This is a genomic window from Psychrobacter sp. 1176_08, assembly GCF_052850615.1.
In genome coordinates, this window is the sequence record NZ_VXCU01000002.1 from 173015 (window position 1) to 230685 (window position 57671).

General features: G+C 42.7%; 51 protein-coding genes (2 of these 51 running past the window's edge). 37 read left to right on the forward strand and 14 right to left on the reverse strand.

The features are described 5' to 3' along the window. Positions 1–864, reverse strand: the 5' portion of a protein-coding gene (gene nadR, locus FW759_RS03345) for a multifunctional transcriptional regulator/nicotinamide-nucleotide adenylyltransferase/ribosylnicotinamide kinase NadR (RefSeq protein WP_443566404.1). Its footprint begins 189 nt before the window's first position; only the first 864 of its 1053 coding nucleotides appear in the window; the start codon lies at positions 862–864; its stop codon lies off the left edge, out of view. A 545-nt stretch (positions 865–1409) separates the two neighbouring features. Between nadR and FW759_RS03350 the strand changes: the two genes are divergently transcribed. The 4 genes from FW759_RS03350 (at position 1410) to FW759_RS03365 (ending at position 5738) form a co-directional block, all read left to right on the forward strand. Next, positions 1410–1622, forward strand: coding sequence for a PspC domain-containing protein (locus FW759_RS03350; protein WP_062845378.1), 213 nt, complete (start codon positions 1410–1412; stop codon positions 1620–1622). A gap of 478 nt (positions 1623–2100) precedes the next feature. Beyond that, positions 2101–3075, forward strand: a complete 975-nt coding sequence (glyQ, locus tag FW759_RS03355) for a glycine--tRNA ligase subunit alpha (protein ID WP_446442307.1) — start codon at positions 2101–2103, stop codon at positions 3073–3075. 9 nt (positions 3076–3084) lie between these two features. Beyond that, positions 3085–5181: a glycine--tRNA ligase subunit beta gene (glyS, locus tag FW759_RS03360; protein ID WP_446442193.1), complete on the forward strand. Its 2097-nt coding sequence runs from the start codon at positions 3085–3087 to the stop codon at positions 5179–5181. 254 nt (positions 5182–5435) lie between these two features. After that, positions 5436–5738, forward strand: coding sequence for a hypothetical protein (locus FW759_RS03365; protein WP_257011735.1), 303 nt, complete (start codon positions 5436–5438; stop codon positions 5736–5738). Between the two features lie 114 nt (positions 5739–5852). On the opposite strand, the gene FW759_RS03370 is transcribed toward FW759_RS03365, so the two are convergent. After that, a complete protein-coding gene (locus FW759_RS03370) occupies positions 5853–6299 on the reverse strand; it encodes a cell division protein ZapA (protein WP_446442194.1) in 447 nt (148 codons plus the stop codon). 67 nt (positions 6300–6366) lie between these two features. After that, positions 6367–6807, reverse strand: coding sequence for a hypothetical protein (locus tag FW759_RS03375; protein ID WP_062845375.1), 441 nt, complete (start codon positions 6805–6807; stop codon positions 6367–6369). A gap of 213 nt (positions 6808–7020) precedes the next feature. On the opposite strand from FW759_RS03375, the gene FW759_RS03380 reads away from it, so the two are divergent. The 7 genes from FW759_RS03380 (at position 7021) to FW759_RS03410 (ending at position 13954) form a co-directional block, all read left to right on the forward strand. Then, the gene (locus tag FW759_RS03380) at positions 7021–7674 is read left to right on the forward strand and encodes a UPF0149 family protein (RefSeq protein WP_095569848.1); all 654 of its coding nucleotides are present in this window, start codon (positions 7021–7023) and stop codon (positions 7672–7674) included. Positions 7675–7886: 212 nt separating this feature from the next. Further along, positions 7887–8369, forward strand: coding sequence for a deaminase (locus FW759_RS03385; RefSeq protein ID WP_095569849.1), 483 nt, complete (start codon positions 7887–7889; stop codon positions 8367–8369). A 33-nt stretch (positions 8370–8402) separates the two neighbouring features. Continuing rightward, positions 8403–9635, forward strand: coding sequence for an acetylornithine deacetylase (gene argE, locus FW759_RS03390; RefSeq protein WP_095569850.1), 1233 nt, complete (start codon positions 8403–8405; stop codon positions 9633–9635). A 135-nt stretch (positions 9636–9770) separates the two neighbouring features. Further along, positions 9771–10499, forward strand: coding sequence for a LysE family translocator (locus FW759_RS03395; protein WP_443505012.1), 729 nt, complete (start codon positions 9771–9773; stop codon positions 10497–10499). Between the two features lie 759 nt (positions 10500–11258). Beyond that, entirely contained in the window at positions 11259–12473 is a 1215-nt protein-coding gene (locus FW759_RS03400; protein ID WP_446442195.1) for an RtcB family protein, read from the forward strand. A gap of 131 nt (positions 12474–12604) precedes the next feature. Then, positions 12605–12841, forward strand: coding sequence for a hypothetical protein (locus FW759_RS03405; RefSeq protein WP_446442196.1), 237 nt, complete (start codon positions 12605–12607; stop codon positions 12839–12841). Positions 12842–13108: 267 nt separating this feature from the next. Continuing rightward, a complete protein-coding gene (locus FW759_RS03410; RefSeq protein ID WP_446442197.1) occupies positions 13109–13954 on the forward strand; it encodes an SDR family oxidoreductase in 846 nt (281 codons plus the stop codon). Between the two features lie 91 nt (positions 13955–14045). Here FW759_RS03410 and miaB read toward each other — a convergent pair whose 3' ends face one another. Next, positions 14046–15539: a tRNA (N6-isopentenyl adenosine(37)-C2)-methylthiotransferase MiaB gene (gene miaB / locus FW759_RS03415; RefSeq protein WP_062845367.1), complete on the reverse strand. Its 1494-nt coding sequence runs from the start codon at positions 15537–15539 to the stop codon at positions 14046–14048. Positions 15540–15883: 344 nt separating this feature from the next. Between miaB and FW759_RS03420 the strand changes: the two genes are divergently transcribed. The 4 genes from FW759_RS03420 (at position 15884) to FW759_RS03435 (ending at position 21058) form a co-directional block, all read left to right on the forward strand. Beyond that, positions 15884–18037, forward strand: a complete 2154-nt coding sequence (locus FW759_RS03420) for a transglycosylase SLT domain-containing protein (RefSeq protein ID WP_446442198.1) — start codon at positions 15884–15886, stop codon at positions 18035–18037. 488 nt (positions 18038–18525) lie between these two features. Further along, the gene (locus tag FW759_RS03425; RefSeq protein WP_446442199.1) at positions 18526–19230 is read left to right on the forward strand and encodes a ribonuclease T2; all 705 of its coding nucleotides are present in this window, start codon (positions 18526–18528) and stop codon (positions 19228–19230) included. 367 nt (positions 19231–19597) lie between these two features. Further along, complete coding sequence (locus tag FW759_RS03430) at positions 19598–20587, forward strand: malate dehydrogenase (RefSeq protein WP_179288363.1); 990 nt, start codon at positions 19598–19600, stop codon at positions 20585–20587. A 231-nt stretch (positions 20588–20818) separates the two neighbouring features. Beyond that, a complete protein-coding gene (locus FW759_RS03435) occupies positions 20819–21058 on the forward strand; it encodes a DUF2789 domain-containing protein (RefSeq protein ID WP_095569857.1) in 240 nt (79 codons plus the stop codon). A gap of 117 nt (positions 21059–21175) precedes the next feature. Here FW759_RS03435 and ribF read toward each other — a convergent pair whose 3' ends face one another. Continuing rightward, positions 21176–22210 carry a riboflavin biosynthesis protein RibF gene (gene ribF / locus FW759_RS03440; RefSeq protein ID WP_446442200.1) on the reverse strand — a complete coding sequence of 345 codons (1035 nt, stop codon included), beginning with the start codon at positions 22208–22210 and terminating at the stop codon, positions 21176–21178. Positions 22211–22474: 264 nt separating this feature from the next. Between ribF and FW759_RS03445 the strand changes: the two genes are divergently transcribed. Beyond that, positions 22475–23197: an N-acetyltransferase family protein gene (locus tag FW759_RS03445; RefSeq protein ID WP_446442201.1), complete on the forward strand. Its 723-nt coding sequence runs from the start codon at positions 22475–22477 to the stop codon at positions 23195–23197. Here FW759_RS03445 and FW759_RS03450 read toward each other — a convergent pair. The 3 genes from FW759_RS03450 to ampD form a co-directional block, all read right to left on the reverse strand. After that, positions 23194–23808 carry a hypothetical protein gene (locus tag FW759_RS03450; RefSeq protein WP_446442202.1) on the reverse strand — a complete coding sequence of 205 codons (615 nt, stop codon included), beginning with the start codon at positions 23806–23808 and terminating at the stop codon, positions 23194–23196. The genes FW759_RS03445 and FW759_RS03450 overlap by 4 nt on opposite strands. 132 nt (positions 23809–23940) lie before the next feature. Beyond that, positions 23941–25491, reverse strand: coding sequence for a murein biosynthesis integral membrane protein MurJ (gene murJ / locus FW759_RS03455; RefSeq protein ID WP_443508613.1), 1551 nt, complete (start codon positions 25489–25491; stop codon positions 23941–23943). 136 nt (positions 25492–25627) lie between these two features. Further along, entirely contained in the window at positions 25628–26218 is a 591-nt protein-coding gene (gene ampD, locus FW759_RS03460; RefSeq protein WP_446442203.1) for a 1,6-anhydro-N-acetylmuramyl-L-alanine amidase AmpD, read from the reverse strand. Positions 26219–26445: 227 nt separating this feature from the next. Between ampD and FW759_RS03465 the strand changes: the two genes are divergently transcribed. From FW759_RS03465 to lpxC, 12 genes are all read left to right on the forward strand, one after another. Continuing rightward, positions 26446–28599 (forward strand): Lnb N-terminal periplasmic domain-containing protein, encoded by a 2154-nt coding sequence (locus FW759_RS03465; protein WP_446442204.1) that lies wholly within the window; start codon positions 26446–26448, stop codon positions 28597–28599. 181 nt (positions 28600–28780) lie between these two features. Further along, a complete protein-coding gene (locus FW759_RS03470) occupies positions 28781–29620 on the forward strand; it encodes an SDR family oxidoreductase (protein WP_446442205.1) in 840 nt (279 codons plus the stop codon). A gap of 73 nt (positions 29621–29693) precedes the next feature. Then, a complete protein-coding gene (locus tag FW759_RS03475; protein ID WP_446442206.1) occupies positions 29694–30686 on the forward strand; it encodes a hypothetical protein in 993 nt (330 codons plus the stop codon). A gap of 61 nt (positions 30687–30747) precedes the next feature. After that, on the forward strand, positions 30748–31449 hold the full coding sequence (pyrE, locus tag FW759_RS03480; protein ID WP_446442207.1) for an orotate phosphoribosyltransferase: 702 nt from the start codon (positions 30748–30750) through the stop codon (positions 31447–31449). A gap of 109 nt (positions 31450–31558) precedes the next feature. After that, complete coding sequence (gene gshB, locus FW759_RS03485) at positions 31559–32530, forward strand: glutathione synthase (protein WP_446442208.1); 972 nt, start codon at positions 31559–31561, stop codon at positions 32528–32530. 354 nt (positions 32531–32884) lie between these two features. Beyond that, positions 32885–33970, forward strand: a complete 1086-nt coding sequence (murG, locus tag FW759_RS03490) for an undecaprenyldiphospho-muramoylpentapeptide beta-N-acetylglucosaminyltransferase (protein ID WP_446442209.1) — start codon at positions 32885–32887, stop codon at positions 33968–33970. 99 nt (positions 33971–34069) lie between these two features. Next, positions 34070–35509, forward strand: a complete 1440-nt coding sequence (gene murC / locus FW759_RS03495) for a UDP-N-acetylmuramate--L-alanine ligase (RefSeq protein WP_095569868.1) — start codon at positions 34070–34072, stop codon at positions 35507–35509. Positions 35510–35535: 26 nt separating this feature from the next. Further along, positions 35536–36558: a D-alanine--D-alanine ligase gene (locus tag FW759_RS03500; RefSeq protein WP_443508619.1), complete on the forward strand. Its 1023-nt coding sequence runs from the start codon at positions 35536–35538 to the stop codon at positions 36556–36558. A gap of 500 nt (positions 36559–37058) precedes the next feature. Next, positions 37059–37853, forward strand: a complete 795-nt coding sequence (locus FW759_RS03505) for a cell division protein FtsQ/DivIB (RefSeq protein WP_062845353.1) — start codon at positions 37059–37061, stop codon at positions 37851–37853. Positions 37854–38024: 171 nt separating this feature from the next. Then, positions 38025–39317 (forward strand): cell division protein FtsA, encoded by a 1293-nt coding sequence (gene ftsA, locus FW759_RS03510; protein ID WP_201509084.1) that lies wholly within the window; start codon positions 38025–38027, stop codon positions 39315–39317. Positions 39318–39572: 255 nt separating this feature from the next. Next, positions 39573–40772 (forward strand): cell division protein FtsZ, encoded by a 1200-nt coding sequence (gene ftsZ, locus FW759_RS03515; protein ID WP_062845998.1) that lies wholly within the window; start codon positions 39573–39575, stop codon positions 40770–40772. Between the two features lie 318 nt (positions 40773–41090). Continuing rightward, on the forward strand, positions 41091–42008 hold the full coding sequence (gene lpxC / locus FW759_RS03520) for a UDP-3-O-acyl-N-acetylglucosamine deacetylase (RefSeq protein WP_353670371.1): 918 nt from the start codon (positions 41091–41093) through the stop codon (positions 42006–42008). Positions 42009–42306: 298 nt separating this feature from the next. Here the strand turns inward: lpxC and FW759_RS03525 are convergent, their stop codons facing one another. Further along, positions 42307–42822 carry a hypothetical protein gene (locus FW759_RS03525; protein WP_095569872.1) on the reverse strand — a complete coding sequence of 172 codons (516 nt, stop codon included), beginning with the start codon at positions 42820–42822 and terminating at the stop codon, positions 42307–42309. Positions 42823–43060: 238 nt separating this feature from the next. Here FW759_RS03525 and FW759_RS03530 point away from each other — a divergent pair, with 238 nt between their 5' ends. Then, complete coding sequence (locus tag FW759_RS03530; RefSeq protein ID WP_062845349.1) at positions 43061–43789, forward strand: CHAP domain-containing protein; 729 nt, start codon at positions 43061–43063, stop codon at positions 43787–43789. A gap of 164 nt (positions 43790–43953) precedes the next feature. Here FW759_RS03530 and FW759_RS03535 read toward each other — a convergent pair whose 3' ends face one another. Together FW759_RS03535 and FW759_RS03540 are read right to left on the reverse strand one after the other, a co-directional pair. Beyond that, the gene (locus FW759_RS03535) at positions 43954–44679 is read right to left on the reverse strand and encodes a hypothetical protein (protein WP_446442210.1); all 726 of its coding nucleotides are present in this window, start codon (positions 44677–44679) and stop codon (positions 43954–43956) included. Between the two features lie 204 nt (positions 44680–44883). Then, positions 44884–45195, reverse strand: coding sequence for a YhbY family RNA-binding protein (locus FW759_RS03540; protein WP_062845347.1), 312 nt, complete (start codon positions 45193–45195; stop codon positions 44884–44886). 377 nt (positions 45196–45572) lie between these two features. Here FW759_RS03540 and FW759_RS03545 point away from each other — a divergent pair, with 377 nt between their 5' ends. From FW759_RS03545 to FW759_RS03575, 7 genes are all read left to right on the forward strand, one after another. Then, the gene (locus FW759_RS03545; protein WP_062845346.1) at positions 45573–46205 is read left to right on the forward strand and encodes an RlmE family RNA methyltransferase; all 633 of its coding nucleotides are present in this window, start codon (positions 45573–45575) and stop codon (positions 46203–46205) included. A gap of 330 nt (positions 46206–46535) precedes the next feature. Continuing rightward, the gene (ftsH, locus tag FW759_RS03550) at positions 46536–48428 is read left to right on the forward strand and encodes an ATP-dependent zinc metalloprotease FtsH (RefSeq protein WP_446442211.1); all 1893 of its coding nucleotides are present in this window, start codon (positions 46536–46538) and stop codon (positions 48426–48428) included. Between the two features lie 152 nt (positions 48429–48580). Next, complete coding sequence (folP, locus tag FW759_RS03555; protein WP_443527550.1) at positions 48581–49477, forward strand: dihydropteroate synthase; 897 nt, start codon at positions 48581–48583, stop codon at positions 49475–49477. 164 nt (positions 49478–49641) lie between these two features. Continuing rightward, positions 49642–49923, forward strand: a complete 282-nt coding sequence (locus tag FW759_RS03560) for an FAD assembly factor SdhE (protein WP_446442212.1) — start codon at positions 49642–49644, stop codon at positions 49921–49923. A gap of 200 nt (positions 49924–50123) precedes the next feature. Further along, positions 50124–50579, forward strand: a complete 456-nt coding sequence (locus FW759_RS03565; protein WP_446442213.1) for a hypothetical protein — start codon at positions 50124–50126, stop codon at positions 50577–50579. Between the two features lie 244 nt (positions 50580–50823). Continuing rightward, positions 50824–51537 carry a YidB family protein gene (locus FW759_RS03570; RefSeq protein WP_446442214.1) on the forward strand — a complete coding sequence of 238 codons (714 nt, stop codon included), beginning with the start codon at positions 50824–50826 and terminating at the stop codon, positions 51535–51537. A gap of 308 nt (positions 51538–51845) precedes the next feature. Continuing rightward, positions 51846–53303 (forward strand): anion permease, encoded by a 1458-nt coding sequence (locus tag FW759_RS03575; protein ID WP_446442215.1) that lies wholly within the window; start codon positions 51846–51848, stop codon positions 53301–53303. A 16-nt stretch (positions 53304–53319) separates the two neighbouring features. Here FW759_RS03575 and FW759_RS03580 read toward each other — a convergent pair whose 3' ends face one another. From FW759_RS03580 to trmB, 3 genes are all read right to left on the reverse strand, one after another. After that, the gene (locus FW759_RS03580; protein WP_446442216.1) at positions 53320–54414 is read right to left on the reverse strand and encodes a regulatory protein RecX; all 1095 of its coding nucleotides are present in this window, start codon (positions 54412–54414) and stop codon (positions 53320–53322) included. Between the two features lie 40 nt (positions 54415–54454). Further along, on the reverse strand, positions 54455–55513 hold the full coding sequence (recA, locus tag FW759_RS03585; RefSeq protein WP_131392687.1) for a recombinase RecA: 1059 nt from the start codon (positions 55511–55513) through the stop codon (positions 54455–54457). 995 nt (positions 55514–56508) lie between these two features. Further along, the gene (trmB, locus tag FW759_RS03590; RefSeq protein WP_446442217.1) at positions 56509–57345 is read right to left on the reverse strand and encodes a tRNA (guanosine(46)-N7)-methyltransferase TrmB; all 837 of its coding nucleotides are present in this window, start codon (positions 57343–57345) and stop codon (positions 56509–56511) included. 197 nt (positions 57346–57542) lie between these two features. On the opposite strand from trmB, the gene FW759_RS03595 reads away from it, so the two are divergent. Continuing rightward, positions 57543–57671, forward strand: partial view of a DUF2628 domain-containing protein gene (locus tag FW759_RS03595; RefSeq protein ID WP_062845336.1) — the 5' end (the start) only. 801 nt of this gene lie beyond the right edge of the window; only the first 129 of its 930 coding nucleotides appear in the window; it begins with the start codon at positions 57543–57545; its stop codon lies off the right edge, out of view.

Genomic DNA, 57671 nt, shown 5'->3' on the forward strand with positions numbered 1-57671 from the left:
CGTATTGTTGTCTAGCATAATAGTATGGTCTAAACGGAACTCATCAATACAAGCGGCTACAAACGGATGAGTGCGCCCTTCATACTCCTCACAGAAAGCTTGTGTGGTCACAAAATCCGTGTCAACGATGGTAACAGGTGCCGTCGCACAGGATTTTGCTTCTCTAATGGCTTGGGCATGATTGAGCACAATAGGGGCATAGTCACTGTACTGCAATCCAACCTCACTACCACCCAAATCTGTACCGACATACAGGCGACCCATCTCAAGCGCAAAGCTGGCACCATAATGATTGGCCAGTTTATGTACCAATGTGGTTTTGCCGGAGCTTTCGCCGCCAACGATGGCGATTGTTTTTGTGTAGTCACCGCGTACTTGTGGGTGCAGTGCTGACCAATGTGCAATAGGATTTTGGGCAATAGCGAGAGTGTCAAACTCAGGTTGTGCTGACGTAGCAACAATCTTCATTGTTAGTGGTGCTTGCTGCTGTGTTGGACTATGAACCAATGGATGGTTGTCCGCCAAAAACAATGCGGTCTCGATGGGTAAGGACAATGTGTCGAGTAAGTGTTGCAACTGAGTACTGCTAGTCGCTGTATCAAAGCTACTATTAGCAAAATGCTCATGACAGGGCAGTTCGCTCTCATCTGTAGTGTGAATCTGAATAAATGGCAAATCTGCGCAAGCCATTTGTAGCCAGCGTGCTTTGTCCTGCAAGGTGATGTTAAAATCTGGATGAGGAGAGGGGGTTGTCGTAATGACAATATGCAATATTTTTGCCTGCCCTGATGCCTCTAGTATGCTGCGCATGTGTCCTAAATGCAGTGGCTCAAATTGTCCAATCATCAATCCAGTATCATACATAATTATCCTCACTCTAGGCTTATATAGCCTTATTATTATCGATCTTATTAATAAAGTATTTGGTTTAAGCTGTTTAACAGCATGGTATAAAGGTTCGAGGGGATTTACAGGTAGGTTATTGTAAATATGACCTAAATTTTGTCTTTATCAGAGAAGTTTTTTATAACCAAATAAACAGTTTGTCTATTATATTTTTATGGACTCATAGCGCATTAAAACGAGAGCCATGTGTTGGATTTGGCTTGTGAATAATAGAGAGTAATGTGTAAGATGGTAAGATTTGAGAAACAAACCTTTAGCTGAAACATTTTGAAATAATTATTTAAAATCAGGGGTTTATGAGGCTATATGATAGGTTGAAGCAAGTTTGAGTATCATAAACTCACAAAGGACTTCTATACTATCAACAGATAAATAAAAAATGATTGATATAATTATTCATAAGTTAAGCAGATTAACTATTTTTAAGATTCAACATAAATCCTAAATGGATAAAATTAAAAAAATATAAGTCACAAAATATAATTTATAGAGAGGTATTTGGTTTGGCTAAGTTAGCAAAATTACATCGTTCTCAGAACAATAAGATGATCGCTGGTGTTATGGGCGGTATAGCAGAATATGCAGGCTGGTCACCCACTTGGGTAAGATTGCTGTTTGTGGTTATATCTTCACTAAGTGCTGCAGTACCCGGGATTTTGATCTATATCATATTGTGGATCATTATGCCAAAGGCCAATAGTCAGTCTTACCAATAAGGCAAATTTATTATAAAAATAGATTTGCTATAAGCACCTCAAAACCAGTTAGGTAAGACCGTTTAAATAGTACGACCAATTGATAAGCAAAGTGATACCAAGGTTAGACTCCAAAAAACAAAAAGCCTGACTCATCAGGATACCAGCGATAGACTTTTCCTCCTGCCCAGATGCTCACGCATTTGGGTATTTTTTTGTTTGTGGCTTTTGATGACCTCAACATCAGTTTATTGCGGCAAATCGAGCTCATAAATAAACATTTATAGACACAATGCAAATTTAGTTGACGTAAATATGGATAAAATGGTCAATTTTTAGTAAGGTGAGCAGGCAAATAGAGTCGTTGCCAAATAGGCGATACGAGCGCTATCAACGGTTTATTTACTAATACCCATTCCACAGTGGCTTTACTATGAAAACCCAAACTATGACATCCGAAGCGACAACCCCAATGATACAAGACAAAGACCCTCAACCGATGACCTTTCAAGATTTAATTCTAACGTTACAGAATTTTTGGGCTGATAAAGGCTGTGTGATTTTGCAGCCCTATGACATGGAAGTCGGTGCCGGTACTTTTCATACTGCAACGTTTTTGCGCTCATTAGGTCCTGAGCGCTGGAACGCCGCTTATGTGCAGCCATCACGTCGCCCAACCGATGGTCGCTATGGGGATAACCCAAACCGTCTACAGCATTATTATCAGTTTCAAGTGGTACTCAAGCCCAATCCGCCTAATATTCAAGAGCTGTATTTGGATTCATTGAGAGCCATTGGTATTGATCCATTGGTGCATGATGTTCGTTTCGTTGAAGACAACTGGGAGTCGCCAACGCTTGGTGCGTGGGGTCTTGGTTGGGAGATTTGGCTAAACGGTATGGAAGTGACTCAGTTTACGTATTTCCAGCAAGTCGGCGGCATTGAGTGTTTCCCTGTCACCGGCGAGATTACTTACGGTCTTGAGCGCCTAGCGATGTATGTACAAGGCGTCGATAGCGTTTATGATTTGGTATGGGCAGATGGCGAGTTTGGCCGTGTCACTTATGGCGATGTTTTTCATCAAAACGAAGTGGAGCAGTCGACCTATAACTTTGAGCACGCCGATGTGCCAATGATGGGTGAAATGTTTGACTTTTATGAGCAACAAGCGGATAAGTTGGTCGATGCAGGCTTGCCATTACCTGCTTATGAGATGGTACTAAAAGCGTCACATGCCTTTAACTTACTTGATGCCCGCGGTGCGATTTCAGTCACTGAGCGTCAGCGCTTTATCTTGCGCGTACGTACGCTCGCCCGTAAGGTCGCTTTTGGTTATGTTGAGGCTCGTGCCAAACTGGGCTTCCCATTAGCCGATGAAGCCCATCGTCAAGAGGCCATCGATAAGTATTTGCCAAAAGAAAAGACAGACGCTGCAAACGCCAACAATACTCAAATGATTAACGACAATAAATAGGAGCATCCCATGAGTACTATTCTATTTGAACTGGGGTGTGAAGAGCTACCTCCAAAAAGCTTAAAGCCACTACGTGACGCGCTACAAGCGAGCGTCACTGAGCAATTACGCGAAGCAGAAATCAGCTTTGATAGCATCAAATCATTTGCCGCGCCGCGTCGTTTGGCGATTCAGATTCAAGGCATTAGTGACAAGCAGCCAGATCGCACGGAACAAAAACGCGGCCCTGCTATCAAAGCCGCGTTTGATAGTGATGGCAATCCAACTCGTGCTGCCATGGGTTTTGCTAAAGGCTTAGGCATTGAGGCTAGTGAGCTGATTACTATTAATACCGATAAAGGCGATTATGTGGGCTTTGAGCAAACCATCCATGGTCAAGCCATAACAGAGCTATTGCCTACTATTTTTCAGACGGCGCTTGATAATCTGCCGATTGCAAAACGCATGCGCTCGGGTGCCAGCCGTAATGAGTTCGTTCGTCCCGTCCAGTGGGCGGTGTTGATGCAAGATGATGCAGTTATTCATGCCATTATCCAAGGCCACCAAACAGGTGCGCAAACTCGTGGTCATCGCTTCCATAGCCCTGATTATCATGACATTGCCCACGCCAATGATTATGAATCGTTGCTAGAGGGCTTAAAGGTTGTGTCAGATTTTGATAAGCGCCAAACGCTGATCAAAAACCAAGTCAAAACATTGGCAGATGAGGTTAATTCCGATGCTATCGTCCCGCAAGACTTGTTAAACGAAGTAACGGCCTTGGTTGATTTTCCAATTGCCCTACGAGCAAGCTTTGAGACACGTTTTTTACAAGTGCCCCAAGAAGCGCTGATCTCGACCATGCAAGCGGACCAAAAGTATTTTTGTTTGACCGATAAAGCAGGCAAGTTGCAATCGTACTTTATTTTTATTACCAATATCATGTCTCAAGATCCGAACCAGATCATCGAAGGTAATGAAAAGGTCGTACGTCCGCGTTTGGCTGATGCCGAGTTCTTCTTTTTACAAGATCAAAAGCAGCCACTGTTTGCACTCACAGAAAGCCTAAAAACCCGAGTATTTCAAGATAAGCTCGGTACAATTTGGGACAAGTCTGAGCGTATTGCTAAGTTATCTGCGTTTATTGCCACTTTGCTGCAGCAGCAAGGTCACGACATCAGTGTTGATGAAGCCGTACGTGCTGCTATGTTGTCCAAAGCCGATTTGGCAAGCTCATTGGTAGGCGAATATCCTGAGTTGCAGGGTATCGCTGGTACATACTATGCACGTTTGGATGGTGAGACAGAAGCCGTTGCCGCCAGTTTGGAAGAACAATATTTGCCTAAGTTTAGTGGTGATGTCTTACCGCAAACGCCAATTGGTATTTGTTTAGCATTGGCTGATCGCTTAGATACGCTTGTTGGTATTTTTGCGATTGATCAAGCGCCTACTGGGTCAAAAGATCCGTTTAGCTTACGTCGCTCAGCCATTGGTATTTTGCGTATTTTGATTGAAAAGCAACTACCCATTAATCTGGTGGCATTGGTTGAGCAAGCAATCAAAGGCTATAGTGACACTAACGGAGGCAGTAAAATTGCCAAAATGGGCGACACCTTCACTCAAGTTATGGCATTCTTAAACTCGCGCTATCGTGCGATGTATACGGAACAAGGCGTTAGCGTTGATACTATTCAGGCAGTGCAAGCGATTAATCCGCATATGCCGCTTGATTTTGATCAACGTATTCGTGCGGTTCAAGCATTCAGCACGTTGTCACAAGCATCGATGTTGGCGGACTCTAACAAACGCGTTGCCAATATATTGGCCAAATCAGAAGTAATTGTTTCTGATACGGTTAATGAGACGCTGTTGACCGAGCCTGCCGAACAAAACTTGTATAGAAGCGTACGCCAAGCACAGACAGCAGTTACGCCATTGCTTGAGCAAGCAGACTATACTCAGGTATTGCAAACACTGGCGAGCTTAGATGAGCCACTGACCGAGTTTTTTGACAATGTCATGGTCAATAGCGAAGATGAGGCATTAAAAAACAATCGCTTGGCATTATTGAAGCAGGTTCGTGCGTTATTCTTAACAGTGGCGGATATTAGTGAGTTGCAGTTGTAATCCTTTAAAAACGCTGCGTTAATCATCAAGTGGTACATCAAAAGAACTGGTCCTTTGTGGCCAGTTTTTTGATACAGGCTATGACAATAAATGGCTCGTAAAGGTGATAAATCATTAAACTCTCTACTGGTCTCATCATTATACTGTCATCCTTATTAATGGTTACGTTATACTATTAGGACGTTTTGCAGAAGGGTCAATCAAATGATTTCTGTTACTCATAAACGTTTATTCATCGTCAAAGGAGCACTGCCGTGTTTGCCGTTATTATCATCATTCTCGTTATCTGGGCTTCAATGTGGGCATTCTATAAATTTATGTATCCACGTCCTCCCAAGAGCATGATGCCAAAAGAAGGAGATGTGATCACACCGCGGCAGTGTAACTTCTGTGGCAACAGTTTGGCTGAATATCGCGGTGTCCTAGAAACCAATCCAAGTTTGGCGCCAGAAGATGAAAGCGATAGCAAGGTTGATACTCATAAACCTCTCTTCTTTTGCAATTATGAGCATCAAGCAGATTTTCATGCTGGTAAAGTTTACAATCCCCATGCGTAGATGATGTGTTTGTGTGCCAGATGATTGTATAAGTACAAAAAAAGCGCTTAGCTGTCGTGAGCTAGGCGCTTATCTGTTAGAGACTGACTATTTGCTTATAAACTGACTGTCCGCTTATAAGATGGATTGAGCGTCTTTTAGGATTTTATTAAGTAAAGCGTCAGATCGGCTGCTTTCTTGCAAACGATCTTCATCATCTCTTTGATTGGCGTGAATTTTTTCATACAAGTTTAAGCAGCATAATACCAAGAGGTTTTCTTGACTGAGACTGGGTGCGTCTTTTCTGAGCTCTTGCGCATAGTCATTAATATAAAAAACTGCTGAGCGCAGCTCTTCTTGCTCATGTACAGGACAATAGATAGGGTAAGTAACGCCCGCAATCGAAATATCGACTTTTTTGATTTGAGGCTCAGGGGTATTATTAGTATTGGGTTTAGACTGGGCTGAGACGGTTGTGGAGCCAGCTCCAGTTACCGCGATCTTTTGTGATTTTGGGTCAGTAGAGCGTGTTTGGTTGGCGGCTAGCTTTTGTTCTGAAGATTTGGGGTGGTTATTGGTCATGATAAATCCTACAATGTCTGGTCAGTAAAATGAGTAATATAAGATATTACTAGGATGAATGGACTGGCTAACCTTCTGCTTGGTCAATACGTGTTAAGCGTTTCAAGACAACTTGCGTTCGCTCAGCGGCCAATTGATTTTTCTTTTGTAAGTCACTATTTTGCTGTTTAATATCGTGATACTGCTGTTTCAATTCTTTGTTATGCTGCTGCAGCTCATTGTTTTGTTGTTTTAATTCGCTGATCTGTTTTTGCAGCTTGTCTTGCTCTTCACCAATCATATGATGCGCTTCTGCAAGATTTTGATAGCGCTTGTCGAGATCATTCAATTGTTTCTTGGCACCGTCACGTTCCGTATGGCTCGTATTGAGCTTGTTTTGTAGTGCGGTCAGCTCTTGGGTATTGGTGACCGGATTTTGTTTGAGGCTGCTAAGTTCAGCACTGACAAGCTGATACTGCTTTTTTATGTCGAGTATCGTTTTTTCTAATAGTTTAAGTTGATCATACATAGTCAGTTTTTATCCTTAACAAGTAAGCGTGAATGAATTTTGTTCTCTGCGTTTAATAATGCCATAGGTGACCGCATAATATCTATATCAACAAAGTAATTACACGTATTAGGCTTGGCCTTTTTATATTTATTAGGCGCGCTTTTGTCAGTGACAGGGTACAGCGTCTATTTTCTGTTTTTTAAGCAATAACCACTCATTAGGATATCTATTATGAATGACAATATTTCTGGCTGGAATACTTGGCTGACCGCTTTTGACGACTGGACTGATGTATCTATCAGTGAGGTACATGGCTTGATGACAGGGCTTATGACAGCTTGTAATGCCCCTGATGAAGCAACATGGGCGAAGGTGTTTGAGGAGCTGAGTTTTGCGTCACTACCAGAGGCTGCATTGACCTTGTTGACAGAAGAAGCAGAGGACACTGTATTCCAGCTTAAAGACAAAGATGATGCCTATTCTTATATGCCGCTCATACCGGATGATGAACACGATTTATACGAGCGTGTGATAGCGTTGAAACAGTGGGCGAACGGTTTTATGACTGGTTTTGGTATTACCGATTGTAGCCTTACGAGTGAGGAAAACGAGATGCTATCAGACTTGGCAAAAATTGGTGCCATTCGCCTTGAGGATGACGAAGATTTTGAAGGGGGTGAAGAGTCTTACTTGTACCTCTACGAATTTGCACGTATGGTACCTGTCAGCTTTGCAACTCGTAAGCGCAAACCTGTCAAAGAGATTGCACTTATCTCTGGGCTTGCCATTAATGCCAAAACGACCAAAGAGTTACAAGCAGAAGGCAAATTACCAAAACCAATGCCACCGGTTATTGATATCATGAATCAAAACAATCCATCGTAAATGATGTTATATAGTCAAGCTAAAATAGAAAATAGACGTCAGATAGCTCTTTGCTGAGGCAAAGTTTGCGCGCTTTGAGCGCCAACGTGTTAATAAATGTTGTCTCGGCATCGCTATATGTTTTTTGACGTATATTGACGATAGAATAAAAATAGTAATTTGCGATAAAAGAATAAAAGAATAAAAGAATAAAAGAATAAAAGGAGATAAGGATGATAACTGATCATGACATGCCACATCTGCGCCGCTGCGTAGCGCTGGCTGCCGACGCTCTAGAAGCAGGCGATGAGCCGTTTGGTAGTGTATTGGTTGATGGCGACGGTCAGGTTTTATGTGAGGATCGTAACCGCGCTAACACGGTGGATCCAACTTATCATCCTGAAATCGCTGTAGCAAAATGGGCGGCGCAACACATGACAGTTGCTGCGAGGGCAAAAGCGGTGGTGTATACCTCAGGCGAACACTGTGCAATGTGTGCAGCAGCTCATGCATGGGCAGGTCTTGGACGTATTGTATACGTCAGTTCCTCAAAACAGCTGACCGAATGGATGATGGAGATGAATGTAAAATCCACATCACCTATTAATACTTTTTCTATTCAAGACATTGCGCCAAATATAACTGTATCAGGCCCTGTCGCTGGCTTGGATAAAGAGATAAAAGCATTGCAACAGCGCGCGCTCCAAAGAAGTTAAATTTTTTATCTTATATCGTGATAAGGATATTTTATGACTACAAACAACAGTAATGATAACAGTCAAACCCCGTCCGATACTGCTTATCCCAATCAGAGTCTTGACTGGCTCACGCGTTTGATTGGTTTTGATACGGTCAGTCGCCATTCAAACTTGGCACTTATTGAAGACGTGCAAGCCTACTGTAAGCAATTGGGCCTTGCGGTGGATTTGACTTTTAATGAGGCCAAAAACAAAGCCAATCTATTTGTGACCGTACCCGCTGGTAAAAACGCTGATCAAGTAAATAATGGGCTGGTGCTCTCAGGGCATACGGATGTGGTGCCAATCGATGGTCAAGACTGGACGTCAGAGCCGTTTACTGCAACGATTCGTGGCGACAAGCTCTACGGACGCGGCGCTTGTGATATGAAAGGCTTTATCGCTTGTGCTTTAACACTATTGCCGCAAGCCGTGCAATTATCAAACAGTGGAAAACTACGTCGTCCCTTGCATCTGGCATTGTCGTTCGATGAAGAAGTTGGCTGTTTGGGCGCGCCACTCATACTGGCAGACTTAAAAGCCCGCGGTATTACGCCTGATTATTGTATCGTTGGTGAGCCGACCAACATGGCGATGGTGGTGGCACATAAAGGCATTGCGGTTTATCGTTGCCGTGTGCATGGTAAGTCTGCCCATTCATCCTTGACGATGCAAGGGGTCAATGCCATCAGTTACGCCAGCCGCTTGATTGGCTACGTGGATACGTTGGCAGAAGAGATAAGCGGTCGCGATGACAATGATGCGCTGTTTGATGTGCCTTATTCGACCTTATCCGTTGGTACCATACGAGGCGGTACAGCAACCAATATTGTACCCAACTTGTGCGAGTTCACCTTTGACTATCGTAACCTGCCGCACATGACGCAAGACGATATTTTAGTACCTATTCAAGCGAAGGTTGCAGAGCTCAGCGCACAGATGCAAGCCCGTGCTCCAGAGACGGGCATCGAGCTGGTGCAAGAAGAAAGTGTGCCAGCCATGACCGACAATGATAGCGCTGAGCTGCAAGCGTTGATAGCGGCATTAACTGGAGATGACGAGCGTCATAAAGTGGCTTATGCAACTGAGGGCGGTCAATTTACCAATGCTGGTATTCCAACGATTATTTGTGGGCCGGGTAGTATTGAACAGGCGCATAAGGCAGATGAGTATGTGGCACTGAGCGAAATAGAACGTTGTGACGAATTTTTGCAAAAACTATTAGACAGTTGCACCATCAGGTAGTCTATAAAAATGCCAAACATATGTATATAATATGCATAAGTAAAAGAAATACCGTCTTAATGGCGGTATTTCTTTTTTGGCGATGTGGCTGTTCGTATAAGAACCATTTATATATAACAAAGTAGGGGTTAGCTGATGTCTTGGCATCTGTTTGCAGTATTTTTCGCAAGTACGTTTTTGATTTCCGCGACCCCAGGTCCCAATATGCTACTGGCATTTCAGTACGGCATGAACTATGGTGTGAAGCGAACGTTATGGACGCTGGCAGGTTTGAGCCTTGGACTGTTTGTTTTGTTACTGTCAACGCTGCTCGGATTGGATGTGATCAGTCGTCAATCGCCATGGCTGCTCACGATTATCAAAGCCGTGGGCGCGGCATACTTGATTTATTTGGGTATCAGTTCATGGCGTGATGCGGGCGATGGCAGCCTGATGAGCGATGCTAAAGAGCTAAGTGCGGAGGTAGAAGCCGACTATGCTGCCTCTGAGGGTACATCTACTAGACCGCAGCCACGTTCGCTCTCTAGCGCTGCCGTGCAAGTAGGTCCCAGCAATCTTACTTTGTTTCGTACGGGTGTTTGGGTCTCTCTATCTAACCCAAAAGCGATTTTGTTCTTTGCAGCCTTTTTCCCTAAGTTTATTAATTTTAGTGCGCCACTATGGCCACAATATATTCTACTGACCATTGGGCTGTTCATGAGTGAGACCATTTGGCAGATCGTATATACCTTGGGTGGCAAGAAGCTGGCAAGTTGGCTCGATGTGGGTGGTCGCTTAGCATGGTTAAATCGTGGTTGTGGCGTCATTTTTGTATTGATTGCAGCCGCTTTGTTAGCTGACGTCATAAAAGATTTTACGATGTAAAAGATATGATTGTTATTTATTTTTTATATTAAAGAAACTTCCTAAAGTATTAATATAAAATTGATACTAAATTAATAGTTGACATTGATTTTTAAATCGTTATTATAATCGCATTGATTTATAGGTTTTTATATCGAATAAATCACATCAATCAATTTGCTTTTGTCGCCCTGACATTAGCCATAACCTATGGAGGAATCATCGTGTCCTATATAACTGTTAAGACGTTTTTAAAGATTGAATGTATGAAAAGCATGACAGCAATGATGACTTCTAAAAGGTTTGGCTAAGCCTATAGATCAGTTATTTATTGATACTTTATAATTTAGTGTCTCTAAACAACCTTCTATATCTACTCGCGTTATCCTTCTTTTAAGTTATCTGTGTTGTATGGTTATTTGACTATACTAGGCATTCTGCTGTTTATTGCTTGTCTAACATTTCTCTTTACTGTCTATCAAAAGATAAGCTATGTGAAAACTTAGCTAATGTCTGTCTGCGTGTATGTTGTACACATAGCATCTATGCGGTCATTTTTGGTACGGTAATATCTTTATTAAAACGTCCATTATAAATTAGCCATGAATTTTTATTGATTTTTAATTAATAAAAATATGGTTTTTTATTGCCTATCATTTCTTAATTGTCGATTTTTCTTATTAAACATTGAGTTTAATTGAGACGGATAAGTCATGTCTAAAGAACTAAATAGGTGAATTAAAAAATATATGGTTTTAAAAATAAAAAATGGAAAAAACAATGAGCATTCAATTAGTATTAAATAAAAATAGCAAACATGGCGTCCCTGTCAAAATATACACCACCGATATTGAACAAGGTGCCATGCAGCAACTACGCAACTTGGCTCAGTTAGAATTTGTACATTCGCACATTGCTGTCATGCCTGATGTGCATGTTGGCAAAGGTGCTACTGTTGGCAGTGTGATTCCGACCAAATCTGCCATTATTCCTGCGGCAGTCGGTGTAGATATTGGCTGTGGTATGAACGCGGTACGATTGTCGCTGACAGCAAGTGATTTGCCGGATAGTTTAAAGTTATTACGTTCGATAGTAGAACAGCAGGTGCCAGTAGGGTTTAACTTGCACAAACAAATCCAAGCCAAAAACTCGACGCTTGATCCGCTTGGCAAACGACTGAAACCTATTACCGATAAGCATCCGGGTTTACTCAAAATGCTAAAAGGCTTTGATCGTACTTGGGCCAAGCAGCTGGGTACGCTTGGCGGTGGCAATCATTTCATTGAGCTGTGTTTGGATGAAAACAACGATGTTTGGGTCATGCTGCACTCTGGCAGTCGCGGTATTGGCAACTGTATTGGCCGCTATTTTATCAATCTTGCCAAAAAAGAGCGCCAATCACGCTTTGGACATGTACCAGATCGGGACTTGTCTTACTTTGCTGAAGGCTCTGATAGCTTTGCTGATTATGTAGAGGCGGTCGGCTGGGCGCAGGATTACGCGCTCGAGAATCGCCGTGAGATGATGCGTCTAGTCATTAAAGCCATGCAATCGCCGCAAGCAGGATTGCCACGATTTACGCTTACCAAAGAAGCTATCAATTGTCATCACAATTATGTCAATGAAGAGGTGCATTTTGGCGAGCAGGTTTATGTGACGCGCAAAGGCGCAATCAGTGCATATGCAGGGGAGCTTGGTATTATCCCAGGTTCTATGGGCGCAAAGTCTTTCATCGTACGTGGTCTGGGATCAGCTGAGTCATTTTGTTCGTGCTCACATGGGGCAGGGCGGCAGATGAGCCGAGGCAAAGCGGTGCGCGCGTTCACCATTGACGAGCTAAAAGCGCAAACCGATGGGGTTGAATGTCGTAAAGACAAAGGTGTTATCGATGAGATACCTGGCGCTTATAAAGACATTGATGAAGTGATAGCCAATCAAAAAGACTTGGTTGAAGTGGTGCATACGCTGAAGCAAGTCATGTGCATTAAAGGCTGATATCAAGCCTGCAAATCATCTTAGCGTCGTCAAACTTGCTTCATGTACTGGAGGTACAATTTGCGCTCGTTTTTCTCACTAATATGGTTTTGGCGTTGGTATCTAAAAAGAATTATAGAATAGGTAATCATATGAGCTTAAAACAAACGTTAAAAAAGGCCAAACAGATTGAGCGGCATTTAGAACAGCAAGCTGAATCAGGTGCACAGCATTCGATAGGCGCAGTGAAGCCACGCAATTATTTGGCGCTGAATCCGCTACTCAAAAAAGGCGGTATTCATGAAAAAGAAGATATTGACATCGTCCGCAAAAAGCGTCGTCGTGAGACCAAGCAGCAGCTACGGAAGACAGATTGGTTATCAGAATAGGAGCAAAAAAATTTTACGAGTCACGAACGATGATGTTATTTATTCACTTTAAGAAAAGTACGGTTTTACTATAGTAAGACTATTATAAAAAAGAGTTAGCGTGGCTGGGACAAATTTTTTGCCGCCTCTGTCAGCGTAGACACAGCAAGCAAGAAAAATTTGTATCAGTTACACGTTTAAACTCATATAACTGTTATTCGTATAACCGTTTTATTTTTAGACGACGTTATTTACGATCAAGATTGAACAAATATAAAGGAGGATTTTATGAGATTACTTAATAAAGTGGCACTGGTCACGGGTGCTGCACAAGGCATTGGCAAAGCGATTGCTGAGATTTTTGTTAAAGAAGGCGCAACGGTTATATTTAGTGATATCAATGATGACAAAGGGCAGCGTGCTTGTAATGATATCAATATCAAGCGTCAACAGTGGGGCGAGTCAAAACCAGCACAATATATGCATCTGGATGTTTCAAACGAGAGCGATTGGCAACAAGCTGAGCAGGCTATTAAACAAAAATACCAAGGCTTAGATATCTTAGTTAATAATGCGGGTATTACAGGGTTTTTAGAAACCACAGGCGCTCATGACCCTGAACATTTGGATATGGCAAGCTGGCGTAAGGTGCATCAAGTCAACCTAGATGGCGTGGCGCTAGGATGTAAGGCAGCTATTGCTTTGATGAAAAATCGTTCAACCGATAAAAATAGCAACTCCAGTATCATTAATATCTCCTCACGCTCAGGTATGGTTGGCATTCCGTTAGCAGCTGCTTATGCTTCAAGCAAGGCTGGGGTCAGAAATCATAGTAAATCCGTCGCCTTATATTGCGCGCAAAATGGTTATGATATTCGCTGTAACTCCATTCACCCAGCCGCTATTTATACGCCAATGTGGGATACGATGTTAGGAGAAGGGGATGCGCGTGAAGAAGCGATCAAAGTAATTAGTAAGGACATTCCACTTGGTTACATGGGTGATGTCATGGACGTGGCTTATGCCACGCTTTATTTGGCGAGCGATGAGTCAAAGTACGTGACAGGTATTGAGCTGACGATTGATGGTGGGATTTTGGCGGGGAGCACGGCTACTCCAGCTCAATCAGATTGATGACGTATGATTTGTAAACTTTAACAAAAAAGGCCGCTCACGATAATTGTGAACGGCCTTTTTGTATTAACTGGTCACTCTAGGGTAAGGATTACGCCAATACCTCGATTAGCTCACCCTTCACCATATGCGGGCTGACAAAATCAGTGATACGCACGCTGACGATCTTACCGAGTAGCTCATTCATTTGCTCCTCATCGTACGGGAACATAACCGTGCGCGTATTATCTGCCGTCCCAATTAAGCAATCAGGATGGCGATTGGCGATTTGTTCGACCAACACGCGAGTCGTTGTACCGACCATTTCGTGCGTTTTAGCCAGTGTCGAGTCGACAATGACCTTTTGAAATTCAGCCAAACGCGCTTTTTTGGTAGTGAAGCTTACATCATCTGGCAACTCAGCCGCTGGCGTACCTGGGCGCTTAGAGTAAATAAAGCTATAAGAGTGATCGAAGTTCAACTCTTTTGCCAAGTTCAAAGTGTCTTGGAAGTCTTGCTCAGTCTCACCAGGGAATCCAATGATAAAATCGCTCGACAAATGGATGTCAGGGCGAATGGCTTTTAGTTTGTTGATCTGGTCAATATAAACATCGATGGTATGGTTACGCTTCATGGCAGCAAGAATTGCATTGGAGCCGCTTTGTACGGGCAGATGTAAATGCGATACCAGCTCTGGCAACTGCGCATAAGCGTCAATGATGTCATCGGTGAACTCAAGCGGGTGGCTTGTGGTATAACGAATACGCTCAACACCATCGACATGCGACACATAATGCAGTAGCTCAGCGAAACGGCAAATGCTGCCATCGTCTTTTTCGCCGCGATAGCCATTGACGTTTTGTCCCAGTAGGTTGATTTCTCGGATACCTTGAGCGGCAAGGCTGTCAATCTCAGCCAAGACGTCATCAAGCGGACGCGACAATTCTTCACCGCGCGTATAAGGCACCACACAAAATGAGCAGTATTTCGAGCAGCCTTCCATGATGGAAACAAAGGCCTTATAACCTTCTACTCTTGGTTCTGGTAAGAAGTCGAATTTTTCAATACTTGGGAAAGATACGTCGATAGTACCGATACGGTTCTTTGGCGATATATTACGCTGCTCATTTGATTGATCATATAGCTCTGGCAAGCGGTGTAAGGTTTGTGGGCCAAATACCATATCGACATAAGGCGCCCGTTTTTGAATATTGTCGCCTTCTTGCGATGCCACACAGCCACCGACACCGATGACGAGATCAGGACGTTTTTCTTTTAGTTTGCGCCAGCGACCCAGTTCTGAAAAAACTTTTTCTTGTGCTTTTTCACGAATAGAGCAAGTGTTCATCAGCAGAACGTCTGCTTCATCAATATTGTGAGTCACTTCCATGCCGTGCGAGTCACCAAGCACGTCAAGCATTTTACCAGAGTCATAGACATTCATTTGGCAGCCTTGAGTCGTCACAAATACCTTTTTGGTGGTCGTTTGCGTGACAGGCGATTGGGCTGAACTTGCTTCTTTGAGTGCAGTGGCAGCTGGCGCAGCAGCAGTTGTGTTAGCAACAGCGGCGTCATTAATGCGGGGATTAAATACAGTAACACTCATAAGGGAAAGTCCATAATTAACTAAAATATAGCGAGATAGCGGATTAACAAGTGGCGTATTTTATCACAACCCTCTACCAATGTGAAAAATTAGCGTGCGCAATTGGCCATCAATGTGATGGATTAATTATAACAGTATCAATTGTTTACTGAGCTTCATATCACTTTTGGTAAAAATCGTCTCTGCTATCACTTCTATGTTACACCGCGCTATCGTATTTATTAACAAAAGGTAAAGGTGATGGTTGCAAGTGCAACGAGTATAGTATGATGAGTATCATCACCATAGCGGTATCTGGCAAATCACCGTTTACACATTGTAGAGATATAATAAAGAGAGACAATATGACGAAGTTGCGCGTTGCTTATGGCATTAAGGATAGAGAGATTACCAATCAAAAGGATTGTTCAAAGCGTCTCAACGTAAGTACACTGCGTTTTAGCGCACTGAGCTTGGCAACGGCAATGAGCACACTTGGATTGTCACAAGTGGCTTGTGCAGAGCTGACATGGGGCGATGAAGAAACCTATCAGCCCGAAACCAGTTATCAATCAGAAAGCTATCAGCAAAATACTGGGTATCAACAAGACAATGGTGCAAGCTCATTTACGGCAGCTGCTATTGCAGCCGATCGTGGTGATGTAAACGCGCTTTATAATTATGAACAACAAATGAGTGGTGGATTGTTTGCCATGTATCCGACGTACTGGCGCATGAATCAAGACCTTAATTCACAAAGCTCAGCAGCTGTTTCGCAGTTCGTGCGTCAATATCCAGATACAGTGATGGCAGAAAAACTGGTAGCTGATTTTGCCGAGACCAAAGCGGGATCCAATGATTATGCTTCGGTGCGTCAAGTGGCCAATTTGATCACCAATGCTGATGCCAGTGAACGCTGTGCAGTAGGACTTGGCTTTAATAATGGCGGTGATACCATGCGCGCTATGGCTGCAAAGTCTGAAGTGTGGCTTACCACCAAAAAGCAGCCGGCCCTATGCGATCAGTTGGCCATGGAGATGAATAATAACGCACTGATTAGCAATCAAGATAGAGCTGCTCGTCTCAAACGCATGCTGCGTATAGGTAAGACAGGAGATATCATGGCATTGTCATCGCGCCTTGGTACACCGATTGCCTATTCGGCATTAAGTGAGATTCAGTTGAACCCGTCGTCTTATTTTAGCCGTTTTAGTCGTGAACCTGCTAGCCAAGCCAACCAGTATTTATATCTCTATGCGCTAGGGCGTCTGGCTGATAAATCTTATCGCGAAGCAGCAATGCAATTGGATTTTGATGTTAAGCAAGACAATCAGCGTTCAGCCAGACTGTTGAATGATGACACGCGCCGTTATGCTTATCGCATCATTGGTGTTAAGCGTATGAATTATAATACCGATGATGGCTTTAATGTTGAGGCAGTTGATTGGTTCCGTAATAGCTTGGACGAAGACTTTAATTTTGAAGAAGCAGAAGACTACGCTCAGGCAGCGATTCGCTTTAGTCGCTGGGATGATGTGGTCGAAGCCATATCTAGAATGGATGCTGAGACGCAAAAACAAAGTCAATGGCAATATTGGCTTGCCCGTGCCTATGAGCAATCGAGTAATAATAACAAACGCAATACTGCTAAGAAAATGTATCAGAACATTGCAAAAGGCAATGATTACTACGGTTTGATGGCAAAAGATAAGATCGGTCAACGTTTTGATGCCAGTCGCTTTGGCGGTAATAATTTACCGAACGTTAGCCCTGCCGATCGTGCGCGTGTCATGCAAGACGCACATTTTGCCCGCGCTTTTGCCTTATATAATGCTGATGCTAGCCGTGCCTATGCCAACCGTGAATGGAACTGGGCGGTGAAGCAGGCGCGAGACAAGCGTGATGACAATTTATTGATTGCTGCTGCTCGTCAAGCTTATGATATGGGCTGGCTTGACCGTGCGATTTATGCCATTGATAACACGGATAGCGTTGATAGTTTGGCCTTGTCTCATCCAATGCCGCATCAAGATGCAGTCGTGCGTTATAGCCAGTCTGCGGGTATTGATCCAGCATGGGCTTATGGCATTATGCGCCAAGAGAGTCGTTTTGTGACCTCAGCGCGCTCAAACGTTGGTGCTAGTGGTCTGATGCAAGTAATGCCTGACACAGCAAAATATATTGCCCGAAACTTGGGTGAGACTTATAGTGCTAGTCGCGCTAATAGTGGTGATACCAACATCCGTTATGGTACTTGGTATATGGGCGATATCTTTGGCAAGTTGAGCCGTCAACCCGTATTGGCGACGGCAGGCTATAATGCAGGACCCAATAATGCCAAGCGCTGGCAGCCTGAGTATGGCTCATTGGCTTCGGATCAATACGTTGAAACGATTGCGTTCCCTGAAACCCGTAATTACGTAAAACATGTGATGGAGAATGCCACTATTTATAGTAGTCTCTTAGGCAATGGTCAACCAATCAGCCAGCGTATGGGTACAGTGCCTGCTTCGTATTAGGGCACTCATACCTTATTAAAATAGCTTTATTAAAGTAGGTTTGTATCAATCAAAAAAGTCATTAGCGAGTACTTGTTAATGGCTTTTTTATGTGCAAAGTTAACCTCTAATATGCATGCGTTTTGCTTTGACAAATAACAGATTGAATTTGATGGAATAGGCTAAATAACTTATACCTTTTGCAGTCTTTAGCGACTGTTTACGTTTCTGCTATAGAATAAAAAAAACGTTTTGTTACCATTGCATCAATCTATACCCATAAAAGGGTAGCCATATTTTTTGTTAGCTATAAGCTTGGTCTATACGCATTGATAGTGTGGATGCTACGACCTAAGCGATAGTCCTTGTCTTATCATTGCTAGATGCCTTCAGCCCTTATGATCAAAAAATATTTTAATCTGTGCACAGTAACAAAAATCGGTCTTCGTCCATCTACTCAGATGCAGGTACGTTTGCCAGTAAATAAGGTAAAAAATCAAGACCAACTGATGGCACAGTCTACCCTTGAGCGCGTCAGTCAATATCATAAGCGTGTGATAAAGATGAAAGCGCCTAGCAATATTCAGAAGACGGTAAGTATTGGCGCATTTTTGATATTACAAAGTATGATGCTTCTTCCAGCACAAGCGGCTAGTGCGGTAAAAACAGGGCAGCGTGTGTTGATGATTGAAATGACGCCCGCGCTTTGTAGTATTCAGCCGACGCGTGCCCGTATGCGTCAGTGTCTTGAAGGTTATTCACTCAATGTATCTGGTCTAGATATGGGTTATGGAGAGCGTTGCGGACGGGGTAGTGAGCCTCGTTTGACACCATTACAACTAAAAGTCGTCAACCGTGTAATGCCTGATACCACCGTACGCAGCCAAGCGTGGCAACGTTATGGTGTTTGTAGTCCACTTAGCGCCAGTAGTTATTTTCGCCAGATAACCAACTATGCAGGTGCGTTAAAATTGCCTTCTGAGTTAAACACTGGTAATAGTTATACCGTCTCCAAATCGCGCTTTATTAGCCAAATGACTCGTCTCAATAGCGGTATGTCTGCTGCTAGCATTGATCTGATTTGTCAAGCAGGTAGCCGACGCCAGTTAACCTTAACGGATATCCATGTTTGCTACGATGGTAATGACTTTGGTACGTGTCAAAATGTGGTGGACAACTGCGGTAGTAAATTTGTCATTTCAGGTGGCAAATAGTTTTATCCACATCTTTTAAACATAATTTTAATCCTGCTTCTTTCAATATTTTTTGACTGCCTTCTCTAATCGTATTTCTAATGTTTCTTGGCGTATATTCAAATTTTAAATCAACGAACATTACCTCTATAAATAGATTTTTTCATTCTTCTTTATAGACGTCTAATGCCAACTCCTTGATTGGTATCATATTCTTTCCGTATAAAATGTAACAATATAATCAGTGGTAGGTGTCTGATTGTCTCTAGACGATTTGCTGAACGAAGTGCTACACTAGCTCTCGGTTTATGGCTGCCACTATGCAGCAAACAAGTCGATATCTAAAATGATAATCGCACATTCTATAATCATAATTAGGGAGTATTCCATGTCAATGAAACAGCCTTTACGTGTTGCCGTCACTGGTGCCGCTGGTAATATCAGCTACGCGATGCTATTTCGTATTGCATCTGGCGAGATGCTAGGTAAAGATCAGCCAGTTATTTTGCAATTGCTTGAAATCACACCAGCTCTTGACGCCCTAAAGGGTGTAGTTATGGAATTGGAAGATTGTGCTTTCCCATTGTTGGCAGGCGTTGTTCAAACGGATGATGCGACTGTTGCATTTAAAGATATCGATTATGCATTACTGGTTGGCGCACGTCCTCGTGGTCCAGGTATGGAACGTAAGGATTTGCTAGAAGCCAACGCTGCGATTTTCTCAGCACAAGGTAAAGCATTGAATGACGTTGCAAGCCGCGACGTAAAAGTATTGGTTGTGGGTAACCCTGCCAACACTAACGCACTGATCGCTCAGCGTAATGCACCAGATCTTGATCCACGTAACTTCACGGCAATGACGCGTTTGGATCATAATCGTGCGATGGCTCAGTTGGCTGAAAAAACTGACAGCACTGTCAACGACGTTAAAAACATGACAATCTGGGGCAACCATTCCTCTACTCAGTATCCAGACCTAACAGCTTGTACTGTTAACGGTAAGCCAGCGCTAGATTTGGTTGATCGTGACTGGTACGAAAACACTTATATCCCAGACGTACAACAGCGCGGTGCAGCAATCATTAAAGCTCGTGGTGCTTCGTCTGCCGCTTCTGCTGCCAACGCTGCTATCGCACACATGCGTACGTGGGCACTAGGTACCGATGAAAACGATTGGGTGTCTATGGGTGTTTACTCAAACGGCGAATATGGTATTGCGGAAGGCCTCATTTACTCATTCCCTTGCACCTGTAGCAATGGCGATTGGTCTATCGTAGACGGCGTTGATGTGTCATCAGATTTCTCAAAAGAGAAAATGAAAGCCACTGAACAAGAGCTTAGCGAAGAGCGTGATGCAGTAGCGCATCTACTTCCATAAGTAGAAAAAACGCGACAAGTATAAAAAGCCCTCTGAAATATGAGGGCTTTTTTACATCTGTTCGATACGCAGTAATTGATTGTTTTTTCATATGAAGATTTTTTTAGTTGAACACAATTGATAACCTTAAATGAACGTTGATTAACAGCTTTTAAGACAAAGCTTGCTACAATCAATGAGGTAATTTTAATAATAAGCACTGTTAACCCTGTGCCATCTAAGGAGAAAAATATGTTGGGTGAACCTGAATATAGTATGAACGATTTATTTGCACAATTAGGATTAGAAAGCTCTGACGCCGCTATTGATAGCTTTATTGAAAAAAACCAATTAGCAAAAGAAGAAGAGTTGATAGAGTCCACCATTTGGAACGACAATCAACGCGCTTTTTTAAAGGAAGAGTGGAATAAAGATGCAGCATGGGTAGAGACCATCGATGAGTTGAATGTACGTCTACATCCAGACGCCTAAAAACCAATCGATAAATCAGTTATTAAAAAACCCACACGCTATTTTAGCGGTGGGTTTTTTTATGGATGTAAGATAGATGCTTATTTATAAGTCGGTTCAAGAGTTATTTAAACAGCGTTATTGCTGTGAGCGCCACTCAAGCAAATCTACCACATCTTGCTGGATACCTGCTTTGAGCGCATCGAGGCCATCATAGTGGCGCTCGCCATGTAAATAATGCAGAAAGCGTACCTGTAAGGTCAATCCATATAAATCTGCTTGTAGCTCTGGGAAGTGTACTTCAAGACGCCAGTTGAGGGCTTGATCGACAGAAGGCCTGGTGCCAATATTGGCGGTACCAAATAAGCTGTTTGGGCGTAATCCGGCAACGCCTGTTTTACCAGTCTCCGCTGATGTGATTAAGCCATCAGGAATCACTTGTCCTTTGTCGTCAAGGCTGACAACGTCGACAGCAAAGATACCATGCAAGGCAGGTTTTAGACGGTCAAGCTCAATATTGGCAGTAGGGAAGTTCATGGTACGACCTATTTTATCGCCACCAACGACCAGTCCTGTAATGCTATATTCGCGCCCCAACAAGGCGTTGGCCGCTTTTAAATCGCCTGCCAATAACAGATCACGAACACGAGTAGAGCTAATACGCGCCGCTTTGCCATCGACATCCGTGATCGTATGCAAGTTAGTCACATGCAAGCCATAATCGCGTAAAAACTGGCTGTCACCAGTTCGATCATGACCGAAGCGAAAGTCATCGCCCAATACCAGCGCTTTAACGTTTAAACGCAGTGCCAAAATATCGGCAAACGCCTGCGCTGATAGCGAGCGAAAGTCAGTATCAAAGCCAGCTACGATTAAGGTTTCCACCCCATACTCTGCTAGTAATGATTGCTTTTCTGCAAGGCTAGTAAGACGGGCAGGTGCTGTATGCGGGGCAAAAAATTCGCGCGGCTGTGGCTCAAATATCATGACTGCTGCGCCAAGATTTTGCGCATTGGCAATGTCACGAACTTGAGTTAGCATCGCTTGGTGACCAAGATGAACACCATCGAAGTTGCCGATAGTAAGTACGCAGGGTGCAAGGTCTACTGGGCTAGTATTTGCAGGCAAAACACTTGGCGACGCAATCAGTTGCTCAAGAAAATAGGTGTTCATAAATTTTCAGCTATGATAGATAAGACCAGATAAAAAACACAATCAGACCAAGTAATACAATCAGACTAAGTATTGATGTGTCTAAAGCCAGCCATTATAAAGTAAAATGACTATACTAACATCCTATAGTCTATTCACCAGATAAGTATGTAGATATCAGTCTCATTATCTCAAAATAATGGGCCGCTCTTGTGATGACTGTGAGGATAAATTAGCCGTATTTAGTGAGTAATGATAAATAATGCCATTCATTCTGGAGATATTATGTCCAATGTTGCTTTGAGCGCTCAACCTTCTAGATTATCAATGGATAAGCCTAACGATCCTTTTGTCGTTCAGCGCGCAAGTAAAGACGATTTAGCAGAAATCTTAGCTATCTATAATCAAAGTATTGCTGGCAAACAAGCCACTGCCAATCTTGCCCCAGTGACGTGTGAAGAGCGTATGCAGTGGTTTGAAGAGCATTTAAACAGTGCAACGCGTCCTATTTATATCGTTAGAGCTGAGACAAAAGACAATGATAACACAGGCTCCAAAACACTATCGCCGATCGTTGCTTGGGGAAGCTTTAGCGATCTTTATGCTCGTACGGCTTATCATATCAGCACCGAAATCAGTATTTACTTAAATAAAGCAAATCATGGTCAAGGGCTGGGTAGTGCGTTGACAAGTTGGATGCTCACACAAGCGCCAAGCCTTGGTATTCATAATGTTGTCGCCTTGATATTTGCTCATAATCAACCAAGCTTAGGACTGTTTCGAAAACTTGGTTTTGAGCAGTGGGGATACATGCCAAAGGTTTGCGACATGCAAGGCTTCATCGCTGATGTGGTTATGCTTGGCAAGTCCGTAACGTCAAGTACTGAAACCGCAAACACTATAATGCTAGATACGGCAGTGCCAGACGCTACGACTTCAGCTACTACAATTTTAGATACGGTAACAGTAGCTAAGGCAATGTCAGATACAAACGGCGAAACCATTTAGCCCAAAATCTTCCACTGACCATCAATTTTTTGTAGCTCGTAAGTTAAAGGGGCAGGCTCACTCTGTCCTCTCAACATCAACTCGCCTACAATGGTGGCACGAGTCTTATCTTCATTATAAGTGGTATCAGTGATGGTGACGCCCTCGACCGTTTGCTCAAAAGCCGATTGGGTCTTGGCAAGCTCTTCCTCAAAGTTTGCCATATCTACTTTGTAGTATCCTGCAGATTTTTTAATGTTACCTTGATACAAGCTGTCTAGTGCTTGCTTGACTGTATCCTCTGGCGTACCCGCTTTAGTCGGATTGGTGACCAAGCTTTTTTGCTTATTGGTAGCGGTCAACGGCTGGGTGTTATCAGTCATAGTTTGCTTCGTCGCATCATCTGCGACTGTCTCATTGGCTGTCGCATCAGTATCGACCCTATCCGTTTGGGTAGAGCTTGCTTCTGAGGTACTAGCAGATGAGGCATCCTCGGTAGTACTGACTGCGTTTGCGCTGTCTATCTCTGCGTTATCGTTATTGCTACAACCACTCAAAAGTAGTCCAGTGCTTAAAATGCCAGTCGCACATAGCATTGGTAGTCGCTGTAAGTTAAACAGTTTCATTGTCATATCGAACCTCAAATGTCAGTTATGCATCAATACTCGATTATGACAATTATTTGCCTTATAAGGTGTCAATTCTCATACTAAGCTTGTTTTGGTTTCGTAAGCCAATCAATCTCTTAATCAGCTTACTTGCTGTTATCCGTGTTTGAGATGGCGCGGACGGAACCCCGTCGACAACAGTACTACTCCGTACACCAGTGCGCCCACCGCACACATTATAAGTAGTGCCGCTATACGTCGCCATTGAGCATCGTCAGTTGGGAAGAAGGGTAGCATGACATAAAGTACAGCGACCATGGCACTCGTTGAGATGGCAAACTGGGTAAACAGTTTTTTCCAATGAGGACCGAAGCGAAAAATTTCGCGCTTATGCAAGAAGTAATACAGCAAGCCTGCGTTGACAAATGATGCCCCTGTGGTTGCCAATGCCAAACCGCCATGTAAAGGTATCTCTAAGAAGTAAAATATACCGATAAAGATGACACTAAAAATCATGTTGGCAAAGACAGAGATGATGCCGATTTTGACAGGCGTTCTGGTATCTTGACGCGCAAAAAAAGCAGGCGCAAAGATTTTTATCAGCATAAATCCTAGGATGCCACCAGCCATACTGCGTAATGCCAAGGAACTCATTTGTGCATCACGCAAAGTAAATTCACCCCGTAAGAATAGCGCTTGCATCAGCACATCTGACAGGATAAATAGCGCCGCCGAAGCAGGCACACCCACCAATATGATTAGGCGCGCTGCCCAATCAATGGTTTTCTTAAAGCTGACATCGTCTTTTTGAGCCTCACTTTTGGACAAACTTGGCAAAATAACGGTACCAATTGCCACACCAATCAGACCTAATGGTAACTCACTCATACGCTCGGCCGCATAGAGCCAAGAAACCGAACCGCCAATCATCAATGACGCAAAAATCGTATTTAGCATTAAATTGATTTGAGTGACAGAGACACCAAAGATAGCAGGCAGCATGAGCTTTAGGATACGGCGAACGCCTTCATGCTGAAAATCAACCTTTGGCGCAACCAGTAGCTTTTGTTGCCATAACTGTGGTAGTTGGATTAATAGCTGGAGCAAACCTGCGATGGCAACGGCATAGCCAAGCGCCATAATGGGAATATCAAACATGGGGGCGAAAATTAGCGCGCCACCAATCATACATAAGTTCAATAGCACAGGCGCAAACGCTGGAGCGGCAAACCGTCCATAGCTTTGCAAGATACCACTTGCAAACGCGGTCATAGAAATAAATAGCAAGTAAGGAAAGGTCAAGCGTAGCAATTCAGCGGTAATGGCGAATTTATCAGGTTGGTCAGCAAAGCCTGGGGCAAACAAAGTCACCACCCAAGGCGCGATCAGAATGACCACCACGGTCAGCATAGAGAGAATCAGTAGCAGCGCACCCGACGTACGACTGACTAAGATCTGTACCTGCTGTAAGTTGTATTTTTCTTTATATTCTGACAAGACAGGGACGAAAGCTTGACTAAAGGCGCCTTCTGCAAACAGCCGTCGCAAAAAATTGGGTATCTTGAAGGCAACCAAAAAGGCATCCATCAGACCACCCGCGCCAAAGACACCTAGCAATACGACATCGCGTACCAGACCTAAAATACGAGACAGCATGGTCATACTGCTGACCACCATGGTTGAACGAAATAACCGACTTTTTGCCATGAGAACCTATTTTGCTAATTTGTTTGTCAATGGTTGTTTGCTGCGTGACTGCGACCGAAAAACTGACGAATTATAGCACTTTCATCATGGAGATAAATGGATTGGATGTGGAAATGATTAGCGCCCATTTTGGGGTTTATTGATTCAGGCTTCTGGCTATCAAATCACGCAACCTTGGCCATTCAAAATAGTCACCAGGATCTGTTTTGCGTCCTGGTGCAATATCGCTATGACCGGTTAGGTGTCGCCGTGTTTTAGGGTAGGCCTGATATATAGCCAAAATAATCTGGGCAAGCGTCTCGTATTGTGTATTGGTAAAGGACACAAAATCTGACCCTTCAAGTTCAATACCGATGCTATAATTATTACAGTCAGGTCGACCAAGATAGCTTGATCTACCTGCATGCCACGCGCGCTCTTCAAAGCTTACAAACTGAGTGATTGCCCCATCACGCTCAATAAATAGATGAGCCGATACTTCTGCGCCTCGAATGGTCTGAAAATAAGGGTGAGCATTCCAGTCCAATTGATTGGTAAATAACGCTTTAACATAGTGCATGCCATTGGCATCGCATGCGCCAAACTCATTGGGTGGTAAGCTGATATTATGAATAACAATGGTGTCAATGCTCGTTTCTGTCGGTCTGTTATTCTGGTTCGGTGAGGCAAGCCAAGTGGCCGCTGATAATCTACCAGCGCTAATTGTCATTGGTAATGCTAAGGACATAACGTTCTCTTGTAATAAGTAGTAAACAAATACCGTGTTGATGCTTTTATTTGACGGATTTGTATAAAAAATCCGCAGGATCTATTGGTTAAAATGGTCAAGGTTGAAGCGGTTTTCAAAATAGTTATATTAGTGATTTATTCAATCCAGCCATTGAGCAGACACATTTACCCAAACCCTTAATTGCGCAAGCAGCGTGTGAATCATAACGTGCGAGGTTTTACCCCATGTCTATAAAACCTATCTCTTCGTCGGTAAATTGTACCTTAACCAAAATTGGTCAGCGAGCACGTTTGCCAGTTGCTATCGCAGGGTTTTTACTTTCTGCTCAATCACAAGCTTTTTTACCGACTCCGCTATCAATAATGACCACAGGGGAGCTGGCGGACAACTCTACCCCAGAGTTGGTAACTGCGCTGCAACAGAATGTAGTCACTGCCAAGGCTATAGCCCCGTTGTCTAGTAATGTTCAAACAGACGCTCAAAAACCACCCAATAGTGCAGCGGAATCATTGTTAAATACGTGGCGCACACAGGTAAAAACAGAAAATCTGGCACAGCATACAACATGGCGACGTTTATTGTATTTTTATGATGGTCAAAATCGCGCTCTTGCTAAGAAGAAAACAGAGAGCTTGATTGATGACCCAAGCTTCTTTTTAAGTGAGCGTGGTCAACAGGATTCAGGCGCAGAATTGGATGACATGCTGGTTGTGCTTGCACAAGAATTGACACAGTCTTCTACTACTAATGACAAGCGAGTTAACACCCAAGCCAACCGCTCCATTTCATGTCGTTTTCCAGCACGAGTCGCTTGGTTAAAAAATGTATTAACCATTGATGATGCGAGCCTACCAGCTGAATGTCCAGAGCTGGACGAATGGACACAGAAGCTTGCTCCCGAACAGCTGTCGATTATGTTTGCGCAGGAGTATTTGGACAATCCCACCTCGGCTTTTGCTCATACGTTATTGCGTATTGACTCAAAAGCAAGTGTGGCTGATCCAAGTCAAATCCATCATGCTTATGCGCTCAATTATACAGTGGGTGGCAATCCAGCAGACAGTTTTCCAGTGTATGCAGTCAAATCTATGATAGGTGGCTATGACAGTATCATCGAAATAGACCTCTATCCTGAAAGATTTGCCAAATATATACAAGATGATGAGCGTGATGCTTGGACTTATCAATTGAATCTGACACCAAGCGAGGTGCAGCAAATCATCAGGCATGTTTGGGAAACCAAAGATTTAGAGTTGCCGTATTACTTCGCTACCGATAATTGTGCGTCTGAGATTTTACGTCTCATCGATGTGGTGCGACCGCAGCAACATTTATTGAGTCAACTGCCTTATGTGGTCGTTCCATCAGATGTGGTGCAATTATTAAATAAGGAAAGTCTACTCGGTAGCACCAATTATACCCCTGCCGATAGCACGTTACGTCAAGCCCAGCTCAATGAGGTGAAGCAGCAGCGTGACCAACTGGGCTATCACAATAGTGCAAAACAAACGGTCAATGAGATTAAATCGGCGCAGCTCAACCCAGTGTCAAGTATGTCAGATAATAAGCAGACATTGCTACCGCGTTCCATTGCGGTATCGGATAACAACCCAATAGACAGACACCCGTTGCAACTTGGTTATGTGGGTATGGGTCAACGCGGCGATAATAACTATATCGATATTGGTGTGCGGGCAGGCTACCATGATACCCTCGATCGTCCATCAGGATTTCTGCAGTTTTTTGACTTAGAAGGTGCTGCTGCCACCTTGCGCTTATATGATAAAGACGACCACTCCTCAAGTCATCGTGACTCTCAGCCAAAAAGCGTGGTCTTGCAAAATGTAACCTTGATTCGCGGCCGCTCTTTTAATCCCATTAATTCTGCCAAAAAAGGCAAGACATGGGGCGCAACAATAGAGGCGACACGTGTCAACGATGGCTCACAAGAAAATGGGACAGATCATTTGGTGGGCAGTGTGGGTTATGAGTCAGGTTGGTCTTGGGCGTTTGGCACACCAAAGGCAAATACAGGTGAGATGCCGCCACAGCTATGCTATACCTTTTTGTCAGGAACCGCACAAACAGGGCGAGGTCTCAATAAAGGCTTTCGCGTCGGTACAGGTATCAATGCTGGATGCCGCTACCAGATTAACAATCAGTTACGTGCGCAGGCTGAATTGCAACTGCCATATTGGTATCATGGCAACAGTAACGAATCCGACGTTCGAGGGCATTACTGGCAGCCGATATCGACGTTAGGGTTGCAGTACGATATCGATAAAAAACAAGCACTGCGTATCAATGCCAGCTATGACTGGCAAGATCGCGTCGCTGATCATGACGATGTACAACTCTCGTATAGACGATACTTTTAGACGTTTGGCTTTTATAGTCGATAATAAATGAAGTTGATACACGATATTATGACGCGAGACTGGTACAAACCTTCCTTGCTGTGCCTGCGCAGACAGGGGCTGCAAAAAATTTATCTCAGTCTCGCTGATACTCTTCTATGTTGATTTGACTATAAATATTTGGCAAAGGTAAGGATGCAGGATGAGCACTCAAAAATTTCTGATTATTGGCCAAGGTGATATTGGCTTACCAGTGACCAATAAACTGGCGCAAAACAATAAAAGCGTCACTGGATTGGCACGTGGTGAGCGTCATCAGTATGATTTGGATGATAAAGCAACATTTATGCAAGCCGATGCATCAACGCTTACTGCTGAGCAATTGCAGGGCTTTACTCATATTGCCATTATTGTGACGCCTGATGAATATTCTGCCAGCGGCTATCACAATAGCTATTTGGCCATCAATCAGCATTTAGCACAACTTAGTGAGACACTTACTGAGCTTGAGCGCATTGTTTTTATCTCGTCAACCGGCGTTTACGGACAAGATAATGGTGAATGGATTGATGAACATACGGTGCCTTTGACACCTAAGCGTGAAGCGTCAAAAGTTATCCTACAAGCAGAACAAATATTACAACAAGGTTTTGGGGATAAGGCGATTATCATTCGTCCCAGCGGTATTTATGGCCGCGCGCGTCTCATGCGCTTGCGTAAGGCCAAAGAGTCACAAAAAGAGCCAGTAGCAGCAGAACACTGGAGCAACCGTATTATGGATCGTGATTTGGTCACTATCATTACCAATGTATTGACGTGCGATGCACCAAGACCTATTTATCTCGCGACTGATTATAGGCCAGTCACGACTTTTGAGCTGACCACTTGGCTCAGCAAACAGATGGATGAAATACCGCCTGCTATCGATCAGACAAAAACAGCTGTCACAGGAAAACGCTTACACAGCAACATTCCATTAGCTTGGCTAGACTATCCTGATTGGCAAGTCGGCTACCGTGATATTTTGCGCCATCAAGCATAAAGTAAGTCTAAACTCGGTCCAGTGTGAGTGTTCGGTTTGCTTCGTTTTAAATTTTATTTTTTAGAGAGATTTCATGACTCAGCCTTCTACTTCTGACAATCGCATGCCTCATGCTGACTTTTTTGCAGAAGGCATTAAGCCCGCAGAAGATGAGCGGTCTTGTCTTTTAGCCGATAACAGCTCACCTGCGATTGTACATCCTAATTTTGATCCCGCTCAATCACCCGTCGATCCTGCCAGACCGTTAACAGATATCCCTGAACCGACGCGACGACTCAATGAGCAGTTACGCAGGCTTTATGGGCACTCGGTACGGTTTTATCAGCCTAGTGAAGATAGCCTATCAAAGTGGGGATTGATCGCGTCAGAGGCGTTATCTGAGCATTTGTCGCTGTTAAAAGCAGCGCACCTTATCGATTTGCCAGCCAGTTTTTATCAAAATTACAGTGAGCAGCCACTATTATCGCCCCTACATGACATGACATTGTTGGATATGTCGGACATACAGCAGGCGATTCGGGCGTATCCAAAACTGCATCGCTACGGTTTTACCTTGAATGATTTACCAACTGAGGTGGCTGAAATTACAGATAAGCATACTAGCGTTACATCTACCTCTTTACGGGTGCTGACCAAACGCTATAATCCAGATGAGCTACTCAATAGTCTTTACGCGGATGATTGGCAAGTCGTTTTACAGCCACAAGTGTTTGAGACGGGTGAAGGCAGTTTGGCGACTGACATTATGGCTTGTAGCGCTGCCGTTCATGCTTTAAAGCAATGTGATACGCGTAAAAGTATCAATGACCGTTATAGCGCAGCACAACTGTGTCAACACATACGCAGCTATGTGCTCAGCCAAATCACTCTTGAACCTGCGCAGCGTCATGCGTACCGCCAAATACGAATTTTTGTAGGACATGTTATCGTTGCTGCCTATCATTTGGGCTGGGATATACAAGTCAGTGCGGATGGCCAATGCTATTTCAATGTGTCATCGCGCAATGGCTTGTTGACTCGTTATCCCAATATGCAAGATTATGACATCAATGGTTGGTCAAGCTGATGAGTAATGCGTACAATAACGCAAATTTTTTGCCCTTCTTTTTGCTAATAGGAATGCCATAATGCCAAACACTCAACATTCTCTAAACCCAGACTTTTCTTCTCATGCTTTTATTCAGCTGGCTTTAGACAATCAAGTTTTAAAATTTGGTGAATTTGTACTCAAATCTGGCCGCATCAGTCCTTATTTTTTTAATGCCGGTCTGCTTGCCACAGGTGAGATGTTGTCGTTATTAGCACGCGGTTATGCAGATGCCTTAGCTGAGCAAATAACTACGAATGAGGGTACTAATCAGCAAGAGCTGGTTATTTTTGGTGCAGCGTACAAAGGTATTCCCTTTGTGGCAGCAACTGCACAAGCACTATGGCTGCATCATGGTATCAATGCCAAGTGGGGTTATAACCGCAAAGAAGCCAAAACCCATGGTGAAGGGGGTAATTTGGTTGGTGCTGATGTCAGTGGCAAAGCCGTCTGGGTACTTGATGACGTGATTACCGCAGGTACAGCCATGCGCGAAGTGGTCGAGATTTTAGAGCAAGCAGGCGCAAGTGTTGCTGGTATTATCGTGGCGCTTGATCGTAAAGAAAAAGGCCAAGCTGAGCATTCGGCGATTCAAGAGCTTGCTGCCACACTAGCAGTGCCAGTGCGTGCTTTGGTCGATATCGATGACTTAATCAGTTATTTGGCAGACGAACATAGTCAGCATAAAGATGCGACACAACTTGCAAAAATGCAGCATTATCGTGAGCAGTACGGCGTATAGTTTGTTGTAGAACGTTTTTATAGGCGACAGCTAGAAGCTGGCAGAACGATCGTGTTAACTGAGTCGCCTATATTTGTCTATTTATCATACAACGTAAGTGAGCCTTACCATGAGTCAAGAAAATCAAAAAAAATCCCTAAAAATACTTATTATCATGGATCCAATCGAGCGGGTTAATTATAAAAAAGACACCAGCTTAGCGATGATGTGGGCCGCTCAAGATCGTGGTCACAGTCTGGGTTACTGTCAGATTCATGATTTGTGGTTGAATCGTGGCGAGCTGATGGTTGATACGCAGCCTGTCACCGTCAAACGCGACCCGCAAGATTTTTATACACTAGGTGGTAAGTCAACGGGTTTGGTTAGCGACTATGACGTGATTTTGATGCGTAAAGATCCACCGTTTGACATGCGCTTCATTTATGCCACGTATATGCTTGATCATGCCAAAGCGGCAGGTGTACTCGTGGTCAATGACCCACAAGCGATTCGTGATTGTAATGAGAAGTTGTTTGCCACGTGGTTTAGCGATTATATGAGCCCAACGATTGTGACCAGCAAGCAGGCGCATATTCGTCAGTTTATCACCGAGCAACAAGACGTCATCGTTAAGCCATTGGATGGTATGGGCGGTACGGGTATCTTCCGCTTGACGGCTGATAGCCCCAATATCGGCGTGACGCTTGAGATGCTAACGGAGCTTGAAACTTTGCCAATCATGGCGCAGCGTTATTTGCCAGAAATTAAAGAAGGCGATAAGCGTGTATTAATCGTCGATGGCGTCGTGATAGATTATAGCTTGGCTCGTATTCCAACCAAAGGCGAGACGCGTGGTAATCTCGCTGCTGGTGGTAGCGGTGTTGCCATGCCTTTGACTGATATTGAGCGCCAAGTGGCAGAAGTGGTAGCCCCCATTGTAAAAGAAAAAGGTCTGATGTTCGTCGGTTTGGATTTAATCGGTGGCCGAATTACTGAAATCAATGTTACCAGTCCGACTTGTGTGCGTGAGATTGACGATCAGTGCGGCACTGACATTGCAACAGACTTTATCATGGCAATCGAAAATAAAATGGCAATTTAAGCCAAATAGCAATGATAGATTAATTTATCGCTAAGGTACGTGCACAATGGCTAAAAATGATTGTGCTAAGATATTTGGTTATGATGCTTTATTTCAAACGACCTCTTATTTCAAATATTGTCGGGGTAGAATTTCTGAGCGTCTTGGGGATTGTTAAGACTGATTAATCAAAGCCAAGTCGCGAGTGTTCACGGCTTGGATTTTTGTTGTCAACCATGCATAAAGTGCTGTATATCAGCCGATGATTTACTCTATACTATGCGAGTTTTTGTAGGGCCCTTATTCGTCGAGATGTCAGAAGAGTAGGGGATAATAAGTTATTCATATTAATACAGAAAAGATAGGCAGGCGTTCATGAAGACACCGCATATATTAATGATGGCTGCTGGCACAGGCGGACACGTGTTTCCAGCGTTGGCCGTGAGTGAAGAGCTTGTCAAACGCGGTGCTGTCATTCATTGGCTCGGAACGCCGCATGGGATGGAAAACGGTCTAGTCGAACCGACAGGTTATCGCTTTCATGCCATCGATATGCAAGGGCTGCGCGGCAAAGGTGTTGGGCGCTTTTTGAAACTGCCGATGACGTTGTTATCATCCACGATGGCGACGGTCAGAATCATCCGTAGCAATCAGATTGATGTGGTGGTTGGCTTTGGCGGTTACGTGACAGCGCCTGGTGGTATCGCGGCTCGACTCACAAAGACGCCATTGATTATCCATGAACAAAATGCCATTGCTGGTATGAGCAATCGTTACTTATCAAAAATCGCCACCAAAGTATTGCAAGCGTTTGAGCATACCTTTGCTCATAGTGAGCTGGATTCAAAAGTTGAAACAGTAGGCAATCCTGTGCGTAATACTATTACGGGTGTCGATGAGCCTAGCGTTCGTTATGATGTGAATGATACATCGCCCCTGAAACTGCTGGTCGTTGGTGGCTCGCTTGGTGCTCAAGCATTGAATGCTACTGTACCAAAAGCGCTGGCATTGATAGAGCGTCCTTTTGAAGTGCGCCATCAATGTGGACGTAATAATGAGGCTGCGACACAAGCGGCTTATGATGCGCAGGATTTGAGTCAGCATAAATGCGTGGTCCAGCCCTTTATCAATGACATGGCCGCTGCTTATAATTGGGCAGATATGATTGTTTGCAGAGCAGGGGCATTGACCGTTACTGAAATTCAAAACGTCGGTATGGCTGCTATCTTTGTGCCCCTGCCGCACGCCGTTGATGATCATCAAACGGCGAATGCGCGCACATTAACCATGCATGATGCCGCGATTTTATTACCGCAATCTGAGCTAACACCGCAGCGTTTGAGCGACGAGCTGAGTCAACTGAATCGTCATACCTGTTTGGAGATGGCGAAAAAAGGTCATGCCCTTGCCAATCGTCATGCCAGTAAGCATGTTGCTGATATTATTTGGCAAACCCTATAGCTCGGATGTTTTGCTATTCATGGGGGTCATAACCCATTATTTTGATTTACTAAATTTTATTCGATTTTAACTTATTTGTCTTCAATAAAGAGAACCCTTATGTCTACCCCAGCAAAAGCTCTACCCAAGCGTTTGATTGAAATACCAGAGATGCGCCGCATTCAGCATTTGCATTTTATTGGTATTGGCGGTTCGGGTATGTGTGGAATTGCTGAGGTAATGAATAATCAGGGTTATCAAGTGAGCGGTTCTGATATCAGTGATAGCTTAGTGACCAGACGTCTCGCGCAAATCGGTATCAAGATATCCATCGGTCACGATTCTAAAAACATTGCCAATGCCGATGTCATCGTTGTGTCTTCAGCAATCGATCGTAGCAATCCTGAAGTAAAAGCAGCACTCGAAGCGCGTCTACCAGTCGTACGCCGTGCAGATATGCTTGGCGAATTGATGCGCTATCGCCATGGTATTGCGGTTGCTGGCGCGCATGGTAAAACTACCACAACCAGTTTGCTGACTACGATGATGGCAGAAGGGCAGCTTGATCCGACATATGTGATTGGCGGTAAATTGAATGCTTCTGGCAAAAATGCTGCGCTTGGTAGTAGCCGTTTTTTGGTGGCAGAAGCCGACGAATCTGATGCGTCTTTCTTATCATTGCGTCCGATGGCAGCGATTGTGACCAACATCGACCAAGATCATATGGAAACCTATGGCAACAGCTTTGACAAATTAAAAGCGGCTTATATTCAGTTTTTACACAATATGCCATTTTATGGTTTGGCGGTGGTCTGCGGGGATGATCCTGATTTATATGCCATGATTGATGATATTGGTCGTCCTGTACTTACTTTTGGTCTAGAACCATTTAATGATGTACAGGCAGTCGACTTGGTAACTGAGGGAACCAAGACACACTTTACCGTATTGCGCCGTGATCGTGACCCTTTACGTTTGACGCTCAACATTCCTGGTACGCACAACGTTTACAATGCGCTTGCTGCGATTACCATGGCGACTGACGAAGGCGTAGATGATGAGGCTATCAAACGCGCTCTGCAGAAATTCCAAGGAGTTGGACGCCGCTTTGAGCAACATGCCTGTGTGGACATAGATGATGGCAATGTCTTATTGATTGACGATTATGGTCATCATCCAAAAGAGGTGGATGCGACCATCAAGGCGGCACGTCAAAGTTTCCCTGACCGCCGATTGGTCATGTTGTTTCAACCGCATCGTTACAGCCGTACACGTGACTGTTATGATGATTTTGTCGAAGTATTGTCAAGCGTTGATGAGCTACTATTATTAGAAGTATATTCGGCTGGTGAAAGTCCAATTACAGGGGCTGATACGAAGTCATTGGCACGTAGTATTCGCTTACGCGGGGAAGTGGAGCCAACGATTATAGATAAAGATAATTTGGCACCTGTGATGCAGCGTTTATTAAAATCCAATGACATGCTTATTACCCAAGGTGCTGGTAACATAGGGCAGATAGCCATCGATTTGGCTGCCAACAATCTCTATATTCAATAAGCTAAAAGACTTTTAGGAACTATCCCATGACAACGAATAACGCGCAAAAAGACGTAAACCATGATAATCAATCTAATAGTAATACAGACACGCATATCACACAGGATGCTGCTCTAAACACTGCCAACCACAATGGCAAGAGTGCGAGCCAGTTTGGTAAAGTGGCAGTGGTCTATGGCGGTAGTAGTAACGAACGTAGCGTGTCTTTAGATAGTGGTGCAGCAGTATTGCAGTCGCTACAAAATCAAGGAATTGACGCGACTCATTTTGATCCTAAGGATCAAGATATCACTGAATTACGTGCGTATGATCGCGTATTCAATGTACTGCATGGTCGTGGTGGCGAAGATGGTTTGCTACAAGGCGTGTTGCAATGGTTTGATATTCCACAAACAGGTTCAGGTATTTTAGCTTCTGCATTAGGTATGGATAAAGTACGTACCAAACAGCTATGGCAAGGATGCGGCCTATCAACTGCGCCATTTTCATTGTTGACAGCAGATACTGATTGGCAGCAAGTGGTCAACACGCTTGGGCTGCCCCTAATCATCAAGCCTGTACATGAAGGCTCTAGTATTGGTATGACAAAAGTCAATCATCTCGACGAGCTTCCTGCTGCCTATGCAACAGCGGTACAGTGCGGGGATGCCGTGATGGCAGAGCGCTGGATCACGGGACGAGAATTCACGATTGTCATTATCGATGACGAAGCTTACCCCGTCATTCGTCTTGAACCGGCTGATATCACAAACTTCTACGATTTTGATGCCAAGTATAACCGTAACGATACCAGTTACTATATTCCATGTGGATTGAATGAAGCAGATGAAAAGCATCTACAAGCTTTGAGTCTTGCAGCCTTTCGTGCAGTTGATGCAAAAGGGTGGGGGCGTATTGACGCCATGCAAGATGAAGCAGGCAACTTTTGGTTGCTTGAAATCAATACTGTACCAGGCATGACCAGTCACAGCTTGGTTCCAATGGCAGCCAAAGCTCGTGGTATGGATTTTGACTCTCTGTGCTGGCACATTTTGGCGCAAACACTATAGTTAAGGTTTAAGGTAACTCGTTTACTGTACTAAAAGGCGGCTCATTGAATCAGTTTTACTGAAAAAGACGAACGGTAGAACGGCTTAAAAAAGAAGATACCATAAAGAACCCCATGGCATCCTTAATGGTATCTTTTAAATGCAATGATTTATAGTGCATCAATGTGTCGCTAGAGCTGCTATAACACAGCGTCGTGTAAACTTGTGTAAATTCACCGTCACTACGCAGTGTTAGGCTATTGTTTAACCATAAAATACGTTAATATTGTAATTATTGGTCTGTTTTAGTGATATTTATGTTTTATATGAATACTGTTCATAAGTTATTCATACATTGAGAAAAATGTTACGTTTGAATCAGTATAGCGGTATCATTTATGCCGTTTTTATCAAAGACTTTGATAACATATTGAATCAATAGGCTGCTGCAAAAAAATACTGCATACTTATATCAATAACCTGCATAACTGGTTTATGCAATTACAGAGGCAAAGGTCGTTATGGCTCAAACTGTCAACGAAATAACTGACTTGATGAGTGATAAAACCCGTCGCCCAAAATCTAAGTTTCAAGTACCAACCACACTTAAATACTTCTTTATGGTGTTAGTGTTAGGATTACTTGTATTGATACTGATGATGGGTGGGAAAGCATTACGTGATGCACCTCCTGCTGCTATCTATGTTAGTAATAAAGGTTTGACAAGTGCAGAGTACCAATCATTGCAGCAAGTCATGGATCAGCAAAAGGTCAGTAGTTTTTTTACCTCTGATTTACAGGCCTTAAGAGACATTGCGACAGGTTTGGCTTGGGTAGATCAGGTCAGTGTTTCTCGTGACTGGCAGCGTGGTATTGTAATTACTGCATTGCCTAAACAAGCGGTAGCCAATTTTGGTACAGAGCGTTTGGTCGATGCAAAAGGGGTTGTTTTTATCCCTGCAGATGATAAAGATCTGACGCAAGAGCAATTTGCTACTTTACAGGGCGAGCTGACACAAGCCCCTGTTATCATGCAGCAAATGCAACAAGTTAATGACTGGTATGCACCGCTTGGTATTCAAGTAGAAGATATTATCTTGTCACCAAGAATGACATGGTTAATTCGATTTGATAATGGATTGCGTGTCATCGTTGATAATGAAAATACCGCACAAAAACTACTGAATTTAAGTCAGCTGCTTGGCAATCAATTAAAAAATCGTCGCGATGACATACAGTCTGTAGATTTGCGTTATAAGAATGGCTTTACCATTGCTTGGAATATGAATCAGCCACAGACTGATGAATCACAGTAGTAGATAGCAAAAATCAGGCATGTAGCAAAGAAAAAGCGCATTTTGATTTGAGCAATTTTGATAGTAATTAGTATTGAACACACAACATCATAGCGTGTTGATAGCGCTTTTTTTAATGATTTAATGGGAACGTCATTCGGTTTCCTGTTTAGCGATAATTTGTCTGGTAACATGAAAAATACTGAAAATCTAGTTGTTGTCCATTTAAGTGCCACGGCAGTTTATGTCGTTATCGGCAACGTTGTCTCTGCAAAAGACATTCGTATTTTAGGCGTAGGGCAGGTTAAAAACAGCGATTTTTATCAAGGTCAAATAAAGCATCGTGAACGACTGCAAGGCGCTATTAAGCAAGCAATACAAGAAGCAGAAGACACTGCTAACTGCCGTGTACATAGCGTGTGGTTGACACTTGCTGCGCCTGAATTGTCTAGTAAAAATAGCGCAGGTGAAGTCCGTGTAGAGGATGAAGTTGTCCGTGCCAAGGATATGGTACAAGCATTATCCAATGCCAAATCTCGTGATTTACCATCAGATTATTATCTCATGCATTGCTGTCAGCAAGGTATTTACGTCGATGATCAAGACTTTATGGTCGATGATGCAATCGAGATGATGGCACACAATATCACTGTCATGTATCACTTAATGATGATGCCAGTGTCTAGTCGTCAGAATATCCAAAAATTACTGCAAAGCTGCGATGTTGGTATCGATCATATCGTGTTTGATGCAGTGACGAGTGCTGAATACAGCTTGATGAGCGATGAGCGCTTGCAAGGAGTTTGTTTGGTTGATATCGGTGCCAGCACCACTAGCATTTGTGTGTACAAAGAAAATAAGCTGATTTTTACGCATTGTATCGCCACAGGCAGTCATGAAGTGACAATGGATATTTCAGCCGACTTCGGTATCTCAATGATTGAAGCAGAAAAGCTTAAAAAGACCCATGGTACAGTTGATGTCAATAGCGTCGATCCGAGCTCATTCTTTCTTTTTAAGCCGCAAGGCTCAAACGATGAGATCAATATTGGTGTCTATAACTTAGCACGCATCATTGAAGCACGTTATGTCCAGATATTTACTGAGGTGGCTCGTCAATTGCATGACGCCGACCTGATAGGATATATTGATAAAGGTATCGTATTATCTGGCGGCGGTAGCATGATTAAAGGTATGGTCCCTTTTGCCAAAAAGCTGCTCAAAATGCCAGTGGTATTGACCAATACTCATCCTGCAATTAGTGCTTACAATCATTTTGATAACGATGAATCCTTTAAACAGCTTAATATTCAAGTAAATGATCGCGCTTATCAGACAGCATTTGGTACACTACTCTATAGTCAGAGTGAGCAGTTCCGCCGCAGTGAAAAAAGTGAGCCTGAAGCGATTCAGAAAAACCGAGTGACAGGGGTTTTTCAAAGTGCAGGACAACGTTTTGCGAGCGTACTGAAAAAAATATTGTAGTCGTGTTTTATATTTTTAAATGTTTAGAAGATTGACCCCTTGCAAAATGCATTGAAATAATCTGATCTAAAGATAATGTAATATTGAAAGTAATGCCTTGATCGGTGATGACATATTTTGTCTAAACTGTATGGTTTAATCCATAGCCCTGTTTTATTTAAATACATTTATATATATAGTGTGTCGATAGCGCAACTCATGAGTGCGTTACCACGTATCGACCATTACGCTATTTGCAACTGGAGAATCTTTTTTATGTCAAAATACACCATGCCAGATGATAACCAGCTTCAAAATAACGGCCAAGCGAGCTTCACTGTATTCGGTGTGGGTGGTGGTGGCGGTAATGCGGTTGAGCATATGGTACAACAAGGAATTAGGGGTGTAACCTTTGTCTGTGCTAATACGGATAAACAAGCGCTTGATCGTTTAACTGCGCCGCACAAATTACAACTTGGTGCAAAAACAAATCGTGGTCTTGGTGCAGGGGCAAACCCAGAAGTAGGACGTGAAGCGGCAGAGAGCGAAGAAGAAGCCATCCGTGCCTTACTTGAGCATTCCGATATGGTATTTATCACCGCAGGTATGGGTGGAGGTACAGGTACAGGTGCTGCGCCAGTGGTTGCTCGTATTGCTAAAGAAATGGAAGTTTTGACCGTTGCAGTAGTGACCACACCTTTCAAATTTGAAGGCGGCAAACGTATCAAAGCTGCTAAAGCTGGTATTGAGCAGTTGACCAACTTTGTGGATTCTATCATTACGATTCCAAATGATAAGTTGATGAGTGTCTACGGTAATATCTCTATGCAAGACGCTTTCAAAAAAGCGGATGATGTTTTACTGCACGCCGTTCAGGGTATTGCTGAAACTATCGCTAGCGAAGGTATGATTAACATCGATTTTAATGATATTCGTACAGCAATGACGGCTAAAGGTCATGCAATGATGGGTATTGGTCGTGCAAGCGGTGATGACCGTGCGCGTCAAGCGACCGAAAAAGCCATCAGATCACCACTACTTGACGATTTGCGTTTGGAAAATGCCAAAGGTCTATTGGTCAACGTGATTTCCTCTGAATCATTATCTTTGGATGAAATGAGTAAAATCAGTGCCATAGTCGAAGAAATTACCGATATCGATGACGCTCATATTTTCTATGGTTCTGTGATTGATGAAAAAATGGGAGATGACTTGCACGTGACAGTTATCGCCACTGGTTTAACGTTAGATGAAAATGCTGGTCAAGAACCAGAAGTGGTGGAGCAACCAGTTCCATCGGTTAATAGCACCCAACCTGTCGATCCTAACGTACATACTAGTGCGCTAAACAGTCAAAAACAAGCACAAGCCCAAATTTACCAAGATACCGCAGCACGTTCGAACGCACCTCAAGAGCAGCCTAAAACCAAAACCAACAGTATTCAAGATTATTTAAAGCGTCAACAAAATAAGTAATTCTTATAGAGACACCAAGTATTTTGAACTAAAAAGCCAGCGCTGAGTCGCTGGCTTTTTCATGCTTATAAATAGTAGATAGCATGAAAATTGTCATCAAATGGACATATCTGATGATTTTATTGCATAAAATGTTTCGAAAAGTTGGATATTTATACAAAGAAACATAAATGCTAAGCGCCATAAATCATGAATATATATGACGATAAGTGTTATCAATCAAGGAGATAAGCAAATTAAAGAGTATTAGCTATAGCGAAATGGGGGTAGGTAATGATACACTATGGCAATTGTAACAAAATATGTGAGAAGACAGCCATGAACCAAAGAACCCTAAAAACTGCGATTGCTGTTACAGGTACAGGTCTCCATAGTGGTCAGCCTGTTAACTTAGAGTTTTATCCGCAGCCAGTGGATACTGGTATTGTTTTCGAGCGCTCTGATATCGAAGGCAGTCAGCCAATCCCAGCCAGTGCCTTTTTAGTACAAGATACTATGATGTCGTCAAATCTTGTATTTGGCGGTACTCGTGTCGGCACTGTCGAGCACCTTTTGAGCGCGATTGCTGGACTTGGCATAGATAACCTCTTGATTCGTGTTTCTGCCTCAGAAATACCAATCATGGATGGTAGCGCTGCACCTTTTGTTGGATTGTTACTTGAAGCAGGGTTGTGTGAGCAAGAAGCTGCTAAAAAGTTCATTAGAATTGTTCGGCCTGTACGTGTAAAAGTGGATGATAAATGGGCAGAACTGCGTCCTTATGACGGTTTTGAGCTAAATTTTGAAATCGATTTTGATCATCCTGCTATTGATAAAAACTTTCAGCACGCTCAGCTGCAGTTTTCTACACAAAACTTTATTGAACAATTAAGCTCAGCACGTACTTTTGGTTTTTTGCGTGATATTGAGGCAATGCGCCAAAACAACTTAGCGTTAGGCGGTAGCATGGACAATGCAATCGTCATCGATGAAGCAAACGTATTGAATGAAGAAGGCTTACGCTTCAATGATGAGTTTGTCCGTCACAAAATTTTGGATGCTTTGGGAGATTTATATTTAATCGGTTATCCAATTTTGGGTCGCTTTAATGCTTATAAGTCTGGTCATGCACTAAATAATTTATTGGTGCGTGAAATACTATCTGACCGTGATAATTTTGAAATTGTAACTTTTGATGACAATGTAACTTGTCCTATCAAGTATTTACCTTTAGAAGATTTAGCTGTTGAAGGATGAATACAGGAATATACACGAAGTATCGAAACATTTACGCAATATTACATGATCGGGCTATAATTACATTCCTATAATATTCTATTTTTTGAATATATTGTTCGGGTTATTTTAAAAATTCTACTTCAGAGTAGAGAATACAAAAGCTGTAGATGGTTTTTAAATCATCTATTGGTAGCATTCACATTATGAATGATGCCAATAGATGATTTTTTTTGTTTGTGATATTACAAAACCCCAGCGTTACTCGTTAATTTTTGCGATTATATTTACATAACTTTACATTATGAAGTCATGATTTTTAATCATTTATTAAGCGTAAAAGGGCTTTTTTGAGATTTTCATCAGTGGTGACATGCTCTGCGGCCTGTGATATAGTCCGCTTTGTGTTTTGGCTAAGGGCCTGATTTTCATTGATTTCAAGAGTTTTTGATTTGGTCATTGATAATGACGATGATTGTTGAATTGAATGATTATGAGTGGAAGTTTTAGCAATTACGACGCGAATTTGTTTGAGTTGTTTAAATGTAATTGATTGCTCTGTTAACACTCGCAAATAAGCACTCTGTAAATAGCGGATATGATTAGCAGCTGTTACAGAGCCAACACTGAGTATGAGTTGCTCAGGAGTAAATCCTACAACCCAACAGGTACTAAGGATTTCTTCAGGTAGACAATCTACCAGTAGCTCTTTTATCTCAGCGGTCATTTTTGTATATAGCCGCATATTGTCAGCAAGGGTTTGTGGTAGCGCACTACCAGCAAAAGCTTGATGATCGATAAGCTTAGCAAGCCGATTAGGCTGTTTTTTTGACATCGCAATGACTCATCTAATAGGTGACAACGTCGATAGACATGCTAAAAGCAATATATAACAAACGATTTACGAGATATTTGACTAGCCTAAGGTAATAAACGCTAGTCACTATAGAAAAAAGAGTGGGCTGTTGTAACAAGGATTTTATCATGTTTATTTTATGATTATATCCTCTAAATTAATTGATGCTTTGTCATGGATGACGAGCGGTCTTGTATTAACAATAGGTAGTAAATTTATGAAACAAGCTTTATTGCTTTTGTCAGTATTGGGAATGGGTATAGCACAGACGAGTGGTGCTGTCGAAACCACCTTTCAACCGAATAATACCTTGAGTCATACCATCACAAATATTTCTGCTTCTGCGAACTACGGTTCTAGTCGTAATATCTATAGCACCAACAGTGGCGCTCATGTATATAGTAACGATGAGATCAGCCAAGCTATTGATAATCTAAGCGCTCATGCTAAGCAAAAAGAATACCAGCTTGCCTCGCTAACCAGCCGTTTGTCTTATGAACAGCGTCAGCAACAAGCCAGCCGCACCCCTGATAGTAACTCTGCCCCTGCTATTGCAGCAGCAAATGCCGCACGAGTTGCCCTATCTAGAAGTTCTGGTTACTGCGCACGCTACGTACGTAAAGCGCTACAATCAGCCGGTTACGAATTTACGCCTAATCCATCCGCTTATCAGTACGCCTCACGTGGCACTTTGGCCCAAGCAGGCTTCACTAAGATCAGTAACGATATGCAACCACAAGTTGGTGATGTCGTTGTCTTCAACCGCACCTCAAGCCGTCCTCATGGTCATATCCAAATTTTTGATGGCAATACATGGGTGTCTGACTTCCGTCAAAACAGCATCAATCCTTATAGTGGCTCTCATAGCTATACTACATGGCGTGATTCGCAGTACGTTGACGATGCGTCAGACCGTGGTATCTATCTTGCTATGGCGGACAAATAATCAGTTAAATAGCTCTTTAATTCGACCAGTTTCTCCAGGCCTAGTAATGTTTTCGACATTACTAGGCTTTTTTTTATTTGAAGTAATGATGTGTGATAAAAGAGCAATTGAAAAAAGATTCTGTGCCTATTGATAAGTAAGGTAATCAAGCGGAAAAAATATGATTAACCTTTAAATTTAGACCAATAATGACGATTATGAAAATCAGGTGGTGAAGCATGGCGCGGGGCAAAATATAAAGCCGTCTCATTAAACTTTAAGATAACGCAAGGATGTATGTATTCAACCACCGTGTTATTAAATGCATATTGTTGCTTGGGTAATTGGTTCAAAAGTATGCCAAAACGTCGTTCATAACTTGGAATGGTAGAAGCTAACGATGATTTGGTAGATAAAGAGGTATCAACTGGTGAGCGCTGCTGCAAGGACTTATCATCCCAATAAATGCCTATACGCTCGTGTCTATCCATATGGTACAAAGGGGTAGGCGGCAATGTTGAAGGATTGCGATAACTTTCAAACCGATATAGCGCATAACGACCATCTGGACTGGCGTTGATTTCGATATAAGGCTCTGCATTTTTTACGTAGTCGACTTTATTTTTAGCTAAACTGCCTGTGATGAAACATTCAAGGCACGTTTCTTCCCAAAGGTAATCAGAGAAGCCTATTTGCTTGGTCTGCCATGCCGGCCAGTTAAGTTTGGCGGCCAAAGAAGGTGTGGGTACGGTAATATAATACGTGAGTTGTAGATGCAATGTTGGTCGTTGCACAATTTCGGCAGCTACCTGAATGCCGATACGACGGAGTTCATCCACAGTGACCCCGATTTGTTGGGCATCATTGACCAACGTATCAGTGGCCATACAAAGGGTAAAGGTTTGGCTCATAATCTGATCATACTCAAGAACATTAATGAGAAAAAACGGCTTATCTTATAATGAGAAACGCTAAGATAAGCTCGCTGTGAAAAATACACATTATAAAAGCCGCGAGCATGATGCAGCGCGGCTTTTAGGTACTATCGTAATGATTTGAATAATAACTCAGCAATCACAGTAGAAATTTATTCAAACCAAGCTTGTCGTTACAAACTACTGAGCGTGACGTGCCAAATTAGACAGTTTTGGGTTGGCATGCGGATTTTTACGCAGTAACAATGCCATACGACCGATTGAATGAATCAAAGTTGCATTCGCAGCTGCGGCAAGCTCTGCACCAATGACATCACGCTCTTCTTTAGTACCAGCAGGCAGTTTTACTTTAATGAGTTCATGATCTGACAAAGCGCGATCAATCTCCTCTGCGATAGTCGGTGTGACACCTTTATTGCCAATCATGACAATAGGTTTAAGCTCGTGACCAATGCCTCGTAGGCGTTTGATGGTAGCGTTATCGAGTTCCATAGAATTTCCAAAGGTTGGTAAAAAATAAAAGATGATGCTATTGAGCGCAATTAGTGACTATTATAGATAATCTGAGGGCATCTTGCATGATATCAGCAGGATTTTGCACGATTTTACGTGATGAAAATGTTAAACTGAATATTTGGTCACATTATAAACGCTATGCTCTTATAAAGCAGTGTTTTCCCTAATAGAATTTGACCAATTTAAAGTCATCAGACAAATCAATCGCTCAATGAATGGCATATCTAAAATAGTTGAGCTGATATCCCATATATTTACTGTCAAAAGTCGTTTTTGACCAATGTACTACTGGACCACGATAGAGTGGTTAATTAACAAAGAGTAGTGTTGGTAAAGCAAGAGGAGCAGGTGTTTTGGCCACGCGTATTGAAAATAAAAAACTGTCAAAAAGTAGTAGTGCTTGGATGAAGGAGCATATTGACGATCATTATGTGCAAAAGGCTCAAAAAGATGGTTACCGTGCTCGTGCAGCCTACAAGTTGTTAGAAATTAATGAAAAAACCAATTTGATTAAAAAGGGCATGACAGTGGTAGATTTGGGGAGTGCACCTGGTAGTTGGTCACAAGTAGCCAGCCAGCTGGTGGGTGAAAAAGGTGTTTTGATTGCCTCTGATATTTTACCTATGGATGCGCTGGCTGATGTAACGTTTATCCAAGGAGACTTTCGTGAGGCTGACGTGTTTGACACGATTATGGCTGAGGTTGGTGATAGGCAAGTTGATGTGGTATTGTCAGATATGGCACCTAACACAGCAGGCAATAGTGCTATCGATCAGCCAAGAATGATGTACTTATGTGAGTTGGCTGTGGAATTTGCTTTGGCAACCTTACCACAAGGTGGCGCGCTTATTATGAAAGTGTTTCAAGGTGAAGGGATGCAAGAATTACGCAAGCAAATGCAGAATGATTTTAGTAAAATTCGTAGTATCAAACCTGGTGCTTCTCGCCCTCGTTCAAAAGAGATGTTTTGGATCGCTATCAAATAGGTTTAAATTCAATAGGTTGTCGTCAAAACAAGCCAAAAAATGAGTTGCCACAACATATACATTATCAATGTTTAAAACCGCTACAATCGTTAACTGAATAAAAGAAAAACTTGCTTGAATTATTCAGGCTAGCACCACATATCATGGTATATTAACTTTGTTTCAAACATATGTTTTAAGCAAAGTCGTCTGATAATAAGCGCTTAATACGTTTATCTGTGATAGATTTATATAACATGAGTTCTGATATTTTTATTAAAGATAAGTAATACGTTTATAGACGTCACGTGTTTAGTAAACACACCAATAAGTAAGGGATGGGAATAACTAGTGAGCGACATGGTAAAAAATACCTTATTGTGGCTGGTGGTAATCGGCGTTTTGGTGCTGGTGTTCAGTGGTTTTGATCAATCATCTGAGCCAGATAGCCTTAACTACTCTGAGTTTGTGACCGCTGTGTCAGAAAATCAAGTAGCCAGTGTGGAAATCGATGGCGAGCAGATCACCGGCGAGAAGAAAAATGGTTCCTCTTTTGAAACCATTAGACCAGCTGTGACCGACGATCAGTTGATGCCAATCCTACGTGAGAATCAAGTCGAGGTTCAAGGAACGGCACCGAAGCGTCAAAGCGTGTTAATGCAGTTACTGATAGCAAGTTTCCCAATTCTTTTGATTATTGGTTTGTTCTTATTCTTCATGCGTAACATGCAAGGCGGCGCTGGCGGTAAAGGCGGTGGCCCTATGAGTTTTGGTAAGTCAAAAGCCAAAATGCTGACTGAAGATCAAATCAAGGTCAATTTTGGAGACGTTGCTGGTTGTGAAGAAGCCAAAGAAGAAGTGGTTGAAGTAGTAGACTTCTTACGCGATCCTGACAAATTTACCAAGCTTGGTGCGACTATTCCGCGTGGTATTTTGATGGTAGGCCCACCAGGTACTGGTAAAACGCTGTTGGCCAGAGCCATTGCTGGTGAAGCCAAAGTACCGTTCTTTTCGATTTCAGGTTCTGATTTCGTAGAAATGTTTGTTGGTGTGGGTGCTTCGCGTGTACGTGATATGTTTGAACAGGCGAAAAAAAGCGCGCCTTGTATTATCTTCATCGATGAGATTGATGCGGTTGGTCGTCATCGTGGTTCTGGAACAGGCGGTGGTAACGATGAGCGTGAGCAAACTCTAAACCAGTTGTTGGTTGAGATGGACGGTTTTGAAGGTAACGAAGGCGTTATTATCATTGCTGCGACCAACCGTGCAGACGTACTTGATAAAGCGCTATTACGCCCAGGTCGTTTCGATCGTCAAGTGCAAGTGGGGCTGCCTGATATCAAAGGTCGTGAGCAAATTCTAAAAGTACATTTGAGAAAACTGCCAAATACGATTAGTGTAGATGCAAGCTCTCTTGCCCGTGGCACACCAGGATTTAGTGGCGCACAGCTTGCTAACCTTGTGAACGAAGCAGCACTGTTTGCAGCACGTCGTAATAAGACCAGCGTTGACATGAATGATTTTGAGGATGCAAAAGACAAGCTCTATATGGGTCCTGAACGCAAATCTATGGTGATTCGCGAAGAAGAACGCCGGGCTACTGCATATCATGAAGCAGGTCATGCATTGGTTGCGGAGTTATTACCAGGGACTGATCCTGTGCATAAAGTCACTATCATGCCGCGCGGTTTTGCTCTTGGTGTCACATGGCAGCTACCAGAGCATGATCAAACCAGTATGTATAAGTCAAAAATGCTGAGCGATATTGCTATTTTATTTGGTGGCCGTATTGCAGAAGAGGTCTTTATTCATCAGATGTCTACTGGTGCTTCTAATGATTTTGAACGAGCAACCAAGATGGCGCGTGCAATGGTCACTAAGTATGGTATGTCAGACGCACTTGGTATCATGGTTTATGAAGACGATGACAGCTCGCAAGGTTACTTTGGTGGTAGCCGCACGATTTCAGAGGCTACTCAACAAAAGGTAGATGATGAAGTACGCCGTATGCTAGAAGAGCAGTACGATATCGCGCGTGAATTGATTGAAGGTAATCAAGAAAAAATGCATGCGATGGTTGATGCCTTGATGAAGTGGGAAACCATTGATCGCGATCAGCTTCAAGATATCTTGGCAGGTGAGGAGCCTCGTCCACCAAGAGTGTATCAACACAACGAAGTGAACTTGTCAAAAAATGATGTTAATACGTCTGGTTCAACGCCACCACCATTGCCAGCGATGTAACTTGTAATTGGTGAATGACTCTTAAAAAAGCCCTTTTTAGTAAAGGGCTTTTTTATTGGCATCATTTTATGAAGGATTTAGGACAGAGTAAGATTTACTGGTATCATTAGCATAGAAATTACTTACTGAAATATATTTATAATGGATTGATGATGTCATTATTCGAGTCGCTACCAAAGTATGAAATATCTGGTCGCAATAAAACGTTAGATTTGTCCCAGCCCCATGTTATGGGCATACTTAATGTCACGCCAGACTCATTTTCAGATGGCGGACAATTCACTGCTATTGATAGAGCAGTGGCTCATTGTCAGCAGATGATAGCAGACGGCGCGACTATCATTGATATTGGCGGTGAATCTACTCGTCCCAATGCTAGTATCGTGGCTACTAATGATGAAATACAACGTGTTGTGCCCGTGGTTCAAGCCATCAGACAACATTGTGGCGACGAGGTTTGGTTATCTGTCGATACCAGTAACCCAGCAGTAATGCAGGCAGCGTTCGATGCTGGTGCAGACATTTGGAATGATGTGAGAGCACTCAAGCGTGAAGGCGCTGTAGCATTAGCTGCTAAGCTAGACATACCTGTGATGCTCATGCACATGCGCGGTGAGCCAACAACCATGAATGATCTTGCGCAATATACAGATGTGGTTCAAGAAGTAACGGTAGAGCTGGCGGCACGCATTGAAAAAGTAACTAGTCTTGGTGTGAAACGCGAAAATATCATTATCGATCCAGGCTTTGGCTTTGCTAAGGATTACGAGCATCATTGTGCACTGTTAAAACACCTCGATGAATTAAAGTCATTAGGGTTGCCTATGATGTTTGGTATTTCACGTAAGCGCTTTTTAGCGGAAGTATTGACCAAAAGTGGTGCTGGTTCAGTGATAACAACACAAGCGGTAGAGCGCGATGCTATTGGAACGGCAGCAGGAATTTTTGCGATACAACAAGGTGCCTCTATCATTCGTACTCACAACGTGTCTATGATGCAGCAAGCAGTCGCGTTGTGGCATCAGTTGTCCGAGTATCATGAAAGCTGACCTTACTTTTGATGCTGAATACTATTAGCCGATATCGTAAGTGTTTACTTTGCCTACGTGATGGTCAAAGTTCCTAACCAGCCCTGAGTTTTAATATTCTGTAAATATCCAACATCTTATTATACTTAATACCAATCATAACCTAAACAAACGAGAGTGCTTTGATGACCATACCATCTCAACCAGAACCCACCAACGAACAACGCCGTATTATTTATCAAGCACGTCGTGGCTTAAAAGAATTGGATTTTTATATTGATCCTTATGTGAAAGAACTATACCTAACAGCAGATCCAGCTGAGCAAGAAATATTTGCACAAATGCTAACGCATGAAGATCCTGATTTATTGGATTATTTTACCAACCAAAATCGTCCAGACGATGATGCCATGTGGGCATTGGTAAATAAAATTAAAACCTGGCGTCATACCAAAGACTTAACGTAGTTATACGTCTTTTATTTATAATTGAATCGTGATGTACTATTGCCAGATTGCCAGATTGCCAGATTGCCAGATTGCCAGATTGCCAGATTGCCAGATTGCCAGATTGCCAGATTGCCAGATTGCCAGATTGCCAGATTGCCAGATTGCCAGTGGTAAGTGCTACCTAGCTCATTGGCTTCACTTTTTATTAGCCCTTAATTATGACTTTGACACCTTCCTTACGCATTGATACAGCCATTCAGCCGACTAGCTCGTTGCGCTTTCTGCTATATGGTGGGCTAGGCAGTATAATGGGGCTGCTAGCATGGCTTGCCCCTTTAGTCTTATGGCAGTATGTGTGTCTACTAATAGTCACTACAGCTGTGACACTCTATCTGGCACTATCACGGCCTATACCACTGCATGTTAGCCAACCACCGCTTAGCCAACGTATTAATAAACACTGGCAATTGCTCATCAGAACAAGTCGTGGTGATGAGCTGTGGCAATCACAATTGGTTGCTGTCCATGGTTATCGATGGGCCGTGAGTCTGGAGCTTATTATCGTAGAGCCTTATAGACGCCCGCTATCAATTACTATCTTTCGCGATCAAGTAAGCGCCAATCAATGGCGTGAGCTGGGTGTTTTAGCCAATATAAGTACTAATAAAATCTAACGCTCAACTCTTCTGTCTCTTTACAACTTCACTCCTTCTTGCGTGAGCTTACGAAGCCCTACATGTCATAACAAAATACCTATCTTGAAGTTAAAAGAGATTTGTTATATTGCATGAGAAGAATACAGCAGATAAACCAGCGTTCTTAGTCGCTGAAGAGCTAGTTATTGACTAGAGATGAATGTTGTAAAGCAAATTTATGGTTTGTCTGTAACAAATACTAGAATAAACAAAGGAGTAGAAAATGAGTTTATTAGGGAATATAGTGAGCCAAGTTGCCCGCAGCGCGATGAACCCAGAAGACGCACAGCGTAACCCAGTAAACCAACATACCAACGCACGTCGCACTGGAGGTCTTGGTGATATATTGGGTAGTGTATTAGGAGGTGGCAGTCAAGCAGGTGGGTACAATCCTCGACAATACGACCGTCAACCTGATAATAGTTTTGGTTTGGACGATATCATAGGTAGTATTACTGGTAGTAATCAGCGCGGTGGCGTAAGCTCAGGTGCAGGTGGTCTGGGAGATATCTTAGGCAGTGTACTTGGTGGTCAACGCAATAGAGGCGGCTTTGGCGGCAAAGGGATGCTTATTGCTATGCTGATGCCGATGGTACTCACTTGGATTAAAAATAATGGCGGTGTGAGCGGTGCCTTATCAAAAATTACTGGTATGGGATACGATAATCAAGCGCGATCTTGGATGAGTAATCAAGAAGACAATGACAATCTTGATCCAAATGAGGTCAGTCGATTCTTCGATGAAGGTGAGATTCAACAAGTTGCTGCTAATACTGGTGCCAATGAGACAGAAGTGCGTCAAGGTCTTGCTGAGTTGCTTCCCGAGGTGATGAATCAGTTAACGCCTAATGGCAACTTGGATAACGAAACGGAAGCGAATGATGAAATTGATCAAATTATGAGCCAACTGTCTAATCGATTAGGTACTTTAAAATAGTTTCCTGTTTTTAAATCTATCAATATCAGTCAAAAATGCAATGAGAAGAGTACATCTGATGATGTGCTCTTTTTTATTGCTTATCTGCTTGTAGCTTATTTAGAAAAGATATCCCTATATATTTATTTTATTCTAAATAAATATATTAAAATAGGTAAACAATGACACAAGAACTAGATAAATCTTATAATATGGTTAAGGAGAGTACTCATTTCTTAATTTGTGGCCGCAGTTATCTTGAGACCATGCTATTAATGGTAAAGTTGCGCTGATCTGATAATCCAATGATCTTATAAGGATACTTAATAATGCCATTCAAGCCCATCCAAGCCGCTATTGCTATCTTAGTTGGTCTGATCATTTGGTTTGTCATTCCAGTTCCGACTGGTGTTACACCAGAAGCATGGCATATGCTGGCACTATTTATTGCTACCATTGTGGCCATTATAGGCAAAGCATTACCCATTGGTGCAATTGCTATTATTGCTGTGACCCTAGTAGCACTCACAGGCGTAACGAGTGATAGTCCAAAACAAGCTATTAGCGATGCATTATCAAGCTATTCAAGTCCTTTAATTTGGCTAATTGGTATTGCCATCATGATATCGCGTGGCTTGATAAAAACTGGCTTGGGTCGGCGTATTGCTTATTATTTTATTTCTATTTTTGGTAAAAAAACCATCGGAGTGGCTTACTCTTTAACAGCCGCTGAACTGATAGTAGCGCCCATTACACCCTCTAATACAGCACGAGGCGGCGGTATTATTCATCCCATTATGAAATCCATCGCACAGAGCTTTCATTCAACTCCCGAGGACGGCACGCAAAACAAGATTGGTCGCTACTTGGCTATGGTTAATTATCACGCCAATCCTATTACTTCTGGTATGTTTATTACCGCTACTGCCCCTAACCCATTAGTTGTAGAACTAGTCAATAAAGCAACAGGTGGTGATATTCAGCTATCTTGGACAACATGGGCGCTCGCGATGTTTGTGCCTGGGATGCTCTGTTTGGTGGTGATGCCACTGGTTATCTATATCATCTATCCGCCCGATGTCAAAGTGACGCCTGATGCGAAGGACTTTGCAAAGGATAATTTAGCCGAAATGGGCCAAATAAGTACTCAAGAGAAAATCATGCTCGGGGTATTTGGTCTGATGCTGCTATTGTGGGCGAATATACCTGCGCTTATTTTGGGTGAGAAATATAGCGTCGATGCCACTACTACTGCCTTTATTGGATTAGTCGCATTAATCCTGACCGGTGTCCTGACTTGGGATGATATTCTAAAAGAAAAATCTGCATGGGATACCATCGTTTGGTTTGGCGCACTTATTATGATGGCGGCTTATCTTAATAAGCTTGGCTTGATAAGCTGGTTTTCAGGCAATATTGAGTCTCTAATTGGTACCACTGGAGTAGGTTGGGTAGGGGCAGTGACTATTTTGACCTTAGTTTACTTATATATTCATTACTTTTTTGCTAGTACCACGGCCCACATTACAGCGCTATTTGCCGCATTCTATGCAGTAGGACTGACATTAGGGGCGCCGCCGATGTTATATGCGCTAATCTTAGCCGCAGCGGGTAATATTATGATGACACTTACTCATTATGCAACTGGTACCGCACCTGTTATTTTTAACTCTGGTTATGTGACATTAAAAGAGTGGTGGGGTATTGGGGCAATTATGAGCGTGGTTAACTTAGTTATTTGGATAGGTGCCGGTCTCATTTGGTGGAAAGTACTCGGCTATTACTAACTTTGAAAGTTATTGGCTAAAATCGCTCATCTAATGTGTCTAATGTATAATTGAGCGCCTCAAAACAGACATCAGTATTGAATCCTCTGTATTGTAAAAACCGTAGCTGGCGCGCTTTGTCTTTTTGCTCAGTGGGTATGTCATTACCGTACTTCTTAATACGTGCTATGACCGCCAATTTGAGCCAATCAACACCGTCAACCAAGTTATCTGCACTATCATCGACAAATTCACTGAATTCCTCAGATTCGCTATTTGCCATATCGATTAGCTCATCAATGTTGCCTGGCATAGCGATTTTTTTGCGATAAAATTCTTGTTTGATACGTCCACGCCCTCGGCCTTTGCGAATGTTCTCGCGTATCAGCATTAGCGTAGTGCGATAATCACTCTGGTAGCCTTTTTCTTCAAACTCATCGAGGAGCGCATCGATTTTTTCTGGGTTTTGCTCCTTATCAATCAGCTTTTGCTTGAGTTCAGCTTTGCCGTATTCACGGCGCGACAAATAATAAAATGCAAGCCAACGTAAGCGACTTTCCGCTTTAATGGCATCGATGTCTGCTTGACGTTGTTCCGGCGTACGCAAATAAGCCTTAAGGGCAGCCGGTAAGTTGTCGTTTTGATGGCTTGTTTCATCGTCACAAGTTGTTTTTGACGCAGTAGCGTATGAGTCGTCTGCTATATGCGACTCTTCACTAGTATCGTGAAGGGAGGCAGTTTCGTTGTCAGTATCATGGACGTTGTGCTTGACCTCTGCCAGCATCTCTTTGATACTTTGTGCTTCAGGTGGCTTATAAGCAGGCACATCGCTAGGCTCCGCGATGAAGTTGGCAGCTGGATGAAAGCGTTTTTTACGTTTCTTAGAATTGGATGTTTTTTTGACATGATGAGAAAGGGCATCAACCGATTCTATCTCGACTGTAGACTTGCTAGTCAAGGAATCGTCTTTGTTTCTCTTATCTGTATAAGTAGGCCGCCTACCAACAGCACTTACTTTTTTATGTGTGTCTTCATCAAAGTGCTTAGAAGGTCTTTTGCGTGTGGCATCGACAGAACTCGCTGAATCGGTATCCGACTCAGCGAGTATTTCGGCCAGTGTTTTAATTTTCATAATACGTCATGACTGTTGATAGTAGAGAGTTATCAAAAGTCTATTGTACAGGCTCAGAAGCCAATTCTTCATTGGTTTCAACAGCATCAGCGACCTTACTGTCTTTTTTGGTGCCAAGCTTTTCGTCACGAATTTTATCTTCGATTTCTTTGGCAATGGTAGGATTTTCTTTCAAAAATAGCACAGAGTTGGCTTTACCTTGGCCGATTTTTTCATCGCCATAGCTGTACCATGAGCCAGCTTTACCAACTGCACCAATCTCAACACCTAAATCAATAACTTCAGCTAAGTGGTTGGTACCTTCGCCATAAGTAATTTCGAACTCAGCTTGACGAAATGGTGGTGCCATTTTGTTTTTGATGACTTTAACGCGCGTTTGGTTACCAATGATTTCATCACCATTTTTAACTGCACCGATTCGACGTATATCCATGCGTACTGACGCGTAGAACTTGAGAGCATTACCACCCGTTGTAGTCTCAGGGCTACCGAACATAACACCAATTTTCATACGAATCTGGTTGATAAACACGACCATGCAATTAGAGCGTTTAGCATTACCTGTAATTTTGCGTAGGGCTTGACTCATGAGACGCGCTTGTAGACCCATATGAGAATCACCCATCTCACCTTCAATCTCTGCACGAGGCGTCAAAGCCGCAACGGAGTCAATGACAATCATGTCGATAGCACCTGAGCGAACCAACATATCGGTAATCTCAAGTGCTTGCTCACCATTATCAGGCTGTGAAAGTAGTAACTCATCCGTATTCACGCCTAGCTTACGCGCATAAACAGGATCAAGTGCATGTTCAGCATCAATAAAGGCACAAGTACCACCTTGCTTTTGGCACTCTGCAATAGCCTGCAACGTCATGGTGGTTTTACCAGAGCTTTCAGGTCCATAAATCTCAACGATACGGCCTTTTGGTAGTCCACCGATACCAAGAGCAATATCCAAGCCAAGAGAGCCTGTGGAGACTACATCAGCATCAAGGATGGCTGAGTCATCACCAAGGTGCATAATGGTGTTTTTACCGAACTGTTTCTCAATTTGACCTAGTGCCGCTTTAAGGGCTTTGGCTTTATTGTCGTCCATACTGGATTCCTTGTTTGCAATAATTGATTTGGAATTATCGATTTCTATGCTATAAATATAATATTCGTACTATTAAATATAATGCTTCAATAGAACAACAGCTAGTTGAGTTTTAGAGATAGCCAACACTTGGCTAAAGGAAGCGGATAATGATATCAATGGCATGGTTAACAATATCAGATATTTTGCTCTACTATACAGCAAAATCAAATTCTGATAAAAGTAAAACTAAGTTCATTAATAAGTGGAAACTCTTATTAATCATCCTATTGAATAGATGAGGTAATTATAACAAAATCCAAGGTAGTAGTAGGGTATCAAACCACGTTAAACGACATCAGCTGTCGTATAGTATGTGACTGAGATTTGGTATAAAATTACTATTGGATAATAAATGATTTTGGACCTGATAATGGTGCGGTTTGTCAACAGTTTTATAAGTTGTCCACAATAAATATAATGCCTTTATTTGATTACTGTGAAACATTCTCTAATGTAAAATTATTTTTTAAAAATATTGAAAATAATTTTTTACGATGGGATATTGAGTGTAAGTTATTGATTTTAATTAATTTTTAAATTGTATAAAAAATGAACGATTTTACCTAGTCCTTTATGTTACCTAGGAGAAATCTTGTCAAGTAGCGACTTATACACAGGGTTATCCACAGCTTATGGGGAGAACTCACGAAGCCCTTATAGCGTCAATGTTTGCGCCGATGATGAATTATGAATGTCAGGTACAGAGCTTATATTGCGCGCTTGTAAAGGCATGTGTTCGTCAATAATTTGACGAATTTTTGCTATGTTTCACATATGACAGTTTGATGAATTTTTTTAGCTAAAAATATCTATGCCCCACAAATCAAAGGATAGAGCCGTCAAATACATCAATATTCTGCCAGAGAATAATAACCAGATAGCCAATAAGACAAAAAAAGCGACTAAGTTACTTAGCCGCTCAATAAAACAAGGTCAAAAACACTTTATCAATATCAGTCTTTGATATAAATTAAATCCCATACGCCATGTCCACGATCTAGACCACGACGCTCAAATTTTGTCATTGGACGAAAGTCAGGGCGCTTGGTGAAATTGCCTGTGCCGGCTTGATTGGTCAAACCTTCAAAGCCATCCAAAACTTCAACCATCCAAAAAGCATAGTGCTCCCAATCGGTGGCAGTATGAAACCATCCGCCTTGCTTTAAACTACGCGTCACGATAGACATACGTTCTGGGCTGACAAAACGACGCTTATAATGACGCTTTTTTTGCCATGGATCAGGAAAATAAAGCTGAATACGATCGATATGGTTTTCTGGTAATTGCTTTAGTAATTGGATGGCGTCACCGTTGATGATTTTGACATTGGTTAAGCCTTGAGTACCAGCCATATAGGCGCATTTACCAATACCTGGCTCATGCACTTCGACGCCAACAAAATTGCGCGTAGGTTCAGCTGCTGCCATTTCAATGAATGAATCACCTAAACCAAAACCAATCTCTAAGGTAAGCGGAGCGTCGCTGCCATTCGGGCTATCAGCAAATAATGAGCGTAAATCATCGATACCCTCTAAGTTACCATCACCAAAGCTATTGTTGACCAAATACTCTGCAAACTCTGGAGCAGTTAGTGCCAACTCAGCGTTTTTATTCATGTGCGTGCGTCGCTTCATGAATGTGTTGACAATACGCAGGTGCTTATCGGAAGTAGGTTCTGCGTCAATATCGGCACTGGTATCAATATTGGTAGGTTCGTTAGTGCTATTAAGGTTTTGCTCATCAGCTGGGTTGCTAATGGCGTTATCATTGATATCAGAATGTGGACTCATAGTATTAATAAGGCTTATTTAGGTGGGTAAGATACACTCATTATAAGTGAAATCCATACAAGTGTGAACGTACAATCCTATTGTAGCGTGTTTACAGTCAAACTATCGCATTTCTCTATCCTATACAGAGGTTGGAGCGTTATCATATAATAATCGTTGTCAGAGTATTTTTTTAAAAGCTAATAGAGCATATTGCCATGCTATTTATTGAGACGGACTCGCCGCCCCCTTTTTATCAAGAACAATTGACGCCTAAAAAACGTCAGCAATTGGATCAATGGTTTATTGGCCATCGTAGCCAGCACTATTATCTCAAACGCTTTGAG

Excerpts from the sequence above, each read along its gene's own strand:
- glyQ (WP_446442307.1), top strand. The coding sequence starts at position 2,101 with ATGACCTTTCAAGATTTAATTCTAACGTTACAGAATTTTTGGGCTGAT.
- glyS (WP_446442193.1), top strand. The coding sequence starts at position 3,085 with ATGAGTACTATTCTATTTGAACTGGGGTGTGAAGAGCTACCTCCAAAA.
- FW759_RS03370 (WP_446442194.1), bottom strand. The coding sequence starts at position 6,299 with ATGACCAATAACCACCCCAAATCTTCAGAACAAAAGCTAGCCGCCAAC.
- FW759_RS03375 (WP_062845375.1), bottom strand. The coding sequence starts at position 6,807 with ATGTATGATCAACTTAAACTATTAGAAAAAACGATACTCGACATAAAA.
- FW759_RS03380 (WP_095569848.1), top strand. The coding sequence starts at position 7,021 with ATGAATGACAATATTTCTGGCTGGAATACTTGGCTGACCGCTTTTGAC.
- FW759_RS03385 (WP_095569849.1), top strand. The coding sequence starts at position 7,887 with ATGATAACTGATCATGACATGCCACATCTGCGCCGCTGCGTAGCGCTG.
- argE (WP_095569850.1), top strand. The coding sequence starts at position 8,403 with ATGACTACAAACAACAGTAATGATAACAGTCAAACCCCGTCCGATACT.
- FW759_RS03395 (WP_443505012.1), top strand. The coding sequence starts at position 9,771 with ATGTCTTGGCATCTGTTTGCAGTATTTTTCGCAAGTACGTTTTTGATT.
- FW759_RS03400 (WP_446442195.1), top strand. The coding sequence starts at position 11,259 with ATGAGCATTCAATTAGTATTAAATAAAAATAGCAAACATGGCGTCCCT.
- FW759_RS03405 (WP_446442196.1), top strand. The coding sequence starts at position 12,605 with ATGAGCTTAAAACAAACGTTAAAAAAGGCCAAACAGATTGAGCGGCAT.
- FW759_RS03410 (WP_446442197.1), top strand. The coding sequence starts at position 13,109 with ATGAGATTACTTAATAAAGTGGCACTGGTCACGGGTGCTGCACAAGGC.
- miaB (WP_062845367.1), bottom strand. The coding sequence starts at position 15,539 with ATGAGTGTTACTGTATTTAATCCCCGCATTAATGACGCCGCTGTTGCT.
- FW759_RS03420 (WP_446442198.1), top strand. The coding sequence starts at position 15,884 with ATGACGAAGTTGCGCGTTGCTTATGGCATTAAGGATAGAGAGATTACC.
- FW759_RS03425 (WP_446442199.1), top strand. The coding sequence starts at position 18,526 with ATGGCACAGTCTACCCTTGAGCGCGTCAGTCAATATCATAAGCGTGTG.
- FW759_RS03430 (WP_179288363.1), top strand. The coding sequence starts at position 19,598 with ATGTCAATGAAACAGCCTTTACGTGTTGCCGTCACTGGTGCCGCTGGT.
- FW759_RS03435 (WP_095569857.1), top strand. The coding sequence starts at position 20,819 with ATGTTGGGTGAACCTGAATATAGTATGAACGATTTATTTGCACAATTA.
- ribF (WP_446442200.1), bottom strand. The coding sequence starts at position 22,210 with ATGAACACCTATTTTCTTGAGCAACTGATTGCGTCGCCAAGTGTTTTG.
- FW759_RS03445 (WP_446442201.1), top strand. The coding sequence starts at position 22,475 with ATGTCCAATGTTGCTTTGAGCGCTCAACCTTCTAGATTATCAATGGAT.
- FW759_RS03450 (WP_446442202.1), bottom strand. The coding sequence starts at position 23,808 with ATGACAATGAAACTGTTTAACTTACAGCGACTACCAATGCTATGTGCG.
- murJ (WP_443508613.1), bottom strand. The coding sequence starts at position 25,491 with ATGGCAAAAAGTCGGTTATTTCGTTCAACCATGGTGGTCAGCAGTATG.
- ampD (WP_446442203.1), bottom strand. The coding sequence starts at position 26,218 with ATGTCCTTAGCATTACCAATGACAATTAGCGCTGGTAGATTATCAGCG.
- FW759_RS03465 (WP_446442204.1), top strand. The coding sequence starts at position 26,446 with ATGTCTATAAAACCTATCTCTTCGTCGGTAAATTGTACCTTAACCAAA.
- FW759_RS03470 (WP_446442205.1), top strand. The coding sequence starts at position 28,781 with ATGAGCACTCAAAAATTTCTGATTATTGGCCAAGGTGATATTGGCTTA.
- FW759_RS03475 (WP_446442206.1), top strand. The coding sequence starts at position 29,694 with ATGACTCAGCCTTCTACTTCTGACAATCGCATGCCTCATGCTGACTTT.
- pyrE (WP_446442207.1), top strand. The coding sequence starts at position 30,748 with ATGCCAAACACTCAACATTCTCTAAACCCAGACTTTTCTTCTCATGCT.
- gshB (WP_446442208.1), top strand. The coding sequence starts at position 31,559 with ATGAGTCAAGAAAATCAAAAAAAATCCCTAAAAATACTTATTATCATG.
- murG (WP_446442209.1), top strand. The coding sequence starts at position 32,885 with ATGAAGACACCGCATATATTAATGATGGCTGCTGGCACAGGCGGACAC.
- murC (WP_095569868.1), top strand. The coding sequence starts at position 34,070 with ATGTCTACCCCAGCAAAAGCTCTACCCAAGCGTTTGATTGAAATACCA.
- FW759_RS03500 (WP_443508619.1), top strand. The coding sequence starts at position 35,536 with ATGACAACGAATAACGCGCAAAAAGACGTAAACCATGATAATCAATCT.
- FW759_RS03505 (WP_062845353.1), top strand. The coding sequence starts at position 37,059 with ATGGCTCAAACTGTCAACGAAATAACTGACTTGATGAGTGATAAAACC.
- ftsA (WP_201509084.1), top strand. The coding sequence starts at position 38,025 with ATGAAAAATACTGAAAATCTAGTTGTTGTCCATTTAAGTGCCACGGCA.
- ftsZ (WP_062845998.1), top strand. The coding sequence starts at position 39,573 with ATGTCAAAATACACCATGCCAGATGATAACCAGCTTCAAAATAACGGC.
- lpxC (WP_353670371.1), top strand. The coding sequence starts at position 41,091 with ATGAACCAAAGAACCCTAAAAACTGCGATTGCTGTTACAGGTACAGGT.
- FW759_RS03525 (WP_095569872.1), bottom strand. The coding sequence starts at position 42,822 with ATGTCAAAAAAACAGCCTAATCGGCTTGCTAAGCTTATCGATCATCAA.
- FW759_RS03530 (WP_062845349.1), top strand. The coding sequence starts at position 43,061 with ATGAAACAAGCTTTATTGCTTTTGTCAGTATTGGGAATGGGTATAGCA.
- FW759_RS03535 (WP_446442210.1), bottom strand. The coding sequence starts at position 44,679 with ATGAGCCAAACCTTTACCCTTTGTATGGCCACTGATACGTTGGTCAAT.
- FW759_RS03540 (WP_062845347.1), bottom strand. The coding sequence starts at position 45,195 with ATGGAACTCGATAACGCTACCATCAAACGCCTACGAGGCATTGGTCAC.
- folP (WP_443527550.1), top strand. The coding sequence starts at position 48,581 with ATGTCATTATTCGAGTCGCTACCAAAGTATGAAATATCTGGTCGCAAT.
- FW759_RS03560 (WP_446442212.1), top strand. The coding sequence starts at position 49,642 with ATGACCATACCATCTCAACCAGAACCCACCAACGAACAACGCCGTATT.
- FW759_RS03565 (WP_446442213.1), top strand. The coding sequence starts at position 50,124 with ATGACTTTGACACCTTCCTTACGCATTGATACAGCCATTCAGCCGACT.
- FW759_RS03570 (WP_446442214.1), top strand. The coding sequence starts at position 50,824 with ATGAGTTTATTAGGGAATATAGTGAGCCAAGTTGCCCGCAGCGCGATG.
- FW759_RS03575 (WP_446442215.1), top strand. The coding sequence starts at position 51,846 with ATGCCATTCAAGCCCATCCAAGCCGCTATTGCTATCTTAGTTGGTCTG.
- FW759_RS03580 (WP_446442216.1), bottom strand. The coding sequence starts at position 54,414 with ATGAAAATTAAAACACTGGCCGAAATACTCGCTGAGTCGGATACCGAT.
- recA (WP_131392687.1), bottom strand. The coding sequence starts at position 55,513 with ATGGACGACAATAAAGCCAAAGCCCTTAAAGCGGCACTAGGTCAAATT.
- trmB (WP_446442217.1), bottom strand. The coding sequence starts at position 57,345 with ATGAGTCCACATTCTGATATCAATGATAACGCCATTAGCAACCCAGCT.